Genomic DNA, 56587 nt, shown 5'->3' on the forward strand with positions numbered 1-56587 from the left:
CGGTCTCCGGAATAACCGGGGCGGTTCAATGGGGGGAAGGGGGAGGTGTGTCTGAACGACGAAAAGTGGTTAAAAAGTAGCCGATGTAAGTCGAGCCAATAGGTGTTTAGCGGTGTTAGAGCCTGAGTGCGGTACTGGCTGAGGTACTATGAGAAATCCAGGCTAGACCGATAAAATGATAACGATGAACCCGTGCGAGTGAGGGGGTTCTACTGCAGGTTTTTACCTTATTAAGGTCTGTGGCATATTTCCATGAAACGTTCAGAAAATACCATCCGGATATTACTAGCCGATGAACATCGCTTAGTATGCTCTGCGGTCAGTTCCCTTATCGAAACCTTCGACAATATGACGGTAGTCGCCGAGGTAAGCTCTGAGCAACAACTCATGAGAGAAGTTGCCCATTATCGAGTAGATGTTGCTCTCATTGATTCAGCGGTAGTCGCTTTAAGTGGTTTAGAATCATTGACATACCTCACAGATCTTTGCCCAGGTATCCGAATAGTCGTGCTTTCCACATATTCTAGCGATAATTTTATCCGCCGCCTGCTAGAAGTGGGCGCCTACGGCTTTCTGCATAAGAACGCGGATGTCAGTGCGCTGGAGACCGCCATTCGAAAAGCGGCTGATGGGGAGCGTTTTATATTCACTGCGATGGGGCCGGAACGGTTCCTCAATGCAACCTCTATGGTGGGAGTGGCCTCCGCACATAGAAGTCCGCTGACAACACGCCAAAGCGAGGTGTTGCAGTTAGTTGCCAAAGGGTACCGTAGTAAGGCGATTGCGGATCAGCTGAACGTTAGCATCAAAACCATCGAAACTCACCGAGCTGACATCATGCGTCGGCTTGGGGTCAGGCACACCGCTGGTTTAGTGCACGAAGCCATCCGGCTAGGGCTGTTGGCCTCTCCCCAGGGCCACGAAGAGCCTCAGTAGCCCCTTCACTATTATGTCTTGAGGGCTTCCATAGCCGTCTTATGTGATGGTTTGACTAGTGAAGCCTTCATTCGAGCTTGGCTATGTCTGCTTTATTTATACAATGCTCTTAGACGCCGCCAGCACATACAAAAACTCCAGCCCCAGCGTAGCTGCAGCAAGTGATGTAATGTCGCCGTGGTCGTAGGCGGGGTTCACTTCCACTAGGTCCATACCCACCAGCTCCATACCCACCATGCCGCGCATTACTTTCAGCATCAGATCGGTGGACATACCGCCGCATACCGGCGTGCCGGTGCCCGGCGCAAAGGCGGGGTCCAGGCCGTCGATATCCAGCGTCACGTAGGCTGGATGATGGCCTACCCGAGCACGATCCGCTCCAGTACCGCCGCAGGGCCATGGTCGTTCACCCAATCAGCATCGAGCACTTCATAAGGGTGGTTGTTGCGGTCATAGCTGGTACGAATGCCAATTTGCAGCGAATGCTCCGGCACCACCAGGCCTTCTTTGAGGGCGTGGTGGAAAATGGTGCCGTGGTCAAAACGCGTGCCTTGCTCATAGGTATCGGTATGGGCATCAAAGTGAATCAGTGCCAGCGGGCCATGTTCACGGGCATGGGCGCGCAGCAGCGGCAGGCTGATGTAGTGGTCGCCGCCCAGCGACAGCATCTTTTTGCCCGCTTTCAACCAGCGCATGGTGTGGGTTTCCAGGTTGTCTACCAGGCTTTCCGGCTCGCCGTAGGCGTAATCCAGGTTGCCAGCATCGCACACCCGCTGGCGATCTTCCAGAGCAAAATCCCACGGCCAGCGCTTGCCTTCCCAAATCAGGTTGGCGGTGCTTTGGCGAATAGCGTTCGGCCCCATACGCGTGCCTGCACGGGCAAGAGCAGGGTAGGTCAAACGGTACGCCGCTAACCACGACTTCAGCATCGGTGGCGTTGGGGTCAATCGCTTTGGGCACGGTCATAAACGTGGAGATAACGTCACCAAACAGGCTGGGCATGATCTGAGATGGGGTCACCTAACGTGTACTCCTATGGTGTGCAGCAGTAAGAAAATGGAGGCAAGCGCGAGCGGGGCTGCTCGAAGAAGCGCGACGATAAGGAATTTTTCGCGATGAATGAAATGAATGTTTAGAATGAAATCATTCATCATGTAAATAGTGAGGCGATATGCGTTCGCTACGCCACTTTGACCTAAATTGTTGCTGGTATTTGAAGTGCTGATGCGCGAGCGCCATGTGACCCGCGCCGCTGAGAAGCTCCATTTAAGCCAGCCAGCGCTAAGCCATGCCCTCAAGCGCCTGCGTGAAGCGTTGGGTGACCCGCTATTGGTACGCACCGAGCAGGGCCTGCAGCCAACGCCCAGAGCGCTCACACTGCTGCCAGTGGTGCAGCAAGCCTTAGCCGCGCTTCAGGAAGGCCTCGCGCCGCCTGCCATCTTTGCCCCAGCGACCAGCACCCGGCGCTTTACCCTGGCGACTACCGACTACTTTGAAGAAGTCATGTACCCAGCGTTTCTTAGCCAACTGTTGGGCTATGCGCCGGGCATTAGTTTCTCCATTGAGTTGATTACCCCGGAAGTGGTAAGCGAAGCCCTAGAGCAACGCCAAGTGGATATGGTGGTGGGGTTAGATAGCCAATCATCGCTACCCAGCGGCGTGTTGCAAACGCCCTGGATGCATGAAGAGCTGGTGTGCCTAGCCGCCCAGCAGAACCCTCATGTAGGCGATGCCTTGGCGCTAGAGGAGTTTGCCCGCCAGCCCCATGTGGAGCTTGCCGATATCAGCGGCCTGCTGCCCAGCCGCATTGAGAGCTGCCTAGCCCAGCATGGGCTGAGCCGCCGGGTGATCTCGAAAAACCTCAACTACATCGCCGCCGCGCGGGTGGTGGCGCTCACCGATGCCATTATTGCCTTACCCCGGCAAATGGCCGAGCGCTTTGTCGCGATGCTGCCCGTTCGCAGGGTTGCCCCACCTGAAGAACTACCCGCCTTAACCATGACACTGATCCAGCATAGTCTCTACGCCAATGCCCCTGAAAACGTGTGGCTCTATGACGAACTGACCGCGTTTGCACAGAGTGCTAGCCGGTAGAAAAATAACGTGTATGTAGTTGTGTTGTAAATAAACAACACAGTTGAATCAAAGGTTGAATGGTCACTGGCGGGCTCGGCATTAGATCCTAAACTGCTATCTGGCGCATTTTTTCGCGCAATAGTGAATAGGGAATAGTGAGTAGATAATAGTGAGTAGATAGCGCCCAAAGACGTTGGGGCAACCACCCGGCTGCAAGGGATTGGGCGCTGAACGCGGACAAACCCAGGGAGAAAGCGTGTGAAAATAGGCGCACCGAAAGAGATTGCTCGGGGAGAAGCGCGAGTCGCGTTGACCCCCGAGAGCGCAAAGCAACTTCAGAAGCTTGGCCATGAATCCCTCATCGAAACAGGTGCCGGCCTGGCCGCGGGTTTTAATGACGACACTTATCGCGACGCTGGCGTGACCGTGGCGGAGAGTGCCGACGCGCTTTGGCGCGACGCTGAGGTGGTCATTAAAGTCCGCGAGCCCTCTGATGAAGAGGCCGAGCGGCTGCGTGAAGGTCAAACGCTGATTGCCTTCTTCTGGCCGCGCAAAACGAAGCGTTACTGGAGAAGTGCAAAGCCCAAGGCGCTACCGTGATCGCGATGGACATGGTGCCGCGTATTTCCAGAGCGCAGAAGATGGATGCGCTCTCCTCCATGGCGAACATTGCGGGCTACCGCGCAGTCATTGACGGCGGGCAATAACTTCGGCGGTTTCTTTACCGGCCAGGTGACCGCCGCAGGCAAAGTACCGCCTGCCAAGGTATTGGTCATCGGGGCTGGGGTGGCAGGTTTAGCGGCGATAGGCACCGCGACCAGCTTAGGGGCGGTAGTGCGCGCCTTTGATCCGCGCCCTGAAGGTTCTGAGCAGATCGAATCCATGGGCGCTGAATTCCTGTTTCTCGATTTTGAGGATAGCCAGGACGGCTCCGAGAGCGGTGGCTACGTGGCCCCCTCAAGCCCTGAGTTCCGCGAAAAGCAGCTGGCGTGCTTCCGCGAACAGGCGCCGGACGTGGATATCGTTATTACCACGGCACTGATTCCCGGCAAGCCCGCGCCCAAGCTCTGGCTGGAAGACATGGTCGCCGCCATGAAACCCGGTTCGGTGATCGTGGATCTGGCCGCCGAGAAGGGCGGTAACTGTGACCTGACCCAGCCCGATGAGCGGGTGGTAAGCGATAACGGCGTGGTAGTGGTCGGCTATACCGACTTCCCCTCGCGCATGGCGACACAGGCCTCACTGCTCTACGCCACCAATATTCGCCTATGCTCACCGACCTCACCCCGGAGAAAGACGGCGTTATCCATCACAACATGGATGACGACGTGATCCGTGGGGCAACGGTGACTCACCAAGGGGAGACCACCTTCCCACCGCCGCCGCCCAAGGTCAAAGCCATTGGCGCGGCCAAGCCGAAGAAAAAAGAGAAAGCGCCGACTCCAGAAGAGAAGAAAGCCGCCGAGCTTGCCACCTTCAAAGCGCAAACGAAGAGCCAAGTGACCATGTTGGCAGTGGGCGGCGCGCTGATGCTGCTACTGGGGTTAGTCGCTCCTGCCTCGTTTATGCAGCACTTTATTGTCTTCGTGCTGGCCTGCTTTATCGGCTTCCAGGTGATTTGGAAAGTGAGCCACTCGCTGCATACACCGCTCATGGCGGTCACTAACGCCATTTCCGGTATCATTATTTTGGGAGCGATCCTGCAGATTGGCTCGGGCAGCGCGGTGGTTAGCGTGCTGGCGGCTATTTCGGTGTTAATCGCATCAATCAATATCGTGGGTGGCTTCCTGGTAACACGCCGGATGCTGGCCATGTTCCAAAAATCCTAAGCGGCGGAGAGACGATATGTTAGAGCAAGGATTCGTATCTGCCGCAGCGATTGCGGCAAGCGTGCTGTTTATTCTGTCGCTGGGCGGCTTGAGTAACCAGGAAAAAGCCAAACGGGCCGTGTGGTACGGCATTGTCGGTATGGCGCTAGCGGTGTTTTTCACTGCGTTTGGTCCGGGTATCGGCGGCTACTGGCGGCTCATCCCGATGATGCTGATTGGGGCGGGCATTGGGGCCTACGTGGCGGGTAAGGTCGAAATGACCGAAATGCCTCAGCTCGTGGCTGCGCTGCACAGCTTTGTGGGCTTGGCAGCGGTTTTCGTTGCCTGGAGCGCAGACCTGGAGCGTCGCCGGGTGATGGCAGCACGTGCCGCTGAAGCATCGCTGGACCAGTTCTCCGCCTTTGCGGCACTGGTGGCAACCAAAGCCCCCGATGAGCTGATGTTTCTGCAAGTTGAGGTGGTGCTGGGCATCTTTATCGGCGCGGTAACATTCACCGGTTCGGTGATTGCCTTCGGCAAGCTCGCTGGCAAAGTGGATGGCAAGCCAAAGCAATTGCCCGGCGGCCATATGTTGAATGCCGGTGCGGCGGCGCTGTCGCTGCTGTTGGCGATTATGTACCTCAACGGCGCAGGCTTCTGGACGCTGCTAGTGATTGCGGCGCTGGCGTTCTTTATCGGCTACCACCTGATCATGGGCATCGGCGGGGCGGATATGCCCGTGGGGGTCTCTATGCTGAACAGCTACTCCGGCTGGGCGGCGGCGGCGATTGGTTTCACGCTCTCCAACGACCTGCTGATCGTGACCGTGCGCTGGTGGGCTCTTCCGGTGCGATTCTCTCTTACATTATGTGTAAGGCGATGAACCGTAACTTTGTCAGCGTGATTCTAGGCGGCTTTGGGGGCACGAAAGGGCCTGCTGCCGAGATTGAAGGCGAGCAGGTGTCGATTGATGCCAATGGCGTTGCCACGGCGCTTAACGATGCCGATAGCATCATTATCGTACCGGGTTACGGTATGGCGGTGGCCCAAGCGCAAACGGCGGTCAGCGATTTAGTCCGTAAGCTGCGCGCCGCTGGCAAAACCGTCCGCTTCGGCATTCACCCCGTGGCCGGACGCTTGCCAGGGCATATGAACGTACTGCTGGCGGAAGCCAAGGTGCCCTACGATATCGTGTTGGAGATGGATGAGATCAACGACGACTTCGCCACGACCGACGTGGTCATCGTCATCGGCTCCAACGATATCGTGAACCCCGCGGCCGAAGAGGACCCCAACAGTCCCATTGCGGGGATGCCGGTTCTCAAAGTATGGGAAGCGAAGCAGGTGTTCGTCAGCAAGCGTGGCCAGGGCACTGGCTACTCGGGTATTGAGAACCCGCTATTCTTCAAGGAGAACACGCGCGAATGTTCTACGGCGATGCTCGCGATAGCTTAAACGCCCTGCTACCGCTGGTGGAGTAATCAAGTAAAGCAGTAGACTGACAAGGAACGGGGCGCTCAGCGCCCCGTTTCACGTTTGATTGTTAATAACTATCAGCTTGTTGGTTAAATGCAAATTGTGACTATTGAGTAGGTGCTTTAAAACTGTAAAACATGAATAACGCATCCGCTGACGATCTACACAGTAGCTTGCAGCAAAGATGCAGAGCATTTGTTCCCTTGGTATCGCCAAGGCATAGAGCAATAAGGGAGAGAGCTATGAGCGGTAAATGTCCTGTCATGCACGGTGGTAACACCTCGACCGGTACTTCCAACAAAGATTGGTGGCCGGAAGGGTTGAAATCTGGATATTTTGCATCAGCAAGATCGCAAATCAGACCCGATGGATCCGGATTTCAACTACCGTGAAGAAGTACGCAAGCTCGATTTCGACGCGCTGAAGAAAGATGTCCACGCGTTGATGACCGATAGCCAAGAGTGGTGGCCCGCTGACTGGGGGCACTACGGCGGTTTGATGATCCGTATGGCTTGGCACTCCGCTGGCACCTACCGTATTGCTGATGGCCGTGGGGGCGGTGGTACCGGAAGCCAGCGCTTTGCACCGCTCAACTCCTGGCCGGACAACGTCAGCCTAGATAAAGCGCGTCGTCTGCTGTGGCCGATCAAGAAGAAGTACGGCAACAAAATCAGCTGGGCAGACCTGATGATTCTGGCTGGCACCGTGGCTTATGAGTCCATGGGCTTACCTGCTTACGGCTTCTCTTTCGGCCGCGTCGATATTTGGGAACCCGAGAAAGATATCTACTGGGGTGACGAAAAAGAGTGGCTGGCACCTTCTGACGAACGCTACGGCGACGTGAACAAGCCAGAGACTATGGAAAACCCGCTGGCGGCTGTCCAGATGGGGCTTATCTATGTGAACCCGGAGGGGTTAACGGCCAGCCTGATCCGCTGAGAACCGCGCAGCAGGTACGTGAAACCTTCGCCCGTATGGCGATGAACGACGAAGAGACCGCAGCCCTCACCGCTGGTGGCCACACCGTAGGTAAATGCCATGGTAATGGTGATGCCTCTGCGTTGGCCGCTGAGCCTGAAGCGTCTGACGTTGAAAACCAGGGCTTTGGCTGGGGCAATCCCAACATGCAGGGCAAGGCGAGCAACGCCGTGACCTCGGGCATTGAAGGTGCGTGGACCACCAACCCCACGAAATTCGATATGGGCTACTTCGACCTGCTGTTTGGCTACGAGTGGGAACTGAGAAAGAGTCCTGCCGGTGCCCACCAGTGGGAACCGATTGACATCAAAGAGGAAGACAAGCCGGTTGACGCCAGCGACCCCTCTATTCGCCACAACCCGATCATGACTGATGCGGATATGGCGATGAAGATGGATCCGACCTATCGCGCTATCTGCGAAAAATTCATCGCGGATCCGGAGTACTTCAAGAAAACCTTCGCGAAGGCGTGGTTCAAGCTGACGCACCGTGACCTGGGTCCGAAAGCACGCTATATCGGCCCGGAAGTCCCGGCAGAAGACCTGATTTGGCAAGATCCGATTCCGGCAGGCAACACCGACTACTGCGAAGAAGTGGTCAAACAGAAAATCGCACAAAGTGGCCTGAGCATTAGTGAGATGGTCTCCACCGCTTGGGATAGCGCCCGTACTTATCGCGGTTCCGATATGCGCGGCGGTGCTAACGGTGCCCGCATTCGCTTGGCCCCACAGAACGAGTGGCAGGGCAACGAGCCTGAGCGCCTGGCGAAAGTGCTGAGCGTCTACGAGCAGATCTCTGCCGACACCGGCGCTAGCGTCGCGGACGTGATCGTTCTGGCCGGTAGCGTAGGCATCGAGAAAGCCGCGAAAGCAGCAGGTTACGAGGTACGCGTACCCTTCCTGAAAGGCCGTGGCGATGCGACCGCCGAGATGACCGACGCAGACTCCTTCGCACCGCTGGAGCCGCTGGCCGATGGCTTCCGCAACTGGCAGAAGAAAGAGTACGTGGTGAAGCCGGAAGAGATGCTGCTGGATCGTGCGCAGCTGATGGGCTTAACCGGCCCGGAAATGACCGTGCTGCTGGGCGGTATGCGCGTACTGGGCACCAACTACGGTGGCACCAAACACGGCGTATTCACCGATCGTGAAGGCCAGTTGACCAACGACTTCTTTGTGAACCTGACCGATATGGGGAACAGCTGGAAGCCGGTAGGTAGCAACGCCTACGAAATCCGCGACCGTAAGACCGGTGCCGTGAAGTGGACCGCCTCGCGGGTGGATCTGGTATTTGGTTCCAACTCGCTGCTGCGCTCTTACGCAGAAGTGTACGCCCAGGACGATAACGGCGAGAAGTTCGTCAAAGACTTCGTCGCCGCCTGGACCAAAGTGATGAACGCCGACCGTTTCGACGTCGCGTCGTAAGTCAGCAACGGTTCGTCGTACTATCTAAGGCACCCCTAGCGGGTGCCTTTTTTTGTATGCGTGCCTGGGCATCGCTGGTTCGTCAGCTTTGCTACAGTAGCGCATGCTTTCCCTTTGATATAACAACACGAGATCGACGATGAAACGCAGTAAATGGATATGGCTAGTATGGGCCGTTGTCTTGTTAAGTTATTTAGTGCCTTACACGCTGTTAAGCGACGTGTCGCGATGGTACGGCAGCTTTTTGTTTTGGGCCGTGGCCGGGGTGGCCATCATTGCTCTGAACGTGTTTATTACGACAGATTTTAAGGAGCATAGCGATGACTGAGTCGCTCATTTGGTGGTCCATTGCTATCTACTTATTAGTGGCCATAGGCATTGCTATTCTGTCGCGCCAACGCCCGGCGAAAGGCGGTTCAGAAAGCATGTCCGGCTACTTTTTGGGTAACCGCCAAATGAACGGGTTTGTCTCGGCGCTGAGCTACAGTGCCACGACGTATAGCGCCTTTATGATGGTGGGCCTGGCTGGCCTGACCTATGCGGGCGGCGTGGGCGCGCTCGGTTTTGAAATCATCTACTTTGCCGGTGTCTCACTGGTGGCGGTTTTCGGCCCTAAGTTCTGGGCGGTCGGCAAGAAGTTCGGCTACGTGACGCCCAGCGAGATGCTGGGCCACCGCTACCATAGCAAGCAGGTGGCCATGGCCGTGTCGATAGCGAGCTGTATCTTCCTAATTCCGTACTCGGCCGTTCAGCTCGCTGGTGTCGGCTACCTGTTGCAGGGTATTACTGATGGCGCCATTACCTTTACCACCGGGGTCGTGTTGGCCACGGTGATCGCCATTTTCTTCTCCTATATCGCAGGGATTCGTTCGGTCATGTGGACCGACTCGCTCCAGGCCATCATGATGATCGTGGCTTCTACCCTGGTAGCCTTTCTGGTGATTCAAAGTCTGGGCGGTTTTGGTGCGCTCTTCGATACGCTGGCAACGGAGCACCCGCAGTCACTGACGGTGCCTGGCCCTGGTTTGTTCAGCTTTGTGACCTTCCTAGGGCTCACCATTCCATGGTTCTTCTTTAGCCCTTTCAAATCCGCAGGTCAGCCAGCGCCTTTTCATGCCCTCGTCGCTGCGCTCAATGCGCCACATGCTGATTGGCTTCCTGGTGTTCGGTTTTATTTATACCCTGGTCTCCGTACTTTGGGGCTTCTCAGCCTTGGCAGCCTTCCCCAGCCTTGCAAGCGCAGACTTGGCAACGCCCACGCTACTGGCCTCAGAGTTTGTGCCGCCCGTATTAGGCGTGATTGTGATGATCGGCATTATGGCCGCCGCCGTTTCCACGATTGATTCGATCATGCTGACGCTGGCGTCCATGGTCTCCCGCGACGTCTATGCCAACCTCAAGCCGAACGTCAGTGAAAAGCGACAACTGCTGGTGGGTAAGTTTGTAGTGCCGGTGATTGCACTGATGGCGCTGGCTTTCGCCGAGCTGCAGCTTGACCTGATTGCAGTGCTGTCGGTGGCCGCCTCATCGGGCTTGGTGGCCATGGTGCCTGCGCTGATCGGTGCTTTCTATTGGAAGCGCGGCACGGCTGCCGGTGCACTGACCAGCGTGGTGGGTACCAGCGCCTTTGTACTGCTGATGTATGCCACCGGCAATTCACTACTGGGTCTGCCTGCCGGTGTATGGGGCATTGTGGTCGCGAGTGTGCTGTTTGTTGGCGTTAGTCTTGTGACCAAGCCTCATCAAGCCTCTACCGATGCTTTCTTTGCCGCCATCGCGGAAGAGTTGGGTACACAGCGTCGCACTGCCAATGACCCGGCGAAGAAGCAAGCGGCTCATTAGGCACCCTATCGATAAAAGCCCCTGATGAGGGGCTTTTTAGCCTTACTGCCACTTCAATAACTGCGCTCTGTAGGGCCGCCTGCGCCTGCGTCGCACTGATGGGCTGCAAACGCACCTTGGTGCCCGGCAAGCACTGGGCGAGGCGGGCGCAGGCCATGGGCGTCAAAGCACCCAGGCGCGGGTAGCCGCCAATGGTTTGGCGATCGTTCATCAGGATGATCGGTTGGCCATCGGGAGGAATCTGCACGGCCCCTAACGGAATGCCCTCGGAGACGATACCGCCAAGGCGGCTGTTCAGCGCTTTGCCGGTCAGTCGAATGCCCATGCGGTCAGCGCGTTGGTCCACGGTCCAGGGCTGGTTGAAGGCATCGAACAGGCTGCGCCCGGCAAAGTGCGCGGCCTGAGAGCCTAACACCATGTCCAGCACGGTTTCTTCTGAGTCGGGCAGGGGAAGTTGGGTGCCTTGAGGCAACTGTCGCGGCGTGGCGCTGCTGCCTTTCCAGGTGAGCTGATCGCCAGTTTTAAGCGGTTTGCCATCTTCGTGCAGGCCGCCGATTTGCTCTCTTGCCGTGCAGGCTTGGCTGCCTAGCACCTCTGGCGCATCAAGCCCGCCAGGAAAGGCGAGGTACGCGCGCAGGCCCTTTTTCGGCTGGCGAAAGACCAGCGTTTGGCCCGCTTGCATCATAAAGCTGTCGTTGGGCGCAAGCGGTTGGCCATCCAGTGTGGCGGCAAGGTCGGCTCCGGTGAGGGCAAGGCGCACGTCGCTATTGGCCACCAGCGTCAGGTTGCCGCCCATGACGATTTCCAGCGCGGCGCTCTCCAGCGGGTTGCCCAGCAGCCAGTTGGCCCAGCGGAAGGCGATCCAGTCGGCGGCACCGCCCTGAGTCACGCCTAAGTGGCCGACGCCGAAGCGGCCCGCATCTTGAATCAGCGCCAGCGGTCCGGCTTGCTTTACGGTCAACATGGGGTGGCTCATGACCGCTCCTCCAGTGGGGTCGTATCGCCCCCAGCCGCTTCAAATTCTGATTGGGATATCGCCTTAAAGCGCACTTTATCGCCCGGTCGCAGCAGCGGCTCGCCACGTTTGGCGTGCTCGAAAAGCGGCACGGCTGTTCTGCCAAGAATGTTCCAGCCACCCGGCGAAAGCAGGGGGTAAATCGCGGTTTGCCGGTCGGCAATGCCCACGCTTCCGGCTGCGACGCGGCGGCGGGGCGTTTTCAAACGCGGCGTGGCAATGGCCTCATCCACCAGGCCCATAAAGCCGTAGCCAGGGGCAAAGCCCAGTGCAAACACGCAGTAATCGTGGCTGCAGTGGCGCTCAATCAGCGCCTCGACGCTGAGCCCGGCGCGCTGGGCAACGGTGGGCAGCTCCGGGCCAACGCGCTCGTCGCACCACACGGGGATTTCGTGGAGCTGGCCCTGTTGGGCATCGGCGGGCGTTAAATTGCGCAGCGCGCCGCGCGCGAGCGTCGAGGCTTGAGCAAAAGTGAGCCTCTGGCAGTCGTAGTGCACCAGCAGGGTGGTGTACGACGGGATAAGATCAATCAGCGCGTGATCAAAGGCGCGCCGCAGCGCCTCGTCAGCGGCCATGATCCACGCCATATTAGTTTCATCAATGGCGTCGAACAGGCGCACCGTCAGGGCGTCCATCGCCGCCGTTTCTAAGCGCAGTTTCACGCGGACTCCAGCGCCGTAAAGGCCTCACGAATGGCGCGCACGGCGGCCACGGATTCGGGGTTATCGCCATGCACGCAGAGCGTGTCGCAGGGGAGCTGTAAGGCGCTGCCATCCCGGGCGGTCAGCGCTTCGCCTTTGGCCAGGGAAACGGCTTGGGCGACGATAGTGGCTTGGTCGTGATGCACAGCCCCCGGCAGGCGGCGAGAGGCGAGATGCCCAGTGGCCTCATAAGCGCGGTCAGCGAAGGTTTCAAACCACAGCGTCACGCCCATTTTTTCCGCTAATTGACGATGCGGCTCTGGGTTGGCGGTGGCCATCACCATGAGCGGCAGGCGGGCATCGAATGCCTTCACGGCCCGCATGCACCTTCCAGCAATTCCAGATTGGCAGCCATGTCGTTGTACATAGCCCCGTGGGGTTTGACGTAGCTCAGCGCGGTGCCTTCCGCTTGGCAAATGCCTGCCAGCGCGCCGATTTGGTAGAGCATCATGTCTTCCACTTCGGCAGGAGAGCAGGCCATGGAGCGGCGGCCAAAGCCCATTAAATCCGGGTAGCCGGGGTGCGCGCCGATCTTCACGCCGTGCTGGACGGCAGGCGCCACCGTTTTACGCATCACATGGGGGGCTGAGACGTGGTAGCCGCAGGCAATGTTGGCACAGTCAACGTAGGGCATAACATCAGCGTCTAAACCAATCGACCAGTTGCCGAAACTTTTGCCCATATCGCAGTTAAGCAGCGGAATCGCCATAACGTCTCCTGCAGGGTTGCGTGTTGTTAGTGATTGATATCGCGATTGATTAGTCAAATAAGTACAAATATTGGCTAATCATGTTTATTACATAATAAGCGTGTTTATGTTTGTGCTATCGCAAAAATAATATATGGAGCCTGCGTCACAAGTGCCAATCGTTTTTAGCGATATTAAGTATCGGTGCTTCCTATCATGCTGTTATTTAGTGGAAAAATAGTTGACGCTAGGGCGCTATACGATTATCAACTAAATAAAGCGACTCAAAAAAGATTACAAAAGAGACGCCCTTATCCGCCTGATGTAGCGCCGTTGCGCCACCAATAAAAATGGCAATGAAAGGGTGATCTCGAGGAGTACCACATGCGGTTGCCAGCCCCGCGACAGCATGACCGTGCCCAACACGGCATGTTGCACTTACATTTGCATATCAACGCCTCACGATGGGAGACCATGGTGTGTGGCGTGGTGGAGGCGCTTGACGCTGTGCTTCCCGTGAATGCTTCATTACAGGCTGGTTAAGCACGATGCTGGATTTTAAGGAACTCGACGCCTTTGTTTGGGCGGTGAAACTTGGCTCTTTTCGTCAAGCGGCGGTGCGTTTACACATTACGCAACCGTCGATATCTGAGCGTATCTCGCGTTTAGAGAGCTCGGTGGGCGAGCTACTTCTTGAGCGCTCGGCGCGGCATATTCAGCCTACTATGCGTGGTAGGGAATTCTTCCTGCATGCCGAACGTATGCTGGCCCAGCGCGATGAAGCCCTCAAACTTTTCGATAGTGAAGAAGACTTTTCCGCCCCGCTGCGCCTGGGAACGATTGAAACCATTGGCCCACAGTTGGTTCCCCACGTTTATGCAGCGGCTCACCGAGCGCTACCCGCGGTTGATTATTGAGCTCACCGTGGATTACTCCCCGGCGCTGAACGAGCGGCTGAACAGCAATGAGCTGGATATTCTGCTAGCCATGAACGGCTACCTGCCTTCAGAGCAAATTGACCATGAGACGCTCAGCCCCTATGAAATGGGGATGTTTGTTTCACCTCGACACGCCCAGATGTTAAGCAAACGCCCTGATGCTTGGCATTCAACGCTGCCGTTTATCTCCTTTGGCAAGCTGGCGCGTCCGTATGAAGAGTTAGTAAGTTATTTAGCCGACCAAGGTGTTCAACAGCCGCGTATTCATAGTGTGAGCACGCTGATGACGATTGTGCGTTTAACCACGGAAGGGCTGGGGATCGGCGCGCTACCAGTAGCCACCGTGCTGGATGAGTGGCGGCGGGGCGAGCTGTTCCGTTTGGCGCTTCCCGCGCCACTACCAGCCATGCACTATGATGTTATTTGGCGCAGCGCATATCATCCTCGTTTCTGCCGTGGCGTTGGCCGCTTGGCGCAGGAGTGCGCGCTAGAGTATGCCGCTGAAAAGCATACCGAGATTACTAACACGTGTTTTACCGGATGCTGGGTAACACCTAGCGTCCCTTCCTCCACCCCTAAGGCAACACCTCCATCAATATGATAAGAGGATTTTTTCTATGCGTACTCGCATTGCGACCCCACTGCTTCTTGCCACTGCATGCAGCCTTGCGGCGGCATCCACGGCCCATGCCGCAGAGTGGACCATGGCCACCCCTTATGGGGACGCCAGCTTCCACACCCAGAACACCAAGCAGTTTGCTGAAGATGTGGCAGAAGCCACTGACGGCGAACTCACCATTACCGTACACAGCGGTGGGGCGCTGGTCTCTCACGGCGAGATCAAACCCTCTGTGCGTCGCGGAACGATCGATGCCGGTGAGGTGTTCCTGTCGATTCTCTCCAACGACGACCCGATTTTTGAAGTCGATACGCTGCCCGGTGGGGCCGGTAGCTACGATGATGCCTATGCGCTGTGGGAAGCCACTAAGCCGATGATTACTGAGCTATTCGCCTATGAGGGGCTGATTCCGCTCTACGCCGTCGCATGGCCTGCTCAGGGCATTTATACCGCCGAGCCGCTGACTGACCCAGCCCAGTTTGATGGGCTGCGCGTACGCGCACCAAACATCAATACCCAGCGCTTCGTTGATAACCTGGGCGGCTGCCCGACCGAAACCGAAGAGTCGGATATCCCACCTGCCTTCAGCACTGGCCGAGTAGATGCCATGATTACTTCAAGCTCCACCGGTACCTCCATGGCCGCGTGGGACTACGTCACCGACTACACCGACGCCAACCTGTGGCTGCCGAAGAATATCGTGTTTATCAGCCAGCGCAGCTTTGACCGCTTAGATGAAGCCACTCAAGAAGCGCTGATGGAAGCAGCGGCGCGTGCCGAAGAGCGTGGCTGGCAGATGAGCCGTGACAACAACGATGAAAGCCTGGCAGCTCTGAAAGAGAACGGCATCAGCGTGTCCGAGCCTAATGCTGACGTTGCCGCCGCGCTGCAAGCCGCAGGTGATGAGCTATTTGCCGATTGGCAGTCCCGTGCGGATGACGAAGCCAAGCAAGGGCTGGAAACGTATCGTGCCCAGCGTAGCAACTAACCTTCCGGTGCTGTGTTAATCCTCGGGGGCAGCCTGTGTGCTGCCCCTTTCTCCACGCGCTCTGTGAGACTGCGAACATGACGTTTAAATTCGACAAACTCTACCGCCTCGGTGCCTGGGGCGCAGCAGCGTGCATGGTGGCGATTTGTGCGCTGATCGCGCTTCAGGTCACTTTCCGTTTAGTGGATGCGCTATTGGTATTGGTCGGCCAGGAGCGGCTCGGTGTCAGCATTACCGGCGTCTCGGAAATGGCCTCCTATTTATTGGTAGGCGCCACCTTTCTTGGGTTGGCCTACACCTTTGTTCATCATGCCCATATCCGCGTGACCTTACTGATTTAACGCCTGCCTTCTGCGGTGCGCGTGTGGTTTGAGGTGTTTGGGCTGATTATTGCGCTGGTTATCAGCGTACTACTGGCCTACGGCCTGATTGGTTTGGCGAGGGAAAGCCTAGAGTACAACGATGTTTCGTCGGGCTTTTTGTCGATTCCCCTGTGGATCCCCCAGGTGGTGCAGGCCGTTGGGGTACGGCTGCTGGCCCTGGCGCTGTTAGAAGCGCTGTGGATGGCCGGGCGCATTGTCATACGCGACCCGTCAAGCTTCCGCGAAGCCACTTCCATCGACGATAACGAAGCGCAGTAAGCGGCTGCTCGGGAGATACCCTCGTGCTACTACTAAGTTTAGCGACTATTTTTACCCTGGTGCTGCTGCTGGGCAGCGGGGTGTGGATTGCCTTTGCCTTGATAGGCACAGCGTGGATTGCGCTGCAATTTTTCAGCCCTTTTGACCCTGGCCCGATTCTGGCCTCCGATTTTTGGGGCGCAAGCTACGGCTGGGATTTAACCGCGCTGCCGATGTTTATCTGGATGGGCGAGATTCTGTTTCGCTCGGGGCTGGCGGACAATATGTTCCGTCGACTTTCTCCCTGGTTGAACCGTCTGCCGGGCCGCTTGCTGCATACCAATATCATTGGCAGTGGCATGTTCGCGGCGGTGTGTGGCTCGTCGGCGGCTACCTGTGGCACGGTGGGCAAAATGACCCTGCCGGAACTGGAGCGCCGGGGCTACGACAGCAATATGGCCATTGGCACTTTGGCCAGTGCGTCTACGCTGGGGCTGTTGATTCCACCCTCGATCGTGCTGATCGTCTACGGGGTGGTTACGGAGCAATCCATCTCGCGGCTGTTTATGGCGGGCCTTGGCCCCGGCTTGATGATCTTGGCGCTGTTCATGGCCTATTTGGTGCTCTGGGCGCTGCTCAAAGGCAACCGTGACGGCCTGACAGGTGCTGACGAATCCGATATGAGCTTTGCCGAAAAGCTGCGTAATACCTGGTCGTTGGTGCCTATTTTGCTGCTAATCGGCGGGATTATCGTGTCGATTTACGGCGGGCTGGCATCGCCGACGGAAGCGGCAGCGGTTGGCGTGGTGCTGTCGGTGATCATTGCTCGGTTCAACGGCCACTTTAATCGGGCGATTTTTACCGATTCGCTGTTTGCTGCGGTACGCACGGCCTGCATGATTCCCTTTATTATTGCCGGGGCGTCGTTTTTAACCTCAGCCATGGGCTTTACCCAGGTACCCATGAAGCTCGCTCAGGCGATTGGTGAAATGGGGTTATCGCCCACCATGCTGCTGATTGCGCTCACGTTGCTGCTACTCATCATGGGCTGCTTTCTGGATGGTATTTCGCTCATCCTACTGGTGACGGCGATTATCATGCCGGTGGTCAGCGCGGCAGGCTTTGACCTGATTTGGTTCGGTATCTACTTGGCGATTGTGGTGGAGATGTCGCAAATCACGCCGCCGGTTGGGTTTAACCTGTTTGTGATCCAAGGGTTAACCGGTAAGGATATTCGGACCATTACCAAGGCGACGCTGCCGTTCTTTCTACTAATGCTGCTGGCGATTGCGCTAATGCATCTCTTCCCCAGCATCGCGCTTTACCTGCCTTACGCCATGACTAGCTGATTGCTAGGGTTAATGACCGTAAACCGACACACCGCCCCGGCCAGAGCGCTTGGTGAAGTACATGCTCTGGTCGGCGGCGTCAATCAGCTCTTGCTCATTACCAAACCCACCATCGTTGAGGCCGGCCACGCCAATCGATACGGAAACGTAAACTGGCTTTTGATCGAGGTGTGCCATGGGGCGCTCTTGTAAACGTCGTGTGATGCGTTCGGCAAAGCATTTAGCGCTGTCGGCATCTTCATCTGGCAAAATCACTAGAAACTCTTCACCACCGTAGCGGCCCGCTACGGCGCCTGAGCGAATGAGAGAGGTAAGCGTTTTGCCAAAATGAGTCAGCACTCGATCACCCGCCTGATGGCCGTATTGGTCGTTAAGCACTTTAAAATGGTCTAAGTCGATAAATACAACGGACATCGTGCGCTTTGTCGTGAGACAGAGATGGAAGCGCTCCCGCAACTGCTCTTCAAGCCAAGCACGGTTAGCCAACTTGGTTAGGGGGTCGATACGGCTGCGCTGCTCTAGCTTCGCATAGTCGTTTAACAATGTTTCCCGCGCCTTGTACTGAGCATCCAAGCGGGCACTGAGTGACAGAGTATGTTCAAAAAGCAGCTGTTGGGCGTTTTGAAGCAGTGCCAAACTATCTACTCCGCAGGGGGCGCTCAATCCTAAGGCGTTTGATAACGGCGGCAGCGTGTGCTGCAAGTGAGCTAATAAGCCATCAACTGCCCAGTTATTGAAGGTAGGTAAAGTACGCCACTGCCGTAACACATCTGCTACTGCTTGCGATGGATTAGCCGATAACCACGCATCTGCGATAGGGCCAGACATACGTAAGCAAACTGCTGCCATATCGTCCGTCTCAAGGCTGCCGTGACTGTGGTAAATCGCATTGATCAATTCGTCATGCGCCCCCCACTTCGCCATTAACCATGCACCTACCAGCGTGTGGTCACAACCAAAGTAGCGCTTTTCTACCTGTATGATGTGCTGATGAGAGGAGCGGTCGTCGGCATAGAGCAGATCAGCATCGGCGGGATAAGCCTTCTGTAGTGCCAGGATGCCAATATCTTGTAGCAACGCTGTGGTAAAAATGCTGCCTGATTGGTGAGGGCAGAGCTGGTTTTCTAGGTAGCTCGCGGCGGCCGCTGCTGTGATGGCACGCTGCCAGAAGCGTGCTCGGCTGTGTGCGTCATGGTCGTCTTCAAACAGGCAAAAACTCAACACGGTGGCGAGAGTAACATCCAAGCCTAAACGCTGGGTGGCATCGAAACAGGTATGCGAGGGCTGGGGCGTACGCAGGTAATGTACGCTATTGGCCACGCTCATTACCCGTGCAGTGAGGGCAGGGTCATGCTCTATCGCTTTGGCATAGTCGCTGCACGTAGCGTCGGCAGTGCGAGCGACATTCAGCACTCGCAGGGCTGCCGCTGGTAGAGAGGGCAAGCGCTTGCATTGCAGCAATGTACTACTAATAAAACTAGGAAGCTGGTCAGCGAGAGTGGTGTAACGCGTTTCGCTGGCGGCGGTGTTAACCGTCATATTATCTCCTTGTATGCCGTTCAGCGAAGCCGGTGGTGAGTGCCATCTGATCTGAATAGATGCTTCTAGCATATTGTGGAATATTGTGGATTCTAACGATATTGCTATGGATAGCACTGTCAATCAGTAAGGTAGCTGTTTATGGTGCAAACGTCGCTGTGCTTTGTTAAAACAGTGGCAAAGCTTAGCTGCTCTACAACGACATAAGCGAGTGCGACGATGCACACAAGGAAAGAAGCAGCAGAGATTTTTCGTCAGCTAGCGGAAGGTTTTGGGCGCAGTGGCCATCCCAACTTCTTTGCTACGCTGGTTGAACAGCTTGCTCGACTATTAACTGTGGATCACGCACTGGTGGCGGTGGTCACTCACGATAATATAGCTGAAACCTTGGCTGTTTGGTCAAATCGCGGCTTGCAAGCCAATCTCTCCTATCCCCTGGCGGGCACGCCCTGCGAAACCGTGGTGGGCCATGAGCCCTGTCTGTACGCCTGCGATGTGCGATCCCGCTTTCCAGAAGACGATCTCCTAAGCCAGCTCGGTGCCGATAGCTATATGGGGTTGCCGCTATTCGCCCCAGATGGCACCGCCATTGGTCTGCTGGCAGTGCTCCACAATCAGCCAATACAGTTTGATGGATTGGAAAATGAAATTCTGCGTATTGCGGCCGCCCAAGCTGGCGCTGAATTAGGGCGTCGCCAAGCGGAAAATGCGCTACGCAAAAGCGAGGCCGCTGCCAAAGAGAGCGAGCGCCGGCTGAACACCTTGCTCAATCACCTGCCGGGTATGGCTTACCGCTGCCTGAATAATCAAGACTGGACAATGCAACTGGTCAGCAAAGGGGCCGAGGCGCTTACCTGGCTACCGGCCTGATGAGCTGGAAGCGAACCGTGTGACCAGCTTTGCCAGCTTAGTCCATAAAGATGATCAGGAACGGATATTTCTGGACATACAAGAGGCCATTTGCCAGCGACGCCCCTACCGTGTGATTTATCGGATTCGCCACCGAGATGGCAGCGAACGCTGGATGTGGGAGCAAGGGCAAGCCGGTTTTTAAGGAGTCAGGGGAGGTGCTCTGCCTGGAAGGCTTTATTACTGACGTCACTGACCAGCAGGAGTCTCAGCGCGGACAACGCGCTGTGATGCAGGTGGCCTCGACGGTCACCTCTCGGGTAGGTGAGGACTATTTTCAGCAGCTGATCGCCACATTAACAACGCTGCTGGAGGCCGATGCGGGCTTTATTGCGCTACTGGATCAGCCGGTGCTGCCATTACAGGGAGATGGCTTTCACCCTAACAACCTGCTGCCTGCCACTACAGGTCATACTGTTAGTCTAGTGGTGGATGGTCAGATACGTAAGAACTACACGTTCCTACTCCGTGACACCCCGGTGGAGGGGGTTGTGCTAGAGCAGGAGAGCGTCGTGCATCATGGGCAGCGATTTACGTTGCCGGGAGCGAAGCTCAGCGCCCAGGCATGGATCGGTAGACGTCTGGATAATGCTAAAGGTGAGGCCATTGGGGTGATGATGGTGTTCTATAAAGCACCGCTGAACACCAACGCCTTCGCCACCTCGGTATTACGGATTCTCTCTACTGGCGCTGCCGCTGAGTTAGAGCGTCGCCGTGATCATCGCCATATACATCAATTGGCTTACACCGATAGCACGACTGGGCTACCCAACCGCGCACGGTTTATGGAAATGCTGTCTACTATGGGTCAGCTATCGGGGCAGCAGCGCTCTCCAATTATCGTTACTGTTGTTGGATCTGCGTCGTTTTAAAGAGATCAACGATCTTCATGGTCATCAAGTGGGCGACCAGTTGCTTGCCACAGTGGCAAGACGACTACAGCACCTCGGCCTGCCTGACGTGCACTGCGCGCGCCTCTCGGGTGATGAATTTGCATTGCTATTGCCGAGCATTGAGCGTGCTAGCCTTGATGAAGTGGTTAGGCAGTTAAGTACGCTGGTTAAACGGCCTACCAGGCTTGATCACCGCATATTTAATCTGGATGTTAGTATTGGGTTCGCGCGTTATCCGGGCGATGTCGCTAGCCCAAGTGAGCTGTTCCAATGCTGCCAGCATTGCGCTTCATCATGCGAAAAAGCTTGAATCTAATATCTCTCCCTATACGCAAACCATGCGCCATACGCTAGAGCGCCGCCAATGGATGACTGAGCGGCTACATTCAGCGATTTTAGAGCGCCGCTTGCAGCTTTACTTCCAGCCACAGGTGGACTTAAACACCCAAACGCTGACCGGGGCAGAGGCGCTATGCCGCTGGCACGACCCGGAGTGGGGATGGGTCAGCCCCAGTGAGTTTATTCCTCTGGCCGAAGAGCGTGGGCTGATCCGCTTGTTGGGCGACTGGGTGCTTGAAGAAGCCGCCCGACAGCTCAGTGTTTGGCAGGCGGCGGGTACGCCGCTGCCGGGACGCTTATCAATTAATATCTCCGCTCAGCAGTTTGCTGACCCCCGGCTCACCACGCATATTGCTACGCTGACCTCCAATATCTCGCCCAGCGCGATTGCTCTGGAGCTAACAGAGAGCGACTTTATGCGCGACCCGGACCAAGCGGTCATTATTACCCAGGCCATGCGCCAAGCCGGGTATGCGCTGTTTATTGATGATTTTGGCACTGGCTACTCCTCGCTCTCCTATTTGCGCCGCTTTGCCGCTGATGCGCTGAAAATCGATATCTCCTTCGTGCGCGATATGCTTGATAACCATCACGATCGGGCGATTGTGCAAACGATTATCGCCATGGCAAACACATTAGAAATGAAAACCCTTGCCGAAGGCGTCGAAAGTGCCGCCCAAGCGGCACTGCTGGCAGACATGGGGTGCAACCAGGCCCAAGGCTACTGGTTTGGAAGACCGCTACCCGCCGATGAGTTCACCCGTACTTGGCTAAACGACTAGACGTCATCTTAATGTCATCACCGTTGGCATACCCTACGCGCGCCAAACCGCGACGATAGGAGTTTCCCATGCGCCTGGCCCTGTTTGACCTTGATGACACCCTCCTGGATGGAGACTGCAGCGACCGCTGGAATTTATGGATGATTGAGCAAGGGTGGATCAGCGACGCGGAGCGCTTCATGGCGCGTGCAGAGCAGATGCAGCAGGCCTACCATGCGGGCAAGCTTAAGCTGGAAGAGTACCTCGCCATGACATTGGCTCCCTTGAAAGGGCGGCGAGTGGTCGACGTCGAAAAAGAGGTGGAGCGCTTCGTCGACACCCATTTGCAGCCGCGCATTTTCGATCAGGCGTGGCGCTGTCTGGAAAGCCATCGCAACGCGGGCGATACCCTGGTGCTGATCTCTGCCTCATCCCACCATTTGGTGGCCCCCATTGCGGCGGCATTGGGCATCGAGCACGTGCTCGCGGTGGAGCTGGAAGTCGCCACTTCGGAGGAGGGGCGTGTGTACACTGGGTGTAGGCAAAGGCGTGCTCTCGTACCGAGGCGGCAAGGTGATCCGCTTTCAGCAGTGGCTAGCAGAACACGCCATCACGCCAAGTCATACCACCTTCTACTCCGACTCCCGCAATGACCTGCCGCTGCTGCAGTACGTGGATTGCGCCGTAGCGGTCAACCCCGACCCGATATTGGCCGAGGTAGCTAGCGTAGAAGGGTGGCGGCGCTTAGACTGGCGGGCATCCGCACTTGCCCAAGTTGCTAAGGCAATTTAAGCGCATGGCGAGAGTTGCCAGTCGCGCCATAACGGCTCTTTGAAGGGCTCTGCTGGCAGCGCGCGTTAGACGACCAGGCTATGAGGCTGGACAGGGAGCGCCGACGTGCAGGGCTGCCGCAGACATGGCGGGAACGCTCAACGTCAGTTGACCATCCTCTACCACGATACACTGTCCCTCAGCCGTCACGTTTTGATAGCGGCCATCTGCCATATCGGTTGAAAAATGTGGGTGAGCGCTTGCTGCTCCCGGTTAATCGCAATAAAGCCCTGGGCTTCGCGGCTGAAGGCGATTTGATGATGGCCATTATCCCACCAGTGGGTGACCTCTGCGGCGTCGGCCTGTTGGCGAAGCGCCACCATATTGGCAATCTCGGGCCAGCGGTGCTCGCATACCCAGGCTTCCCCACATTGGGCCTCGCCCTGCTGGTAGACGGCGACTTGTGGCGGGCCCTGGTCGCTGTCGGGAAAGGCGTAGCTCGACATGACTTTCGGGGATCCATACGGCCATGCCAGCATGAACGCGTTGGCTAAGCGATAAAGCGCGTCATCTCGATGCGTCAAAATATTGCTGCCGCCCGCCCCGTGGCCACGCTGATTATCATGGTTGTCGGTAAATACGACGGCTTGATCGCTCGGCAGCAGGGCGGGCGATTCGCCAAACTGCTGAAGGTTGACAAGGGCTTGATTGTTGAAAATATCACCAAGAGACGCGCCGTAGCGAAACTCAGTGATATCCGCCGTGCCTTGATACTCCGTGGCACTGATCGCTTCGCCCCCTAGGTCAATCACTTCCTGAAAGGCATAAAGCGGAGCGTCTACCTGCGCCAGAATTTCCGCAATATCGCTGGGTGCCATATGTTTGGCCGCATCGACACGAATACCCTTTACGCCAAGTGTCGCCAACGTGTTCAAGTAGCCTGCAATACGACTCTGTACGGTGGGGTCGCCAGTATTAAGGTCGGGCAAGCCAACTAACTGACATTGTCGAACGCTTTCGGCATTTTGCGTATAGTCGCTCTGTTCGATGCCGCAGGGTTCGTGGAAGTCGTCGCGTTGATAATTGGGGATAGCTCAGTGCTTCATTGTCATAAGAGGAGCCTGCAATGCCCTGGCCCTGGCACTTGCCGTGGGCAACATGGTTAATCACCGCATCCGCATAAACATCGACCCCCGCTGCGTTACAGCGCTGCACCATATCAGCAAATGCTTCGCTGGAGCCGCTGCGGCTTTCAAGTTGATAGCTGACCGGTTGGTAGCGAGTCCACCAAGCATCCCCTTGAATGCGCTCTTGTGGGGGCGAGACCTGTACGGCTTTAAATCCTTTTGGGCCTAGCCAATTTTCGCACTCCTGGGCAACATCTTCCCACTGCCACTCAAATAAGTGCACGAACGTGTCAGCGCTAGCAGGTTGCGCGGAAAGCCCTATGCTCAGTGTCGCGCTGGCAGCCAGGGCAACGGAGTATTTCGCAAACATGAGATCACCTTTGTTGTCATTGTTGCTCATAACATGACGGTATGCAGGGTGACTCAAACCCTCCTTGCGAGACTGTTAAGGGGCGTAGATAAGAGGAGGAGGGCGCCTACTTGTGGAAACCGTCAGTAATAGAGGGCTAACTCACGGCCTGCCACACCAAGTTAATCCCCACTAAGAACATGGCCAGAATGACTAAGCGGTAAAACAGCTTTTCATTGACGCGACTCTGTAGCCACAGGCCGTTACGTACACCGATCCAAGCAACGGGCACAAGCAGCAGCGAGGCCCAGGCGCTGGTCATGTTGACTTCGCCTAGCCACATATACGGGCCTAGTTTGATAGTGTTTACCACCGCGTAGGTCACCGTACAGGTGGCAATGAACGTTTCTTTAGTGAGCTTGCGCGGCATCAGGTACATGTTCATCGGCGGCGCGCCCGCGTGGGCAATGAAGCTGGTAAAGCCGCACACGCTGGCCGCAGGCAGTGCCCATCGGCTGGAAATCGGTTTTTTAGCCACAGGTTTTAGTAGCATATAGGCGGCGAAAACGACGGATAGAATTCCCAAAGCCAGCCGCACGCCCTGCTCGCTTAGGCTGCCAAACAGCAGGGTGCCTACTGTCACGCCAATGAAAAGCCCCGGCACAAAGCGCCACACTTCAGCGCGGTCATGCTTGCCCCACCACGCCTTGACCGCAAACACATCCATCACCAGCAAGAGCGGCAGCAGCAGCCCGGCTGCCTGGGTCGGGCTAATCGCCAGCGCCATCAGCGGCACTGAGAGCGTGCCAAAGCCACCCGCAAAGCCCCCTTTAGAGACGCCGGTGAGGTAGACAGAAAAGAGAATCAACAGCCAGGCGATAAGGGAGTAATCGGGGAGCATGGGAGCCTCTCAAAGTGTTCAAAAGCGACCGACATAAAAAAGCCCCGCAGAGGCGGGGCACAACAGCATAGCATTAGATAAAAGTTAGCGGGCGAATAGAAAGGCAGCCGCGCCTTGCCATCACGTTGATTACAAAATAATCAGCGTCGCCAGCCCCAAGAACGATAGAAAGCCAACGACATCCGTAACGGTGGTCAGGATCACCGCGCCGGATAGAGCAGGGTCAATTTGCAGCCTTTTGAGTACCAGGGGGATCAGTACACCAGACACATTGGCGAGGCTCATGTTGATAAAAATCGCTAAAGTGATGACGAGGGTGATCAGCGGGTCGCTAAACCACAGGTAGGAAATACCGCCCACCACCAGCGCCCATACCAAGCCATTGAGCATGCCCACCCACAGCTCTTTGTTGTAGAGCCACTGCTTGTTGTTACCGGCAATCTGCCCCAGCGCCAAGCCGCGAATGACCACCGTTAGCGTCTGGCTGCCTGCAATCCCGCCCATGCTGGCGACCACAGGCATGAGGATAGCGAGCGCTACAATTTGATCCAGCACCGCTTCAAACTGACCGATCACAAAGGCGGCTAGAAAGGCGGTTAATAGATTGATACCGAGCCAAATGCCGCGGCTCTTGGCACTGCGCAGAATCGGGGTGAACACTTCCTCTTCGTCGCTCACGCCCGACATGTGTTTCAGCGTCATGTCTGCGTCGTCTTGAGTTATTTCCAGTACGTCGGCGGCGTTTAACTGGCCTACCAGTAGCCCGTCGCTGTCACATACCGGTACAAAGGGCAGCTCCATGGAGCGCAGCAGGGCGGCGGCTTCGCTGACTTTCATCTGGTCGTTGAGCGTGTAGGGAGCATCGTCCATGAACTCGTCCACGGTGCTCTCCTTGGGGCTGTTTGACCAAATCAATCAGCGTCAGGGTGCCCAGCAGCCGCTTCTCCTTATCGGTGATCATTCCTTGCTGAGAATCATCATCCAGCAAGTGATGAATACGGATATAGCGCTGTACCGCTTCCAACGACACACCCTGTTTAACATTGACCGTTTCCGGGTCCATGTAGCGGCCAACCATGTCCTCTTCATAGGCATGAAGGTTCTCGACCTGGGCGCGGATCTCCTGGTCTAGGCTGGCGTAGACGGTGGTTTTGATCTCTTCGTCAGCAACATCAAGAACCTCGGCGACTTCCTGGGCATCCTGGCCCTTAACAATTTGCTCAACGTCGCTGGCGGTCAGGTCTTCGATGTAGTCGGCACGGATGTCTTCATCGACTTCGGCCAGCACCTCACCGAGCATCGTTTCTGGAATGTACTCCACAGCAAATCACGGGTTTTGGCGGGAAAAGACTCAAGAGAGCGCGAATCGCTAAAATATCGAGCTCATTAAACAGCTCGTTTAAGGCAGCGGCCTTCTTCTTCGTCTAGCAACTTTTGAAGATAGAGCAGCTGCTCCTTGGTGTTGGTGTATTTCTCTTCATCGCGCATAGAGTCCATCCTTTGGGGAATTAATTTTTAACACAACTACTTGAAAGCGCTTGATGGCTCACTATGAATCTTATCGATAGCCTGGGTTGAAAGCCATGCAGGCTTATTGACCGACATAATCAGGAGAGCGTAGTGACGCATGGTGGCTGATGAGCTTATCCGCAGCATTATTCATATAGCGCCTGCCATCGAACCGTCATTAAAAAGTCGCTTACCCGTCATACATATTTCATTCTGCGCTACTAGCCTCTTCAAAAAACCGTTATGACCATGTCCATGACTACGAGGGGGCACCATGAGCAAGGAAATCGAAGATCACCGCCTGTTTAACCAAAGTCACAACCAGCCGTTTGCAGAGGTGCTGGCTCAGCACGTCTCCCGGCGCGACGTAATGCGAGGCGGCCTGGGGTTGGCGGCGGCATCCATGCTGGGGTTTGGCGGTGCGGCTCAAGCACTCGCAGGCGAGCAGGCGAAAACGCCGCTAACCCTCGCGTTTGAAGCGGTGCGTGGTTCTCGTACCGATGCCATCGTTGTGCCGGAAGGATACGTGGCTCAAGTGTTGGTGCCCTGGGGCACGCCGCTGCAGGCAGGCCAGGAGTGGCAAGCCGACCAGCCCATGACGCCCGAGCGCCAAGCGATGAGCGTGGGCATGCATCACGACGGCATGGCCGGTTTTGCCCTGGATGCGGATAACGCCTCGCGCCGTTTTGTGCTGGCGCTAAATAACGAATACATCGATCAGGATGCGCTGTGGGCGCCCCAAGGTGGGCCGACCAATGCCGAGGCGGGCGCGCGCCCAGCGGACGAATCGCGCACTAAAATCAATGCCCATGGTGCGACGATTGTCGAAGTAGAGAAAACCGCCAGCGGCCAGAGGTCTCATGTTGCCAACTCGCCCTATAACCGCCGCTTCACCAGCGCCACGGTGATGGATTTTGCCGGCCCCGTGGCGGGTAGCGACTACGTAAAAACCCAGTTCCCCCTGACGGCACACAAACCCGTGGTACCAACAACAGCTGCGGTAACGGCGTAACGCCCTCGGGCACTTACATCGCCTGTGAAGAGAACTGGCCCGATATCTTCGTCAACCGTGGCGAGCGCTTCCAGGATGATGCGCGCATCGGTATTCCCACGGATAAAAGCCGCTACGGCTGGGACACCTCAGCGGGGGATGCTAGTGAGCAGAACGGCGAGTTTGCGCGCTTTGACATCACCCCACGCGGTGAGCGTGCCGAAGAGGACTACCGCAACGAAGCGCGCACCTTCGGCTACCAAGTTGAAGTCGACCCTTACAGCGGTGCTCGTGCGGTGAAGCGTACGGCACTGGGGCGTTTTCGTCATGAAGGGTGCTGGCTGGACAAATTAGAAGCGGGCAAGCCCATCGTTTACTATTCAGGTCACGATGCTCGTAACGAGTATGTCTACAAGTACGTCTCTGATGCCGCCTGGGACCCCGCTGACCCAACCCGCCCGGGCGCCGAGTACGACCGCCTCGCCATCGGCAATAAATACATGGATAACGGTACGCTCTACGTGGCGCGCTTCCATGCCGATGGCAGCGGCGAGTGGCTGCCGCTCACACCGAGGGCCAAGACCCAGGATGGTCGCACGCTGGCCGCCGCACTTGGCCTAGCCGAGAACGACTTGGCAGGCATCATCATCAACACCTGCGATGCCGCCGACCTGCTGGGCGCCACGCCAATGGACCGCCCCGAGTGGGCCACGGTAGACCCGGCCTCGGGGAGGTGTATCTAACGCTGACGAACAACACCCAGCGCAGTGAAGAGGGCTCCGATGCCACCTTCACCAACGACGGCAGCGAGCTTACCCAGCCGGGCGTTGGCTTCGCTACCGCCCCTGCGAACGCCTCCAATCCCCGCGCCAATAACGAGGCCGGGCATGTGATTCGTTGGCGGGAGAGCCGCTTGCCCAACGCCTTCACCTGGGAAGTGTTTGTGTTTGGCGCAGCGGCCGACGCCGCGGATAACCGCTCCGGGCTAAACGAGAGGAACCAATTCGCCAGCCCCGATGGCCTGTGGTTCGATGAGCGTGAAGACGGCCAAGGCATTCTCTGGATTCAAACCGACAACGGCTATGAAGGCGTTACCGAGCACACCAACGACCAGCTATTGGCCGTGGTGCCCCAAGGGTTAGAGGATATTCGCGGTACGGGGCCGGTGATCAACAGCAGCAACCAGCAACAGCTCAAACGCTTTGCGGTGGGGCCGAACGGCTGCGAAGTTACCGGCATCTTTGCCACGCCGGATAAAACCGCACTGTTTATCAACATCCAGCACCCCGGCAATTGGCCCGCGGATGCCAGTGCCCTGGTGCAAGACGCCACTGCGGCGGCGAGTGGGCAAGTGCGCCCGCGTGCCGCCACAGTAGTGATTCAGAAGCGTGATGGTGGGCCGGTGGGGGTGTAAACCGCCCCGCCCACCATAGCGGTAATGCAGAGCGTCATTGCCATTCTAAGGGCGTCGAGCCATCTTCAGGCTCGACGCCTTTTATCGCTATTTCTCCTCATGCGGTGTTTCCTGTTGCCGAGCTTCCAGCACCTGAATGGCATCTTCCTGCAGGGGCAACTGGCTAGCCCAGAGAATATCTTCACGACAATGGCCAATATCCCGTAATACGTTGTCGTCGTAAGCCAGCAGGGGCAATACGTGGCGGCGGAAGAGCTGCCGGCGTCGGTAGCGCCACCAACGCATTTCAAGCCGGTGAATCAAGGTCAATGACGGCATCGCGGGCATATAAAATTCGAGCTTTGGCGGTTTGGGGGGCGGGGGCAGCTGGCTGGCTCTATTCCAGGCGTGTAGAGCATGTCGGGTCGGGTTGTTGTCTTTCATCGCACACCTCCAACGTACACCTGCTTTCTAATGGGATTACGCCTGCTGAAAGGGTGTCATGTATGTCAATAAGAAGGAGGGTCGCGACCTCTGATCACTAGCTTGATGCTCAACCTTGGGATCAATCAAACGAAAAGAATTACACTGTGCCTTAAGTTTTTCTGAAAGGTGCTGTGATGAATCAGTTCGCTGGTGCGGAGACTAATCGGGCCGCTTTGCCATTACTGGATAGCGAGGTGCTGCGTACCTTTGTAACAATTGCGGAAAGTGGCAGTTTTACTCGCGCTGCCCAGCAATTGTTTCGGACTCCTTCCGCGCTGAGCATGCAGATCAAACGCCTGGAAGAGATACTGGGGCAGAACCTATTTGTGCGTGAAGCGCGCCAGGTGCGATTGACGGCAGAGGGGGAAGTGCTGCTTGGCTATAGTCGGCGGCTGTTGAAACTCAATGCTGAGGCAGTGACTCAATTCTTGGCGCCAGCACTGGAAGGACGTGTAGGCCTGGGTATAACCGATGATGTTGTCTGGCGTGTACTGCCCACCGTATTGGCCCAGTTTGCCCGCTCTCATCCTGCCGTGCAGGTCGATGTGATTGTTGGCCGCAGCGTAGAGCTGCTCGCAAGATTGGATGAGTCGGAACTTGATCTGGCTCTGGTGATGGCGGGAGAACCTGGGCAAGCGACGCGTGGTGAGATTGTGCATAGCGAGCCGCTGGTATGGGCGGGCCGTGAAGATGGTGTTGCCGTACAGCGTACGCCGCTGCCGGTGACCCTGGCTCAACAGGGTTGTGCATGGCGCAGAATTGCACTCCAGGCACTGGATAGCGCTGGGGTGAACTATCGAATTGCCTACTCCTGCGACCACTGTGCCGGGCAAGAAGCCGCCATGTTGGCGGATCTGGCTATTTCACCGTTTCCAAAAAGCTTAATTCGCCCCCCGCTCAAACGTCTCACTCACGATTTGCTTCCCCCGCTGGGCGATTATCAGGTAGCGCTGGTTAACGGCCTGGTAGTGGCGATGCCAGCGAAGTGTTGGCCGAGCGGGTGGTGGAGGCTTTTCGTGAAGGATGAGCTGACGTCATTAGTCATTCGGAATGATTGCAAAGTTTTTAGGCCTATGTGCCTTAACGCTGCCGGTTGGTAAAGACAACGCAGGTATGCCCGTTGGCCTGCAAATGCTGGCAGGGCCCTGGCAAGACGCCAAACTGCTAGCAATGGGTCAGGCAATTGAGAACGAGCTGGGGACAGGCTTAGAAATCCTGGGGCAACCGCCAGCGGTGTGAATAAGAAGAGGCGGACCCGCCGATGCGGTGCGTAAGGCCCTCATCGTGCTGGCCAAGTGCAGGCCGTTAAGCCCAGCAATTGCAGTGGCACATTCAAGTCTTGGCGCTAGGTAGCCAGTGCCCGATAGCCTGAGCATCAGCGCCGCCCATACGCCATTAAAAACACGTCTACAGCGCTGGTGATCTGGCGCTTGAGTTCTTCATCCGTGGGCGGTGGGCGTACGCCCATACGAACTTCTTTGGTCAGCATCCCCTGCCACATGCTGCAGAGTTGATCGGCAGCTAGCGCGGGGGCGGGCAGGGTGAGGTGGCCTGCGCTGGCCAGTCCTTCCAGTTTTCCCGCAGCCACTGGCTAATAGCCCAGGGGCCTGCCTCAAAAAAAGCCTGTAACAGCTTGGGGTGCTGCTCGCCCTGCTGACTCATCACCCGTTCGACCGCCAATACATGGGGCTCCAGTAAAAAGCGCACCATGCTGATGCCTACCTCAATGAGCGATTGGCGTACCGCGTCGTGGGTGTCGGGGAGCTGCTCTAACCCTTGCCGAATTGTCGCGGTTTCTCGCCGTATCACGCTGCCAAACAGCGCTTCCTTAGACGTAAAGTGCCCATACACCGTCACTTTGGAAACGCCCGCCTCTCGAGCAACGGCCTCCATGGTGACGGCTTCCAAACCATTGCGGAAAAACAGGCACGCTGCAGCGTCCATCATCACATTACGTTTGGCCATATCTTTAGGGCGGCCCGCGCTGCGTTTTTGGTCAGATGACGGCGGTTGAGCGTCTGTCATGCAATTAACCTCTGCCCATGCATAAATAGTTATTGAACGGTGGCGTACACATATTATAGTGAACGTTATCGTTCAAGAATAAACCATTTGAGGCCAACATGGGCACGTTAAACACTTCCTGGGGGCATCGGCTGCGCGGCATGCTGGCGGCACTGCTGATGATAGGCGCTACCGTTGTGGTAATACTCCTGCTAACCAGCCAGCACAGTAGTGCCCAGCAGGCACGCCAGCAGGGGGTAGATAACGCTTTATTACAGGTGGCAACCACTCCGCTTGCTGAGGCAGATGCGTTGAGGCGGGAAGTGCGCTTAACCGGTCGGGTGGTGGCGCGCCAGTCGGTGTCGTTGGCTTTTGAGCCAGCGGGGCGGGTGGAAGCCGTACTGGCCGAGCGCGGAGATGCGGTTGAACAAGGGGAGGTGCTCGCCCGTCTGGATACCCGCCGCTTGGAGAGCCGTTTAGCCGAAGTGGCGGCGCGCAGCGAAGAAGCCCGTGCCAGCTTGGCCCTTGCCCAGCGCCAGGAAGAACGAGAAGCACAGCTCAACCAGAGTAACTTTGCTAGCCGCACGGCGCTGGACCAAGCCCGCACCGACCGCTTAACCCTGCAAGCGCGACTCGCTGCCCTAGCGGCCGAGCGCGATAGTCTCACGGCTGACTTAGAAGACAGCACCCTAAAAGCCCCCTTCGCTGGTCGGGTGGTAGAGCGCCATATTGATGTGGGCAGCTTGGTGAGCAGTGGCACGGCGGCTTTCGATATCGTGGATACCCGCCACTTAGAAGCGCACCTTGGCTTGCCAGCCCGGCTAGCGGCGACGTTCACCATGGGGGAGTCTGTGACGCTGCACGTAAACGGCCAGCCCATTACGGGTGAGGTGCTCGCTCGCCTGCCCCAGGTGGATAGCGACAGCCGCACGCAAACACTGGTTGTGGCGCTGACAAGTAACAGCCGCGCGGTGCCTGGCGATCTGGCCGAGTTGAACTACTCGATTACCGAGCCCGCTAGCGGTTACTGGGTACCGCTATCTGCACTACGTGCCGCCGACCGCGGGTTGTGGAACGTACTGGTTGCCGAACCTCAGGAAAATGAGCGCTACCGTGTGGCACAGGCGAGCGTAGAGCTGCTGCATACCGAAGGCGACGACGCCTTTGTGCGCGGCACGCTGGCGCCCGGTATGCGATTAATTAGCAGTGGCACTCACCGCATCACGCCTGGGCAGCAGGTCACGCTCAGCGAGGAAGTGGCCCATGCAACGCATTGAGTGGTTGTTTAATCGCCGCCTGCTGGCGCTGTCGCTTGGCTTACTCATTGTCGCGGGGCTATCGGCTATCCAAACCCTTCCCAGGGCGGAAGACCCACACCTTGTCGCGCGGATTGCCACCGTGCTGGCACCGTATCCAGGGGCGACTCCCGAACAAATCGAAGCCTTGGTCGCGCGTCCTATCGAACAGGAGCTGCGCACCATTGCTGAGATTGATGTGCTGGAATCTACCTCGCGGCAAGGCATTGCCGTGCTCAGCCTGGAGCTGAGCGACGCGGTGACCAATGTCACGCCGGTGTGGAGCCGCGTGCGCGATAAGCTCAGCGATGTAGCTCCCTCGCTACCGGAAGGCGTGCAAACGCCGGAGTTGTTGGATGACCGTGGCTATGCGTTCAGTATCGTGGCCGCGCTGCGCTGGACGCTGGATACCTCGCCCAATCCACAGCTGATGGAGCGCTATGCCGAACGCCTAGAAGATCAGTTACGGCAGGTGGCGGGCACTGAATATACCCACCGTTTTGGCGTCGCCGGGGAGCAGGTCGAGGTGATGGTAGACCCGCTGGAACTGAATGCGTTAGGGCTCTCGGTTGGTCAGCTTGCCGGGGCCATTGAGGCGAGCGACGGCCGCCGCACGGCTGGCGAGGTGGTCACACAAGGGCATCGGCTAACGGTGGGCTTGAGCGGCGAGTTTGATGCGCTTGACCGGCTGCGGGAGATCAACGTCACCACCCAGCAGGGCCAGAGCGTCAAGCTAGGGGAAATTGCCGAACTGCGCCGTGGTGTTCAAGACCCACACAGCGCGGTAGCGCTGCTAAACGGTGAACGGGCCGTATTTGTAGGTGCCCGTATGGTGCCGGGCCAGCGTATCGATGCGTGGGTTGAGCGTGCCCAGGCGCAACTGGCGGCGTTTGCCGATGAACTGCCGATAGGGCTGGCGGTAGAAGAAGTCTTTGAGCAGGCCAGCTATACCAACCAGCGTCTCAGTGATGTAGCGATTAGCCTGCTGATGGGCCTGGTGCTGGTGGTCGCGATTCTATTTCTCACGATGGGCTGGCGCTCTGCGCTCACCGTTGGGCTGGCCATTCCGGCGACGGCGCTGCTCACCCTGGCGCTGTTCAAGCCGCTGGGGATGGAAATCCACCAGATGAGCATCATCGGTATTATTGTCGCGTTGGGGCTGATGGTGGATAACGCCATTGTGATGACCAATGCCCTGCGTGAGCGCTTCCTCCAAGGAGATTCCGCGCTGGCCGCGACTCGGGATGCGTTGCGCCATTTGGCGGTACCGCTGCTTGCCAGCACGCTCACGACCATTTTGGCGTTTATGCCCATTGTGCTGATGCCCGGCCCCGCCGGTGAGTTCGTCGGGCCGCTCGCCATGGCGGTCATGGTGGCGCTGGTCAGCTCTTATCTGATTTCGCTACTGCTGGTGCCTGCGCTTTCGCCCATGCTGCTGGCCAAGGTAGCCGCTAAACTGCCCGCCCCGCGAGATAATATAATGAAGCGGGCGTTTCGCGGCACGATTCGTAGCACACTGCGCCACCCCGTGGCGGCGATGGTGATCACCCTCTGTGTGCCGGTAGGTGGAATAGCGCTGATGCCAACGCTAGACGTAGCGTTCTTCCCTCCCGCCGACCGCGACCAGTTCCACATTGAAGTGCGCTTGCCCGCCGCCAGTAGTATCGCCAAGACAGAAGCGCTGGCCCACGAAGTGGAAAACATGGTGCGCGAGCTGCCGGGCGTGGTGCGTGTCTCCTCGTTTATCGGCGAAAGTGCGCCGATGATGTATTACAACGTCCTGACTAATGAAGATAACAACCCCGCCTTCCTACATCTGATCGTCGATACGGTGTCGTTAGAGGCCACCAATCAACAGGTGCCGGGGCTGCAGCAATCTCTGGATAAGCGCTTTCCTCAAGCCCAAAGCGTTGTGCGCAAATACGAGCAAGGCCCGCCTTTTAAAGCGCCCATTGAGCTTCGCGTGTATGGCGATGATCTGGAGGTTCTCTCCTCCCTGGGCCTGGAGCTAGCGGGCCTGATGCACCAGCTTCCCCAGGTAACCCACGTGCGTGCAGGGATGCAGCGTGATCTGCCTCGGCTAGTGCTTGATGTCGACCACACCGCGTTGAGCGATGCAGGGCTGTCGTCGCAGAATTTGGCGGAACAGGTAGGCGCTGCCCTCTCCGGCCAGCCTGCCGGTATGTTGTTAGAAGATACACAGCAACTACCGATACGTGTGCGTTATGACTATGCTTGGCGTACCGATGCCGAGCAGCTAGCCGCGCTGCGCTTGGTGAGTAATCATGAGAGTGAAGGCTTACCGTTAGCGGCTGTCGCCGGGAGTGATCTTGCCCCTTCATGGAGTGTGATTACCCGCCGAAATGCCGAGCGGGTACAGCTGGTGCAAGGCTATTTAGTGGCGGATGCGCTACCGGCCGTATCCATGGCGCAGTTAGATGCCAAGCTTCAGGCAGCGCTTGAGAACGGTGAGCTGACGTTGCCCGCTGGGTACCGTATTGAAACGGGGGGCGAGGCCGCCGAGCGCGATGAGGCCGTAGGTAAACTGCTCGCCTCGGTGGTTCTGCTAGTGATTGCCATGGTGGCTACGGTGGTGCTGGCGTTTAACTCCTTCCGCCGCGCCGCCATTGTGTTTATTGCCGGCGCCCAGGCCATGGGCATGGGGATTGTGGCGCTGCTGATGAGTGGCCATGCGTTTGGCTTCGTGATTATCGTCGGCATTATGGGGTTGGTAGGCGTCGCCATTAACGCCACCATCATTATTATTGCCGCCTTTGATGATGATCCGGCCGCCCGGCAAGGCGATATGGACGCGATGCTCGCGGTGATCAGCGGCCCCACGAGTCGGCACATTGTGTCTACTACTATCACTACTTTTGCAGGACTGATTCCCCTCATGGTCGCGGCCGGCGGCTTATGGCCACCTTTCGCGCAAACCGTTGGGTTTGGTCTGCTCTTGGCCACGCTGGTGTCGTTTTTCTTTACGCCAGCGCTGTACCGGCTTTGGGTCGCAAGAGCCGCAGCATAAGGGCACGCCTTTTCGCTTATTCATAACGTGGACTATATTGCTATTTGGTAAACGAGCGTATCCTTTGTGTAATGGCGTTATTGCCAGCGCGTAAGGATGACGCATTGCCGGCAGGCTAATGGCACTTGGAACACTGCCTGTTTCTAGGATGAGACGGCCCGAGTGCTGACATTCATTGGATGAAATGATGATGGTAGAGATAAAGCAAGAAAAAGGAGAGCCGCTGTTCCTCAGCGAACCCAGCAGTCAAGGGTTGCCGTACTGAGCGGTCTGCCCGAGGGCGAGGGTATCCGTATTCTGGATGTCAGCGCGGAGTATGTTCAGTTTTGGGGAGGAGAGCGTGACCACTGGTTAGGCGCTTCTCCTAAAATTGTGCATCAAGCGTCAGCGAACGAGCAGTTGATCTGCCAGCTCAACAGCGCATTGGCTTGTGGGAAGCTCAGCCTGGGATGCTCCATGTCAGGGCTAGACCACGCCGATGAAGCACCGCGCTCTCAAGCGCCAAGGCCGCTGATTGAGTGGCGTGTCACGGCTATGTCGATGCCTGGCTATGCCGATAATGTGTTAGTACTGGTCCAGCGAGATATCACCCAGCGGGTGGAGAAAGAGGCCGAATTAAAACGCCTCGCCACTACTGACATGCTCACCGGGCTGATGAATCGCTCTCGGTTTGATTACCTGCTCAAACACGAGCTTGGGCGGCTGAACCGCTATGTGCGGCCATTTTCGCTCATTATGCTGGATATCGACTACTTCAAGACGATTAACGACAGCCAAGGACACGACGTGGGCGACCAAGTGCTGCGCGCCTTGGCGACGCTACTGGAAAACAATCTGCGCACCGCCGACTACTGCGCCCGTTGGGGTGGGGAGGAGTTTATGATTCTTGCCCCTGAAACCTCACTCGACCAAGCGGCACAACTGGCCGAGAAGATTCGCCAACGCATCAGCAGCGCCTCTTTTCCAGGGGCTGAGCATGTCACCGTCAGCCTTGGCGTGGCAGAAGCCACCCACAGTGATACGCCCCAAAAGTATTGTTGAAGCGGGTTGATAATGCGCTCTATCAAGCGAAAGAGAGTGGGCGCGATAGGGTGGCATGTTAGCGAAAGGGGCCAAGCGGCCCCTTTCGTTGTTCTAAGCGGATGATTCAGCCTAGCGTGTCATAGCGAGGGAAGTGACAGGGGAGTTATCTACCTCATCGGCGAGCATTTCGGCGGTGATGGCGGAGAGCGTCCAGCCCAGGTGGCCGTGGCCCGTGTTGTAGAAAACGGTCGGCAATTTGCCGGGGCCGACTTTGGGCAGCATGTTCGGCATCATCGGGCGCAGGCCCGCCCAAGGCACCACTCGCTGGGTGCTGACGCCTGGGAAGTACTGCTCTACCCAGCGCACCAGCGGCTGAGTCCGATCATTGCGAATATCCCGGTTCGCGCCGTTAAACTCAGCGGTACCGGCCACGCGGAAGCGGTCGTTTCCCAGACGGCTGGTCACCAGCTTGGTTTCGTCATCCAGCAAGCTCACCGTCGGCGCGGCCTGCTGTGAGGCTTCGTCGTCCAGCTGTACGGTGATGGAGTAGCCTTTGACCGGGTAGATGTTAACGCGGTCGCCCAACTTGGCGGCGATGGCACGACTGCCAACGCCCGCACACACCACCACGCTATCAAAGCTTTGGCGTATTTCTTCCCCGTCGATTGAAGCGCTGACCCAGGCACTGTTCTCATCCGCACCCAGGTTGGTCACCTGATGGCCGTAGTTCAGCTTCACGCCGCGTTTAGCCGCGGCCTTGGCGAGGCCGTTGGTGTATTTGTGAATATCCCCTGTGGCATCGCTTTCGGTAAAGAAGCCGCCGTAATAGCTACCCGCCAGCGTGGGTTCGATGGCGCGCATTTCCTCCGGGGTCACGGCACGGCGCTCAAGCCCGCCTTGGTGCAGAAGCTGTGAGACCTTAGCGGCATGCTCGTAGCCCGCTTTATCGCGGTAGATATGCAGAATGCCTTTCTGTTTCACGTCGAAATCGATCTGCTCGTCTCGCGCCCACTGAAACAGGTGTTCCCGAGCCGCAATGGCGAGGCGCGTTGTTTCGGTGGTGTTGTCGGCATAGCGGGGAATGGCGGCGATAAATTCCGCAAACCAGCTCAGCTTGTGCCAAGTAGGGCGAGGGTTGACGAGCAGCGGGGCGTCGTTTTTCAGCATCCAGCGCAGGCCTTTGATGACCGTAGGCAGTGGTTCCATACCTCAGCGTTCGAAGCGGAAAGCTGGCCACCGTTGGCAAACGAGGTTTCCATCGCGGCGTAGCGATGCTTTTCAAACACAGTGACGTTAAAGCCGCGTTTTACGAGGGCATAGGCGCTGGTAATACCGGTAATACCACCGCCAATAATTGCAATGCGTTGCATGAGTCTCTCCACAGATTGTATGAGCGTCGGGCGATACCCCCAGCAAACATGTTTGCTAGGCGTACCCCTTCCGTCATGGAACCTGAGAGATTCACGCCGATGATGTGGCGCTTCTCCTTCGGTGGGCTGAGTGACGCAGTCATCAACCGCTCTTCGGAACGTATTGGTAAAAACGTTAGCCGTTGCGGTCCGTTGGCCTGAGAGTTTCCGGGGTCGTTGCTCCTTCGGCGCTGGTGTCGTGTACCAGTCTCTCCCGCAAATGCGTACTTAACGTTGTAACGCGGCAGTGCTAAAAAGGAAATAGGCGAAAAGTGGAAGCCGCTCAATCGCGTGGCTTTGCCAGTTTGCGTGTTTTCACACACAATGCCCGCTATCTTCAACTCGCTATTTTCGATCAATTATCTTCAAGCAATGGACAACGCGCATGCAGGCAAACGGATTTTTTGAGGGCATCGGCGAGGCGATAGGCGACGCCATCCGCGTCGTGGTGGAGTTTTTGGTGGGGCTCTTCACCAACTTCTTTGGTGCCTTTGATGACTTTATCGGCGGGCTGACGCGTTCGCTGGGGATTAACGACTCGTTTTTAAGCCTAGCGATACTGCTGATTGGCCTGCTGGTGCTATGGGGTGGGCTGCGTGCGTTTTTGCGTGGCTCCATTATTGGCGGCATTTTCCGCACGCTGATTGGCCTATTTATCCTGTCGTGGCTGATGATGTAGCGCCCCGGCCTCCGACCCACGCCTGCGCGACGCCGCAGGCGATCACTAGCCCACAGCCGCTTAATTGCAAAGGCGAAAGCGCTTCGCCAAACAGGCTCCAGCCAAAAATCACTACCGCCACCGGCTCACAGTAAGCTAGCGTGCCGTATAGCGCGGTGGGCAGGCGGTTAATCGCCATCACCGCGCACAGCAGCGCCAAAAAACCGGGCACAAGGCCTGCAGCCAACAACCACGGCACTTGCCATGCGCTGGCGGTTAGCCCTGCTGGCTGCCATAGCGCAAACGGCAAGATCATCAGCGCCCCGACCGCCAACTGCCAGAAGGCGCAGGTGCGGTCATCCAGGTGGCGCGGCAATCGGCGGTTCGTCAGGATAAAACCGCTGTAAGCTAGCATGGCCGCTAAGCCAAAACCCATGCCAATCACGTCCTGCTGATCGTCCAGGTTGAGTCGAAACTCCTGCATCATCGCGAACCCAAACAGCGCCAAGCCAATGAGCGAAACCTGCGCCGCTGCAAGCCGTTCGTTAAACAGCGCATGTGCCGCGATAGCCGCCACAATCGGCGCGAGATACACCATCAAAATGGCGTTGGCCATTTGGGTGTAGTTCATCGCCTGCACGTAAAACAGGATGAACGCCGCCAGCAAACTACCGCTAATCACCACCTGCCGCCCTGGCAGTGTGGTGAGTCCTGCATGGCGTTTTGTCAGCAGTAAATAGCCGAGCAAAAACAGCGCCCCTAACCCCAACCGGTAGAAGGTAATGCTTCTGCATTCAGCCCGGTGATGCGCGAGATCACGCCGATGGTGGCCATGCCCACGGCAGCCACTACCGCTAGCAATAGGCTGGAAGGAGCAACGGTGAGCGAGGGAGACGGTAGTGGCATGCTGATCGTCCTTGAGCGAGTTTCATGAGCATATGACGCATCGTCATTTGCTTCTTTGGTGCATTTTGTCATCATCTGCACTCTTTTTGTGCAAAGGCGAGTGCGATGAAAACGTATCTTGGCAAGATGCGCGGAGAACGAACGCCGCGCCCCCGGGTAGGCTGGCAGGATGCCTGCTGGTCATGGCTGGGTGCCTTTACTGGCATGGCGCTGATTTGCTGGCTAAGCGCCGAGTGGCTCTCCCAGCAGCTGTTGATCGTGGGCTCGTTCGGGGCAACCTCGGTGCTGATTTATGCCGCCCCGGAAAGCCCCTTTGCCCAGCCAAGCCATGTGCTGTTTGGCAGCGTGCTCTCTGCCTGTGTGGGCGTGGGCTGCTATCAACTGCTGGGGGCCACGCCGCTTTCGATGGCGTTGGCGGTGTCGCTCTCCATTTTGGTCATGCAGCTTACCCATACCGTTCACCCGCCAGGGGCTGCCGCTGCGCTGATTGCCGTGGCAGGCGGTGCCAGCGTGCATCAGTTGGGCTGGTGGTATCCGCTGATCCCCATTGGCGCAGGCTGCATCGTCATGCTGGTGGTGGCGATTCTGGTCAATAACTTGGCGCGCCACCGCCGCTATCCGCGCTACTGGTAGCGCTGTAGCTGCGCTTCCAGGGCAAAAATATGCGCATCCTCGGTGCCCAACTCGCGCAGCGCTTGGGCTAGGGTTCAGCAAGTAAGCACTGTTGGGGCCGCTAGGGCCATGGGCCTGGGCAATTTGCTGGGCGATGTCGGCCAGCGGGGCATCGCCTAAAACCGCTGGGTTGTCTTCGCTGGCCAGAAAATCAGCCCCTCGCTAGGCGCTTGGTCGGCGTCAGGGTTACCCGCCTCATCCAAAAACGTCAGGTGACTTTTTCCCGCAGGTAGCCGTTTTTCTCCCGCACATCCAACGGTGCGAGCACCTCTGGGGTGATGCGGTAGGCCATGCCGTGACATACCGCTCCTTCGGCACGAATCAGCGTCGCCACTCGCCCCGGTGCTTCCGGCGTGCCGCGGTGGTCGTGGGAGCCCTGCCAGAAGCGCCGCGCCCAGCCGGTAATCGCTGCAGGCCGGCGCTCTAAATAGTCAAAATCGGCCTTCCAAATCAACGAGCCGTAGCCAAAAAGCCAGATATCCGCATGGCCGTCGAAGAAGTTTCTTTGCTGGTTTAACGTTGTGGTATCAAGCAACATAAGCGATCTACATTTGTGACCAAAGTGGCTGCACGCGCATGGCGTTAACGGTGGTTCATCATCCGGGTTATACGATTGATTTACCAGCCAATCACCCCTTCCCCATGGAAAAGTTTCGGGTGCTTCGGCAGCTCTTGGGCGAGCAAACGCTGGCCTGCCCCATCGAGTGGCACACGCCCCAACCGGCCACCCTCGAAAGCCTGCAACGCGTGCATACACCAGAGTACGTTCAGGCGTTTTTGCACGGCCAGCTTGATCGTGCCGCCCGCGGCGTAGTGGATTCGTTTGGTCTGAGGCCTTGGTGGAGCGAGTGCGGCTGGAAACCGGCGGCACGCTGCTCACCCTGGAAGCGGCGCTGGCCACCGGGCTTGCCTGCAACTCGGCGGGCGGGACGCACCACGCCCATGCGGATGCTGCCAGCGGCTACTGTTTGATCAACGATTTAGCCGTGGCCGCCGCCCACGCGCTGGCACAGGGCTGGGTAGAGCGTGTGCTGATTGTGGATTGCGACGTGCATCAAGGCGACGGCACCGCGCGACTCTTTGCTAACGAGCCCGGCGTGTTTACCTTTTCCATGCACGCGGCGCGTAACTTCCCCGCCTGCAACAAAAAGCGACCTGGATATCGCCCTGCCCAACGGCATGGAGGATGCTGCTTATCTAGCCGAACTCGCTTCTTGGCTACCGGGGTTACTCGCCGCTTACCAGCCGGATGTGGTGCTCTATGATGCGGGCGTGGACGTGCATCAGGATGACCGCCTGGGCTACTTATCGCTAAGCAGCGATGGGCTCTATGCCCGAGATCACTACGTGCTAAACCTCTGTCGCGAGTCTGACATTCCCGTGGCGGCGGTGATTGGCGGCGGCTACGACCGCGATATTACCGCCCTCGCCACACGCCACGCCCAGCTGCACCGTGCCGCTGCGGATGTGCTGATGATGTAACGCCCTCTTTCAGAAAAAGGATAGAAAACGATGCGCGCCATTTTTTTGGTAGATAACGGCTCCAAGCGCCCACAGGCCACCCATAACCTGCGCCGGGTGGCTGCGGCGTTAAGTGAACAGCTGGGGGAGACCGTTCAGGCGGCCTCGCTGCTGCACTCCAATAAAATCCCCGCTGAAGAGGTGGGTGGCATACCCGCCATTACGCTAGGCCCCGCTGCCGAACGCAGCGCCGAGGCGGGAGCCACCGAGATTATCGTGCTGCCGTTTTTCTTCGGCTCCAGCCAAGCGCTGACCGGCTACCTGCCCGAGCGAATGACCGCGCTACAGGCGCGTTTCCCTAACGTGTCGGTGCGGGTTGCTCAGCCGCTGGTGGATGAGCTGGGGAATAACGACCTGCGCTTGGCACAGCTGTTGGCCGATAACGTACGTGCGCAGCTGCCTGAACAAGGCACTGCCAAGGTCGCGCTGGTGGATCACGGCAGCCCCATCCCCGACGTCACTGCCGTGCGCAACCGCTTAGCGGGGCAGTTGAGCGTGCTGTTAGGCAACGACGTGCGCTGCGTGGCGGCGGCCTCTATGGAGCGCCGGGAAGGTGACGAGTACCGCTTTAACGAGCCGCTGTTGGAGAACTTGCTGGATACGCCTGAATTCAGCAGCAGCAACGTGGTGCTGGCGATGCTGTTTCTCTCCCCAGGCCGTCATGCCGGTGAGGGTGGCGATATTGCCGAGATTTGCGCCGCCGCCGAACAGCGCCACACCGGGTTGAAGGTGACGACCACCGCGCTGGTAGGCGAGCACCAGGGGATTGTTGAGATTTTACACTCGCGGCTGCGCCAAGCGCTTGACGGAGAACGCTTTCTGCTGGAAATGCCTGCACACGCTTCAGATGCCCGGTAAAGGAAGGCAAAGAGGGGAGATGTAACGTCGCCCAAAGGCGCGTAGAATCGGGGGTTTTTGCAAGCGTGCTCGTTCATCAACCAGCGTTTCTTCGTTTCAGAGTTTTTTCGTTAACCAGGGCTTCTATCTTGATCGCAACCGCCAATATCACCATGCAGTTTGGGGCCAAGCCCCTGTTTGAAAACGTTTCCGTCAAATTTAATAACGGCAATCGCTACGGTTTGATTGGCGCGAATGGTTGCGGTAAGTCCACCTTCATGAAAATCCTGGGTGGCGAGCTGGAGCCCTCGTCTGGGCAGGTGATGCTGGATAGCAGCACCCGGCTGGGTAAGCTGCGCCAGGACCAGTTTGCCTATGAGAACGAGCGGGTCATCGACACCGTTATCATGGGCAACGCCGAGCTGTGGAAAGTGGCCGCCGAGCGTGAGCGCATCTACTCGCTGCCTGAAATGAGTGAAGAAGACGGCATGGCCGTAGCTGATTTAGAAGTGCGCTACGCCGAGTTGGATGGCTACACCGCCGAGTCCCGCGCGGGCGAGCTGCTGCTGGGCCTGGGCATTCCTATTGAACAGCACACCGGCCCCATGAGCGAAGTCGCGCCCGGCTGGAAGCTGCGCGTACTGTTGGCGCAGGCGCTGTTCTCCGACCCGGACGTGCTGCTGCTGGACGAACCCACCAACCACCTGGATATCAATACTATCCGCTGGCTGGAAGAGATTCTAAAAGCGCGCAGCAGCACCATGGTGATTATTTCCCACGACCGTCACTTCCTGAACAGCGTGTGTACCCACATGGCGGATCTGGATTACGGCGAAATCACCTTGTTCCCCGGCAACTACGACGACTACATGACGGCCGCCACCGCTGCCCGTGAGCGTCAGCACTCTGATAACGCCAAGAAGAAAGCGCAAATTGCCGAGCTGCAGCAGTTCGTCAGCCGCTTCTCGGCCAACGCCTCTAAAGCGAAGCAGGCCACCTCGCGTGCGCGCCAGATCGATAAAATTAAGCTGGAAGATATCAAACCCTCCAGCCGGGTGAGCCCGTTTATCCGCTTTGATCAAAACAAGAAAATCCACCGCAACGCGTTGAACGTGGATGCGATTACCAAAGGCTACGACGGCGAGCCGCTGTTCAAGCGCTTCTCTATGACCGTCGAAGCGGGCGAGCGCATTGCCATTATCGGCCCTAACGGCATTGGCAAAACCACGTTGCTGAAAACCCTGGGCGGAGATCTACGCCCAGACGCCGGTGAAGTGAAGTGGACCGACGCCGCCGAGCTAGGCATCTTTGCCCAAGACCACGCCGATGACTTCGCCAATGACGCCACGCTGTTTGAGTGGATGGGCCAGTGGACCAAAGGCGGTGAGCAAGTAGTACGTGGTGCGCTGGGCCGCATGCTGTTCTCAAGCGACGATATCAACAAGTCGGTGAAGGTGATCTCTGGGGGCGAGCAGGGCCGCATGCTATTTGGCAAGCTAACGCTCACCAACCCCAACGTGCTACTGATGGACGAGCCCACCAACCACCTGGATATGGAGTCTATCGAAGCGCTCAACCTAGCGCTGGAGAACTACCCCGGCACGCTGCTGTTCGTCAGCCACGACCGGGAGTTTGTTTCCAGCCTCGCCACGCGCATCATCGACATGCAGCCGCATGGCATCGTCGATTTCAGCGGCAGCTACGACGACTACCTGCGCAGCCAAGGCGTGGTGTAGCGCTTAACCAATGATTTGAGCGTAGGTGGCCTCGGTGGCTGGCTCTCGGTCGGCATCCAGCATGTCGCCGCTGAAGGTCTCGTTCATCTCTTTGGCGAGTTCCACATACACGTGCATCTGCTGATTGCGGCGTTTGTGCAGCGGCGGCTTCACCAGCAGGCTAACCCCCCGAATGGGCTCGTGGGTTTCCCCGCGCAGCAGGTCGGGCATTTCCCCAGGCGGGAAGGCGTTGGCCACGGTAATCGGGTTAGATGCCTGCTGGCCGTCGATCAAAAACACCTTCTTGATGGCGTCGTAATGGGCGCCTTTCTCACGCAGCCACTCGGTCAATCGCTCATCGGTGGTGACATCCGGCTGGTTGAAAATGACGAACAGCGAGTGCTGTTTGACTTTCCCCGTGCGCTTCGCGGGAGCGGGCGGCGGCTCTTCCGCTGGCGGCGGCGTAGGCGCGGCGACCGGTGCCTCTGCTTCTTCGGCCTTGGCCTTGGCGCGACGCCGTTTGGGCACCACAACGTAAGCGAAAATCACCACGGCTACTATGCCTAACAGCAGAGAGGCAAAGGCCAGCAGCACGGGAAGAGACGTCATATCCATGGGGTGAAACCCTTTAGTTAGTTAACCCTAGGCTCTATTTATAGGTTCTGTTTAATCGCAAAATGGTGGCATTGAGTGCCAGCGCCAGAGCAACCCACAGCCAGTAAGGCACCATCAGCCACGCGGCGAGGGTATTCACCTGGGCAAACAGACCGATGGCCAGCGTAATCAGTCCTAACAGCAGCACGATATCTACTAGCGCGGCGGTATCTGCTTGCGCCCAAAGAAGAGCCAAGACCACGCCGCATTGGCCAACAACTGCACGCCATACACAGCCAGGCTCGCGCTGCGCAGTGGCGAGTCGTCCGCCATATAAATCCGCCAAGCCGCAATCGCCATCAGCAGATAGAGAATACCCCAGGCAATGGGAAAGGCCAGGTCAGGCGGTGTCCAGCGGGGTTTGCGCAGCGCCCTGTACCAGCCATCAGGGCGAAAACGTGCGCCTGTTGCCGCAGCGGCGCCCACCAGCAGTAAAGATACCAGCATCGCTAAGAGCGAACCGAGCATGTGCCACCTATTCGTGAAGACAATACGTCGCGTTAAAACGAGAGAATCAATAGCCTAGCAGTGTTTTAAAACCGTTAGGCATAAAAAAAGCACCACCTAAGTGATGCTTTTCAGGGATAAGGGTTCCCCACTTGGGGAAACCCAGACCACGACTTAGCGAATAGGCTTAGCCCATGCGGTCGTAGCCGTTATCCATAAACGGATAGTCGGTGTAGCCCTTCTCGTCGCCGCCATAGAACGTTTCATGGTTCGGCTCGGTGAGCGGGGCGTTCACACGGAAGCGCTCCGGTAAATCCGGGTTGGCGATGTAGGGGCGTCCAAAGGCCACGGCATCGGTGGTGTTTTCACTAATGCGTGCTTCAGCGTGCTCGGCGTCGTAGTTGCCGCAGTAAATCAGGCTACCGCTAAAGCGCTCACGCATCTGCTCGCGGAAACCCGCAGGGAAGGTGATGTCGCCGCCCGCCCAGTTCGGCTCGTTCAGGTGCAGGTAAGCCAGGCCGCGCTTGGAGAGCTGCTCCGCCATGTAGAACGCCATCGCTTCCGGATCGTCGTCGGTCAAACCAAACAGCTCGATAAACGGCGTCATACCGAATGCCGACACGCTCAGCGCCATACACTTCCATGACCGCGTCAACGACTTCCAGCGGGAAGCGGGCACGGTTTTCCAGCGAGCCGCCGTACTGGTCGGTACGCTGGTTGGTACCGGTGGCCAAGAACTGGTTCAACAGGCAAGCGTTGGCAGCGTGGACTTCGACCATATCGAATCCAGCGCGCTTGGCGCGGATGGCCGCTTGACGGTAGTCATCCACAATGCCAGGAATCTCGTCGGTTTCCAGCGCACGCGGCGTGCTGGTGGGGTGCTGACCAGCGGTGCCGTCTTCAAATTCAACAAAGCACTGAGCGCCTTCACCTTTCAGCGCGCTGGGGGCTACCGGCTGCTGGCCGTTGGGCTGCACCATCTCATGGGAAACGCGGCCCACATGCCACAGCTGCAGAGCAATACGGCCACCCTTGGCGTGAACGGCATTCACAACGCCTTTCCAGCCTGCTTCCTGCTCATCAGTCCAGATGCCGGGCGTGTACACATAGCCACGGGCAGTGGGAGAGATGTTAGTGGCTTCGCTGATGATCAGGCCCGCACCGGCGCGCTGGCCGTAATAAGCTTCCTGCATCTTGCCCGGCACGCTATCCGGCGTGCGCGAACGGGTCAGCGGCGCCATGATGACGCGGTTAGGAATGTTCAGGCTACCTAGCGTGGTGGGGGTAAACAGCGTCTCGTACGCCATAGGGCAAAACTCCTTTGAAGCAGTGGTTATCATCGTGGCGAATAGAATAGACCAGTTTACTAGTAAGCGCCAACGACGATGCTATGCCCTAGTTAATGGGGACAGACGCGCAAAACAAAACCCCGCCGAGTACCTTTTGATGATCGCTATCGCCAATCGGCAAAATTAAGCGACCTTTCTCCCTATTTAATGCGTGATTTTTTGCACGACATTGGTAGTGAGTTATTTGCTGAAGCCCGCGAGTTGGATATTGAAACCTTAGGCCGTCGCATGAACGTGGTGGGTGGCCCAAGCGAAATGGCCTTTCCTAAGAATGTTGGCCTATTGTTTTTTAATGAGCAACCTGAGCACTTCTTCCCAGCCACCCAAATAGACGTGGTGTACTTTCCAGACGGAGCTGGTGGTGATCATTTCGAAGAAAAAGTGTTTAAGGGGCCGCTTGGCCGCATCACTCGTGATGCCTTGGACTATATCAATCGCAACTACCTGAAAGAGGTCGTAACCAAACACGCTGATCGTCCTCAGGCTGAGCGTTTCTGGAATTTTCCGCTGGCTGCTATTGAGGAGGCGGTGGAAAATGCCGTGTACCATCGCTCCAAGGAAATTCGTGAACCCATTGAAATACGTATTGATGGTCAAGAGCTGATGCTCCTGAGCTTTCCCAGGGCCAAATCGCTCTATCCGCTTGCAAGGCGTGCAGGCAGGTAAAGCCGTCAGCCGCCGTTACCGCAATCGGCGCATTGGCGAGTTTTTAAAAGAGCTGGATTTAACCGAAGGCCGTTCAACGGGTGTGCCAAAGATTCTTCGCGTGATGAAAGCGAACAATTCTCCAGAGCCGATATTCGAAACCGACGATGAGCGTAGCTACTTCTTAATTCGCTTGCCTATTCATACAGGTTTTTTGATTGATGAGGTTACTGCGGTTGAGGGCGACCCTGATGTCACTGACCAAGTAGGGACTAAGCAGGGACTAGGTAAGGAGCAAGTAGATCTGCTTCAGACTTGTGTTGAAGAAGCCCCGATCACACGTTTGATGAACGTAGTGGGGCGCTCCAACAGAACCAAGTTCCGTGCGGCGGTGCTGAATCCACTGCTTAATTCTGGGTTGATTGAAATGACGCAGCCCGACTCGCCACGTAGCCCAACTCAGAAATATCGATTAACCGCGTTGGGTAAGCAAATACTTGCCAAAAATAAAGGTTAATTGACTGAGCGTGGTTTGCTCGTGGCTATCCTCTTGACCAAGGCCAGCGACGTTTAACAGGCGTATCAATCTGCCCGATGGCGCTGGTGAGCGGCAGCATAATGGCGCTGAGTTGGCGGTGGCAGACGGCGCTGCTGAGTACGCCGGGGCACTGTTTGAGCAGCAGGTCGCACTGTTGGGAGGCGATAAAGAGCTGCTCCACAACCGCAGGCGCGAACAGTGGCTTGGCCTGCTGGCAGCAGCGGGTCAGCTCTCGGGAGAGCATCGAGAGCATGCTGGTGTCTCGCCAGCAGGGCCGCGGGTCTTCTAGCCGTCCGGCAATGGAGTGCTGAACGGCTTCAAACGATGTGCGTAAAAACAGCAGGGTTTGACGAAGCTGGCGCTGTTCACTGGACATGTGACGTCCCTTTACCTCAACGGCTCTTTATCTACCAAGGTGTTGGCTAAAAAAGAGAGTGTTTCTCATTTGCATTTCTGGTGAAGATAGCCTCCCTCAATCGTGGTGTCAATCTCAGGCTATTGTCTAGAACTATTATCACGGGCCTTTATCACGGGCCTGATAAAGCGGCCAATCGTTGTTGGTGAGCGGCTTGACGCCCTGTTCGGTGACCACCACGGTATCGCTTAAGCCAACGCCCCACTGGCCGGGCACCCGCAGGCAGAGCGGTAAATGAAACACCATGTTGGTTTCAAAGGTGCGCGTTTGGCCTTTGGCAATGTAGCCCGTGCCTTCTACCCAGCTCGGCGGAAACTGCGCGCCCACGGCGTAGCCAAACACCCCGGAGAAAAACAGTTGGTCGCGTTGAGGGGCCAGCAGGGCATCCGCGGCCTGGGCGGCGGCATCAAAGGAGTGGCCGGGGCGCATGGCCTCGCAAAGGGTTTCAAACATCGAGCGGCAGAGGTCTTGAGTGGCGGTGAGGGGGGCGTTCGGGGTGCCGGTTACGGCGGTGCGCATCATCGGTGCGGTGTAGCGCTGATACGCTGCGCCGAACTCTAAAAACACTGGCTCATTGGCCTGAATCGCGCGGCGTTTATGGTTAACGTGAATCACTCCAATGCTGTGTCCGCTGGTGACGATAGGCTGCAGGCTCATAAACTCGCTGCCGTTTTCAAGCAGTGCCTTTGCGCCAATGGCGGCAATGTCGTTATCGGTCATGCCGGGTTGAATGGCGGCCATCGCCGTCTCTAAGCCAGCGGCGGTGATGCGGGCGCTCTCTTTGAGCATCTCAAGCTCGGCGCTGCTTTTGACGATCTTGATGGCATCGAGCAGGTCACCCGCTTCAAAAAAGCGCTCTTTACCCACCGCCTTGGTTAGGGCGTCCATCACGCCGACCCGCAGCCCGCTGCTCCAGCCGTCGCTGCCAATGCGCGGGCAGGGGGGTAACAGGTCGGCCAGCGGGGCGATGATTTCATCCAGGTTTTCCCATCGGTAGCCAATAATTTCGTCAACACGGGCGGTCACCACCGCAGCACCCGTTTCAATCGAAGCCACTTGTAGAACGAGCTTTTCTTGCGTGCAGACCAAGCAGGCATGCACCGACACCTCAAAGGTGTGGTAACCGGTCAAATAATTGATATCGGCGGGGGCGGGGGGGAGCAGCGCGTCTAGCCCGCGCTGGGCCATGGCGTGGCGCACCTTCTCAAGGCGCGCTTGATACTCAGCGGGGGCAAAGGGTAGCTCGCTTTGGGCAAGCGAGGTGGCAAGGGCTTCGCGGTAGTGGTGGTAATCCATGGCGACCTCCAGCGTTAGGTAAGGTCAGTATAGGTCGCCATCTAAAGCGTGCCGCGAATGCCCTCAACGGTTAACGGGTTAACAGATATACACCTTGCAGGAAGTAGAACACCCCAATGCCCGTGACGATCCAGCGGGTCCAAGTGCGGAAGTTGGCGTCGGTCAGGCGGTGCAGAATCCGTGTGCCGGTTTGGGTGCCCAGCATGGCAAACGGGGCGGCTAGTAGCACGATGCTCCACTCACCCGCGCTGAGCGCAAGGGCGGCACTTAAGTAGAAGAGAATTTTAATGGAGTGGGCGACCACTTGAATCATGGCCTTGGTAGCGACGACTTGGCGGCGGGCCATCTGCGAGCGCACAAAGAAGATATCGATCAGCGGGCCGGATACCCCGGCAGCAATCGTGAGGCCGCCCGAGGCGATGCCGCAGCAAAACGGGTGCTGGCGCGATGGGCATCGAGCTGGAACCAATGCTTGGGCGTCCATACCAAGATAGGCAGCAGCCCGATCAATAAAGAAACGGTGGCCGCATTGGGCGTGTAGTTAAACAGACGCAGAAGCCCAGCCGCGCTGAGCACGCCCAGCGCCATAAGCGCCACAATGCGCCACACGATAAACCGCCGCGAAAGCCACGCCCGAGAGGCATTGGACGTTAACGGGATAACGCCATGCACGGCCATGGCAGACCTGGGGGGGAATATCACCAGCAGGAACCACAGAAACACCAGCCCGCCCGCCATGCCAAACACACCGGAGAGCATGGAGGGGAAAAAAACCACGCCGACAAAGGCGAATCCCATTAACAGTGTCATGAAAGACGCCCTCAGCTACGACAGAAAGGCCACACCTGATAGAACTTGCGGCACTGGAACTCTGCCTGGCAGCTGTTGAGCTGGGCCTGGTAGCGGTTGGAAAGGCTCGCCACTTGGCGGCCTGCATTGAGCACCTGGGGCTGACTGCGATAAGTGCCCCGCTGATAGCCGCCTGCGCCTTCGTGATAGGCGTAATAGAGGTGCTCAGGATTGTTGAGCGAGACGCCCGTTTGGGCGCGAGTGCGGGCGTTATACCAGCCAATGAAGTCGATGGCGTGCTTCATGTGCGTGCGCCGGGCAAACAGACTGCCCGCTTGGTCTTCGTACTCGCCCCATACCGGGTCTTGAGCTTGGGCGTAGCCTTTGGCGGAAGAGGGGCGCGGGCCGGGAATAAAGCCAAGGTAGTATTTGCGGTCTGGACGCACGTGGCTACGAAACGAGGACTCCCGCTGAATAAACGCCATTTGGGTCGCGATGGGCGTTCCCCACTTCTCTTCAGACTCTTGCGCGTAGTCGTACCAGCTGGGCTGTTCGCGGAAAATCTCGCAGATATTGGTCTGATCCTCCGGCGGGCTGGGCGCAAAGGTCGCGCACCCAGAGAGCAGCAGTAGTGCCGCGACGGCCAGCAAACCGCGTAGCTGGGCGGTATAAGAGGAGGCAGCGGAAGAGAGCGCAGAGACCCAAAAGCTATCAACAGGGCGATGCATAGGACGGTCCTTGTGGATAGAAGGCGTGTTACTCACGTTTTGTATAGTGTACTGGCGTATAAAGCGCGTTGGCCGCTTAGCGCAGCAGTGGCTCCAGGCAGCGTCGCAGGCGCTGCGCCTCGCGCACCAGCGTTTCCCCAGAGAGCATGCCCACCCCCATCACCAAGCCCACGCGGGGGTCGTTCGGCGCACACACCGGGCTTAACGGCCGCACGATCAAGTGCTCTTTCAGCAACGATTGCGCGATGGCCCCATCGTTAATGCCCGGCTCGAACTCCACGCAAAGGCTGATGGCACTGCTGGGAGCCGACACCGAGCGCACGTGGGGCAGCGAGCGCAGCTGGTCGTGCAGCACCTGCTGGCGGCCTAAATAGTCCCGCTGAATGCGCCGACACCAGGCATCCAAATCACCATCAAAAATAAACTGGGCCAGCACGGCTTGGACCAGCATACGGCCCTCGCGAAACAGCTCGCTGCGCAGGCGGTTCATGGGCCCTGCCAAATGCCGCGGCACCACCAGGTAGCCCAGCCGCAGGCCTGGAAACATCATCTTAGAGAAAGAGCCTACCAGCAAATGGCGTTCAGAGTGGGCATCAAACAGCAGGTTGGGGTGGTCGTCGCGGTTAAATTCATAATCATCTTCCACCACATAGGTGGGCGATAACGCCTCACACAGCCGCTGTTTATGCTCGGCGCTGGTCGGCACGCTGAGCGGGTAGTGGTGCGAGCCGGTCAGGTAAGCCAGCGCCACGGGGCCGTGAGTAGCAGGTAAGGCATGGCCCGCTTCCGGCCGCCACGGCAGCATTTCGATGTTAAGCCAGGCGGCGGTAAACACGTTGCGCGCCCCCCAGTAGCAGGGCGACTCCATGGCCACTGTATCGCCCACATCTGCCAGGGCGACGGCGCACAGCTCGATACCGTTGTGGGTGCCATCGGTAATGATGATCTGCTCGGTATCGCAATGGATATCCCGCCAGCGGGCCAGAAAATCACGAATCGCGCGTTTCAGCGGGCCGTAGCCGCCGGTGGAGTAGGAGAGCAGCAGGGCATTTTGCGGCACCGTCACGCTGGCGTAGAGCTGACGCCACTTGCGCATGGGGAACTGAGCGATATCTGGAATGCCGGGCACGAAAGCCCCGCTCTGAATCATGCTAGCCCCAGGGCCTTGCAGCACCCGCTGGGCGCGCTGTGATAGCTGAACATTGGCGGGGGCAGCGGGGGGTGGCGTTACCGGCTTGCAGGTCCAGGGGCCTTGGCCGTGGGCGGTGGTCAGCAGCTGCTCTTCCAATAGCGTACCGATCGCCAGGGCCAGGGTTTGGCGCGCCACCTGAATGGCATCCGCCAACACCCGATGAGAAGGCAAACGCAGCCCGCTGGGCCACTGCTGAGTGATGGCTTGGCGCAGCGCCTGTTCAATGCGCACCTGCTTACTTAGCCGCTCCGGTTGGAGTGCATAAAGTTGCATAAATTGGTGCAAGACCTGCTGGCGATCCATATCAACGCCCCCTTTTCCGCGTGAAGCCCGCTGCCATCAGGCGTTTAGACGAAAGCATTATGTCAGCTATGCACTTATTTGGTGCGTTGAAAAAGTGGTCTAGTCGAACCCCAAAGTGGTGCATTCGCGTTCTGACCGCCGCCTGCTAGCGTGTAACTATTCCGTCACTGGAATCAGGATACTGCGCCACAGAGCGCCAACGACAACATCCAATAACCTGCAGGACACTGTGCGATGACCACTCCCGCTTCTGAACAGGATAAGCTCGTCCGGGTACTGGCCCGCGGCGACGTATTAGCCCTCGCCTTCGGCGCGATGATTGGCTGGGGCTGGATTGTATTAACCGGCACCGCGATTCAATCCGCTGGCAGCTTAGGTGCTATTTTAGCGTTTATTATCGGCGGTTTAGCGATCATCATGGTGGGCCTCACCTACGCTGAGCTGGCCTCCGCCATGCCCCAAGTAGGCGGCGAGCATGTTTACAGCTACCGCGCCCTGGGCCACTTACCCTCTTTCTTATGCACCTGGGCGATTATTTTAGGCTATTTAAGCGTGGTGGCCTTTGAAGCCGTGGCGCTGCCCACCGTGATTGAGCACCTAGCACCGAACTATGCAGTTGGCCACTTATGGACCATCGCGGGCTGGGAGTAAAAGCGACGTGGGTGGCCGTCGGTGTTGGCGGCTCGCTCGCCATGATGATTATCAACTACTTCGGTGTGACCACCGCGGCGCTGATCCAGAAAGTCGTGACCGCCATGATTTTGCTGGTTGGCGTGCTGTTTGTCACGGGCGCGCTGTTTGAAGGCGAAACCATCAACATGATGCCGCTGTTCACCCAGGCCGATACCGGCGTGGTAGCGGGCATTGTCGCGGTGCTGGTCATGGTGCCGTTCCTGTTCGTAGGCTTTGACGTCATTCCCCAAGCCGCTGCAGAGATTAACCTGCCCTACAAAGCCATCGGCAAAGTGCTGATGATGTCGGTCATTCTGGCAGTGGTGTGGTACGCGCTGATGATTCTGGCCACCAGCCTTGCCCTGAACAGCACCGAGCTGGCCGCGAGTTCCCTGAGCGTGCCGGATGCCATGGGTAGCCTGTTCAACGCCCCCTGGGCCAGCAATCTGATGGTTCTGCGGGTATTGCGGGCATCATCACCAGCTGGAACGCCTTCTGCATCGGCGGCTCGCGGGCCATTTACGCCCTGGCCCGTGCGGGCATGCTGCCTGCGCCGTTTGCCAAGCTGCACCCGCGCTATAAAACGCCGACTAACGCCATTTTCCTGATGGGCTTCCTCTCCTGTATCGCCCCGTTCTTCGGCCGCCCCGCGCTGGTGTGGATCGTCAACGCCGGTGGCCTGGGCATCGTGATTGCCTACCTGTTCGTGGCCATCTCCTTTGTGGTGCTACGGGTTCGCGAGCCGGATATGCCGGGCCCGTTTCGCATTCGCCACGGCAAGCTGTGCGGCACCTTGGCGGTCGTCCTTTCTTTCGGCATGGCGTGTCTCTACCTGCCCGGTAGCCCGCCGGCACTGAGCGGCGCTGAGTGGAGCATTTTCGCGGGCTGGTCGCTGCTGGGGGTGGGGCTGTACATCCACGCTCTGCGCACCTACGGCCGCGCCTACAGCGACCAACACATGATGGCTGACCTGTAAGCCGTTCCAACACTTTAAAGGAGCACGCTATGAGCTTTATCGAACAGTGGTTGCACGATGCCGTACCGGCCCTGGTGGGCGGGCAGTGGCGCAAGGGCCAGCAGACCTTCGCGGTGGACAACCCCGCCACCGGCGAGACCATTGCCCACGTGGCAGATTTAAGCGCTGACGACACCCGCGACGCCGTGGCTGCCGCTTACGAAGCCGGTGCCGCCTGGCGCGCCACCCCGGTGAAACAGCGCTCGGCCCTGCTGCGCCGCTGGTTTGAGCTGATCAATGAGCACGCCGACGACCTAGCCCGCCTGATGACCCTAGAGCAGGGCAAGCCGCTGGCGGAAGCCAAAGGCGAAGTGACCTACGGCGCCTCATTCATCGAGTTCTTTGCCGAAGAAGCCAAGCGCATGGCGGGGGAAACCCTGCCCAGCCACGGCGCGGACAAGCGCCTGTTGGTACTGCGCGAGCCGGTGGGCGTGGTCGCGGCGATTACCCCGTGGAACTTCCCGCTGGCGATGATTACCCGCAAGTGCGCCCCGGCCCTGGCCGCGGGCTGCACCGTGGTCATCAAACCCGCCGAAGCCACGCCGCTGACCGCCCTGGCCGCTGCTTATTTAGCGCTGGAAGCGGGCTGCCTGCAGGCACCATCAACGTGGTTACTGCTTCCAAACCCGCCGCCGTGGGCGAGGTACTCACTACCGACCCTCGGGTGCGCAAGGTGTCGTTTACCGGTTCTACCCCGGTGGGCAAACACCTGCTCGCCCAGTGCGCCAGCACGGTGAAGAAAACCGCCATGGAGCTGGGCGGCAACGCGCCGTTCATCGTGTTTGACGACGCCGATGTGGACGCCGCCGTGAACGGAGCCATCGCCTCCAAGTTCCGCAACGCCGGGCAAACCTGCGTGTGCACCAACCGCTTCCTGGTGCAGGACGGCATTTACGATGCCTTCGTCGCCAAGCTCACCGAGCGTGTGAACGCCCTCAACGTGGGTGATGGCCTGGCCGAGGGCAGCATCATCGGCCCGCTGATCAACCAAGCCGCCGTGGATAAAGTGCAGCGCCACGTCGACGACGCAGTGAATAAAGGCGCGCGCCTGCTATGCGGCGGCCAGCCCCACGCGGCGGGTGATCGCTTCTTTACCCCCACGGTGCTGGCGGATGTGACCACCGAAATGGCCGTCGCCGACGAAGAGACCTTCGGCCCAGTCGCGCCGGTGTTCCGCTTCCAGCGCGATGAAGAAGCCATCGCCATGGCCAACGACACCCCGTTTGGCTTGGCCGCCTACTTCTACGCCACCGATTACCGCCGCATCTGGCGCACCATGGAGCAGCTGGAGTACGGCATGGTGGGCGTCAACGAAGGCTTGATCTCTACCGAGCTTGCGCCGTTTGGCGGCGTGAAAGAGTCCGGGCTGGGCCGCGAAGGTTCCCACCATGGCCTCGATGAATTTACCGAACTGAAGTACGTCTGCGTAGGCGGTTTATAAAGAGAACGATGATGACTAACCAAGAATTGAACGACCTGAAAAACCGCTTCGTGGCCAACGGTGCCGCCACGCCGACCACCCAGTTTGCCGAGCGCGCCGAAAACGCCGAGCTGTGGGACGCCGACGGCAAACGCTGGATCGACTTCGCGGGCGGCATTGGCGTGCTCAACCTGGGCCACCGCCACCCGAAAATCGTCGCGGCGGTGGAAGCGCAGCTCAAGAAAGTCATGCACACCAGCGCAGCGGTCATTTCCTACGCGCCCTACGTGCAGCTGTGCCAAAAGCTCTGCGAACTCACCCCGGTGCGCGGCCCCGAGCGTAAAGCGATGCTGGTGAACACCGGTGCCGAGGCGCTAGAAAACGCCGTGAAGATCGCCCGCGCCGCCACTGGCCGCACCGGCATCATCACGTTTGACGGCGCTTTCCACGGCCGCACCATGATGACCCTGGCGATGACCGGCAAGGTGCTGCCCTACAAGAACGACTTCGGCCCGATGCCGGGCGATGTGTTCCGCGCACCGTTCCCTAATCCGCTGCACGGCATCAGCGAAGAGGCTTCGCTGAACGCCATTCGCACGCTGTTCAAAACCGACATCGCCCCGCACCGCACGG

At 57.9% G+C, this 56587-nt stretch carries 49 protein-coding genes, 17 pseudogenes and 2 riboswitches (1 of these 68 cut by a window edge); of the genes and pseudogenes, 39 read left to right on the plus strand and 27 right to left on the minus strand.

Features of this window, described 5'->3' with window-relative positions:
• Window positions 1–252: 252 nt before the first annotated feature.
• Entirely contained in the window at window positions 253–936 is a 684-nt protein-coding gene (locus B4967_RS05020) for a response regulator (protein ID WP_083023997.1), read from the plus strand.
• 96 nt (window positions 937–1032) lie between these two features.
• Here B4967_RS05020 and speB read toward each other — a convergent pair.
• Window positions 1033–1938 (minus strand): annotated as a pseudogene (speB, locus tag B4967_RS05025) (agmatinase).
• A 198-nt stretch (window positions 1939–2136) separates the two neighbouring features.
• Here speB and B4967_RS05030 point away from each other — a divergent pair.
• From B4967_RS05030 to B4967_RS05055, 7 genes and pseudogenes are all read left to right on the plus strand, one after another.
• Window positions 2137–3030 (plus strand): LysR family transcriptional regulator, encoded by an 894-nt coding sequence (locus tag B4967_RS05030; protein ID WP_243470336.1) that lies wholly within the window; start codon window positions 2137–2139, stop codon window positions 3028–3030.
• Between the two features lie 240 nt (window positions 3031–3270).
• Window positions 3271–4841 (plus strand): annotated as a pseudogene (locus B4967_RS05035) (Re/Si-specific NAD(P)(+) transhydrogenase subunit alpha).
• A 16-nt stretch (window positions 4842–4857) separates the two neighbouring features.
• Window positions 4858–6301 (plus strand): annotated as a pseudogene (locus tag B4967_RS05040) (NAD(P)(+) transhydrogenase (Re/Si-specific) subunit beta).
• A gap of 502 nt (window positions 6302–6803) precedes the next feature.
• The gene (locus B4967_RS20100) at window positions 6804–7235 is read left to right on the plus strand and encodes a peroxidase family protein (RefSeq protein ID WP_340638694.1); all 432 of its coding nucleotides are present in this window, start codon (window positions 6804–6806) and stop codon (window positions 7233–7235) included.
• Window positions 7199–8695 (plus strand): annotated as a pseudogene (katG, locus tag B4967_RS05045) (catalase/peroxidase HPI); the annotation flags it as partial. The gene B4967_RS20100 and the pseudogene katG, both read left to right, overlap by 37 nt.
• A 139-nt stretch (window positions 8696–8834) precedes the next feature.
• Complete coding sequence (locus B4967_RS05050) at window positions 8835–9023, plus strand: hypothetical protein (protein ID WP_054641039.1); 189 nt, start codon at window positions 8835–8837, stop codon at window positions 9021–9023.
• Window positions 9016–10537, plus strand: a pseudogene (locus B4967_RS05055) (sodium:solute symporter family protein). The gene B4967_RS05050 and the pseudogene B4967_RS05055 overlap by 8 nt, the downstream one beginning before the upstream one ends.
• A 42-nt stretch (window positions 10538–10579) precedes the next feature.
• On the opposite strand, the pseudogene B4967_RS05060 reads toward B4967_RS05055, so the two are convergent.
• The 3 genes and pseudogenes from B4967_RS05060 to B4967_RS05070 all read right to left on the minus strand — a co-directional run bounded on the left by B4967_RS05060 (window position 10580) and on the right by B4967_RS05070 (window position 12962).
• Window positions 10580–11513 (minus strand): annotated as a pseudogene (locus tag B4967_RS05060) (5-oxoprolinase subunit C family protein).
• Window positions 11510–12214 (minus strand): 5-oxoprolinase subunit B family protein, encoded by a 705-nt coding sequence (locus B4967_RS05065; RefSeq protein ID WP_083024000.1) that lies wholly within the window; start codon window positions 12212–12214, stop codon window positions 11510–11512. The pseudogene B4967_RS05060 and the gene B4967_RS05065 overlap by 4 nt, the downstream one beginning before the upstream one ends.
• Window positions 12211–12962, minus strand: a pseudogene (locus B4967_RS05070) (5-oxoprolinase subunit PxpA). Before B4967_RS05070 ends, B4967_RS05065 begins: the two are co-directional and overlap by 4 nt.
• Before the next feature lie 363 nt (window positions 12963–13325).
• Between B4967_RS05070 and B4967_RS18015 the strand changes: the two are divergent.
• The 6 genes and pseudogenes from B4967_RS18015 to B4967_RS05090 all read left to right on the plus strand — a co-directional run bounded on the left by B4967_RS18015 (window position 13326) and on the right by B4967_RS05090 (window position 17455).
• Window positions 13326–13484, plus strand: a complete 159-nt coding sequence (locus B4967_RS18015; RefSeq protein WP_161491472.1) for a hypothetical protein — start codon at window positions 13326–13328, stop codon at window positions 13482–13484.
• 5 nt (window positions 13485–13489) lie between these two features.
• A complete protein-coding gene (locus B4967_RS20670; protein ID WP_340638689.1) occupies window positions 13490–13858 on the plus strand; it encodes a LysR family transcriptional regulator in 369 nt (122 codons plus the stop codon).
• Window positions 13791–14480, plus strand: coding sequence for a substrate-binding domain-containing protein (locus B4967_RS05075; protein ID WP_340638690.1), 690 nt, complete (start codon window positions 13791–13793; stop codon window positions 14478–14480). Before B4967_RS20670 ends, B4967_RS05075 begins: the two co-directional genes overlap by 68 nt.
• A 16-nt stretch (window positions 14481–14496) precedes the next feature.
• Window positions 14497–15486, plus strand: coding sequence for a TRAP transporter substrate-binding protein (locus B4967_RS05080; protein ID WP_083024002.1), 990 nt, complete (start codon window positions 14497–14499; stop codon window positions 15484–15486).
• 77 nt (window positions 15487–15563) lie between these two features.
• Window positions 15564–16127: pseudogene (locus B4967_RS05085) on the plus strand (TRAP transporter small permease).
• A 23-nt stretch (window positions 16128–16150) separates the two neighbouring features.
• Window positions 16151–17455 (plus strand): TRAP transporter large permease, encoded by a 1305-nt coding sequence (locus B4967_RS05090; protein WP_083024004.1) that lies wholly within the window; start codon window positions 16151–16153, stop codon window positions 17453–17455.
• Between the two features lie 9 nt (window positions 17456–17464).
• Here B4967_RS05090 and B4967_RS05095 read toward each other — a convergent pair whose 3' ends face one another.
• A complete protein-coding gene (locus B4967_RS05095; RefSeq protein ID WP_083024005.1) occupies window positions 17465–18994 on the minus strand; it encodes a sensor domain-containing diguanylate cyclase in 1530 nt (509 codons plus the stop codon).
• Between the two features lie 219 nt (window positions 18995–19213).
• Here B4967_RS05095 and B4967_RS18805 point away from each other — a divergent pair, with 219 nt between their 5' ends.
• The 6 genes from B4967_RS18805 (at window position 19214) to B4967_RS05105 (ending at window position 22549) form a co-directional block, all read left to right on the plus strand.
• Window positions 19214–19864 (plus strand): GAF domain-containing protein, encoded by a 651-nt coding sequence (locus B4967_RS18805; protein ID WP_243470337.1) that lies wholly within the window; start codon window positions 19214–19216, stop codon window positions 19862–19864.
• A 19-nt stretch (window positions 19865–19883) separates the two neighbouring features.
• Window positions 19884–20048: a PAS domain-containing protein gene (locus tag B4967_RS18810; RefSeq protein ID WP_243470338.1), complete on the plus strand. Its 165-nt coding sequence runs from the start codon at window positions 19884–19886 to the stop codon at window positions 20046–20048.
• Between the two features lie 13 nt (window positions 20049–20061).
• Window positions 20062–20775 (plus strand): GGDEF domain-containing protein, encoded by a 714-nt coding sequence (locus tag B4967_RS18815; RefSeq protein ID WP_243470339.1) that lies wholly within the window; start codon window positions 20062–20064, stop codon window positions 20773–20775.
• The gene (locus B4967_RS18820) at window positions 20756–21106 is read left to right on the plus strand and encodes a GGDEF domain-containing protein (protein ID WP_243470340.1); all 351 of its coding nucleotides are present in this window, start codon (window positions 20756–20758) and stop codon (window positions 21104–21106) included. The genes B4967_RS18815 and B4967_RS18820 overlap by 20 nt, the downstream gene beginning before the upstream one ends.
• Entirely contained in the window at window positions 21015–21917 is a 903-nt protein-coding gene (locus B4967_RS18825) for a putative bifunctional diguanylate cyclase/phosphodiesterase (RefSeq protein ID WP_243470341.1), read from the plus strand. The genes B4967_RS18820 and B4967_RS18825 overlap by 92 nt, the downstream gene beginning before the upstream one ends.
• A gap of 68 nt (window positions 21918–21985) precedes the next feature.
• Entirely contained in the window at window positions 21986–22549 is a 564-nt protein-coding gene (locus tag B4967_RS05105; protein WP_243470342.1) for an HAD family hydrolase, read from the plus strand.
• 324 nt (window positions 22550–22873) lie between these two features.
• Here B4967_RS05105 and B4967_RS18215 read toward each other — a convergent pair whose 3' ends face one another.
• The 5 genes from B4967_RS18215 to B4967_RS18835 all read right to left on the minus strand — a co-directional run bounded on the left by B4967_RS18215 (window position 22874) and on the right by B4967_RS18835 (window position 26365).
• Window positions 22874–23656 (minus strand): alpha-amylase family glycosyl hydrolase, encoded by a 783-nt coding sequence (locus B4967_RS18215; protein ID WP_083024007.1) that lies wholly within the window; start codon window positions 23654–23656, stop codon window positions 22874–22876.
• Window positions 23643–24164 carry an alpha-amylase family protein gene (locus tag B4967_RS18220; protein WP_207953579.1) on the minus strand — a complete coding sequence of 174 codons (522 nt, stop codon included), beginning with the start codon at window positions 24162–24164 and terminating at the stop codon, window positions 23643–23645. The genes B4967_RS18215 and B4967_RS18220 overlap by 14 nt, the downstream gene beginning before the upstream one ends.
• 136 nt (window positions 24165–24300) lie before the next feature.
• A complete protein-coding gene (locus B4967_RS05120; protein WP_083024011.1) occupies window positions 24301–25044 on the minus strand; it encodes a sulfite exporter TauE/SafE family protein in 744 nt (247 codons plus the stop codon).
• Window positions 25045–25173: 129 nt separating this feature from the next.
• Window positions 25174–25926 (minus strand): magnesium transporter, encoded by a 753-nt coding sequence (locus tag B4967_RS18830; RefSeq protein ID WP_243470343.1) that lies wholly within the window; start codon window positions 25924–25926, stop codon window positions 25174–25176.
• The gene (locus B4967_RS18835; RefSeq protein WP_243470344.1) at window positions 25817–26365 is read right to left on the minus strand and encodes a magnesium transporter MgtE N-terminal domain-containing protein; all 549 of its coding nucleotides are present in this window, start codon (window positions 26363–26365) and stop codon (window positions 25817–25819) included. Before B4967_RS18835 ends, B4967_RS18830 begins: the two co-directional genes overlap by 110 nt.
• A 462-nt stretch (window positions 26366–26827) precedes the next feature.
• On the opposite strand from B4967_RS18835, the gene B4967_RS20675 reads away from it, so the two are divergent.
• A complete protein-coding gene (locus B4967_RS20675; RefSeq protein WP_340638691.1) occupies window positions 26828–27565 on the plus strand; it encodes a PhoX family protein in 738 nt (245 codons plus the stop codon).
• An 8-nt stretch (window positions 27566–27573) separates the two neighbouring features.
• Window positions 27574–28958, plus strand: a pseudogene (locus B4967_RS20680) (PhoX family protein); the annotation flags it as partial.
• A gap of 87 nt (window positions 28959–29045) precedes the next feature.
• Here B4967_RS20680 and B4967_RS05135 read toward each other — a convergent pair.
• Window positions 29046–29381 (minus strand): hypothetical protein, encoded by a 336-nt coding sequence (locus tag B4967_RS05135; RefSeq protein WP_083024013.1) that lies wholly within the window; start codon window positions 29379–29381, stop codon window positions 29046–29048.
• 176 nt (window positions 29382–29557) lie between these two features.
• Here B4967_RS05135 and B4967_RS05140 point away from each other — a divergent pair.
• From B4967_RS05140 to B4967_RS20105, 3 genes and pseudogenes are all read left to right on the plus strand, one after another.
• Window positions 29558–30450: pseudogene (locus B4967_RS05140) on the plus strand (LysR family transcriptional regulator).
• A gap of 23 nt (window positions 30451–30473) precedes the next feature.
• Window positions 30474–30536, plus strand: a pseudogene (locus B4967_RS18840) (hypothetical protein); the annotation flags it as partial.
• A complete protein-coding gene (locus tag B4967_RS20105; protein ID WP_279384655.1) occupies window positions 30537–30662 on the plus strand; it encodes a hypothetical protein in 126 nt (41 codons plus the stop codon).
• 136 nt (window positions 30663–30798) lie between these two features.
• Here the strand turns inward: B4967_RS20105 and B4967_RS20110 are convergent, their stop codons facing one another.
• Window positions 30799–31011 carry a TetR/AcrR family transcriptional regulator C-terminal domain-containing protein gene (locus B4967_RS20110; RefSeq protein ID WP_279384652.1) on the minus strand — a complete coding sequence of 71 codons (213 nt, stop codon included), beginning with the start codon at window positions 31009–31011 and terminating at the stop codon, window positions 30799–30801.
• Complete coding sequence (locus tag B4967_RS20115) at window positions 30945–31448, minus strand: TetR/AcrR family transcriptional regulator (RefSeq protein ID WP_279384653.1); 504 nt, start codon at window positions 31446–31448, stop codon at window positions 30945–30947. Before B4967_RS20115 ends, B4967_RS20110 begins: the two co-directional genes overlap by 67 nt.
• Before the next feature lie 98 nt (window positions 31449–31546).
• Here B4967_RS20115 and B4967_RS05155 point away from each other — a divergent pair, with 98 nt between their 5' ends.
• The 3 genes from B4967_RS05155 (at window position 31547) to B4967_RS05165 (ending at window position 36791) form a co-directional block, all read left to right on the plus strand.
• On the plus strand, window positions 31547–32704 hold the full coding sequence (locus B4967_RS05155; RefSeq protein WP_083024015.1) for an efflux RND transporter periplasmic adaptor subunit: 1158 nt from the start codon (window positions 31547–31549) through the stop codon (window positions 32702–32704).
• Window positions 32691–35750 (plus strand): efflux RND transporter permease subunit, encoded by a 3060-nt coding sequence (locus B4967_RS05160; protein WP_083024017.1) that lies wholly within the window; start codon window positions 32691–32693, stop codon window positions 35748–35750. The genes B4967_RS05155 and B4967_RS05160 overlap by 14 nt, the downstream gene beginning before the upstream one ends.
• 456 nt (window positions 35751–36206) lie before the next feature.
• Window positions 36207–36791 carry a GGDEF domain-containing protein gene (locus tag B4967_RS05165; protein WP_139794410.1) on the plus strand — a complete coding sequence of 195 codons (585 nt, stop codon included), beginning with the start codon at window positions 36207–36209 and terminating at the stop codon, window positions 36789–36791.
• A 111-nt stretch (window positions 36792–36902) separates the two neighbouring features.
• Here the strand turns inward: B4967_RS05165 and B4967_RS05170 are convergent, their stop codons facing one another.
• Both B4967_RS05170 and B4967_RS21190 read right to left on the minus strand, forming a co-directional pair.
• Window positions 36903–37979, minus strand: a complete 1077-nt coding sequence (locus B4967_RS05170; RefSeq protein WP_243470345.1) for a D-amino acid dehydrogenase — start codon at window positions 37977–37979, stop codon at window positions 36903–36905.
• Window positions 37934–38143, minus strand: a complete 210-nt coding sequence (locus B4967_RS21190) for an FAD-dependent oxidoreductase (RefSeq protein WP_243470346.1) — start codon at window positions 38141–38143, stop codon at window positions 37934–37936. The genes B4967_RS05170 and B4967_RS21190 overlap by 46 nt, the downstream gene beginning before the upstream one ends.
• A gap of 60 nt (window positions 38144–38203) precedes the next feature.
• Window positions 38204–38310: riboswitch (glycine riboswitch) on the minus strand.
• Window positions 38311–38318: 8 nt separating this feature from the next.
• Window positions 38319–38409: riboswitch (glycine riboswitch) on the minus strand.
• A 158-nt stretch (window positions 38410–38567) separates the two neighbouring features.
• On the opposite strand from B4967_RS21190, the gene B4967_RS05175 reads away from it, so the two are divergent.
• Window positions 38568–38861, plus strand: a complete 294-nt coding sequence (locus B4967_RS05175) for a hypothetical protein (RefSeq protein ID WP_044630200.1) — start codon at window positions 38568–38570, stop codon at window positions 38859–38861.
• On the opposite strand, the gene B4967_RS05180 is transcribed toward B4967_RS05175, so the two are convergent.
• Window positions 38836–39588, minus strand: coding sequence for a DMT family transporter (locus B4967_RS05180; protein ID WP_340638692.1), 753 nt, complete (start codon window positions 39586–39588; stop codon window positions 38836–38838). The two genes, B4967_RS05175 and B4967_RS05180, sit on opposite strands and share 26 nt — an antisense overlap.
• An 11-nt stretch (window positions 39589–39599) precedes the next feature.
• The gene (locus B4967_RS20685) at window positions 39600–39746 is read right to left on the minus strand and encodes a hypothetical protein (protein ID WP_340638693.1); all 147 of its coding nucleotides are present in this window, start codon (window positions 39744–39746) and stop codon (window positions 39600–39602) included.
• Between the two features lie 105 nt (window positions 39747–39851).
• Between B4967_RS20685 and B4967_RS05185 the strand changes: the two genes are divergently transcribed.
• Window positions 39852–40379 carry an HPP family protein gene (locus B4967_RS05185; protein ID WP_016915214.1) on the plus strand — a complete coding sequence of 176 codons (528 nt, stop codon included), beginning with the start codon at window positions 39852–39854 and terminating at the stop codon, window positions 40377–40379.
• On the opposite strand, the pseudogene B4967_RS05190 reads toward B4967_RS05185, so the two are convergent.
• A pseudogene (locus B4967_RS05190) lies at window positions 40370–40956 on the minus strand (gamma-glutamylcyclotransferase). The gene B4967_RS05185 and the pseudogene B4967_RS05190 overlap by 10 nt on opposite strands.
• 38 nt (window positions 40957–40994) lie before the next feature.
• Between B4967_RS05190 and B4967_RS18850 the strand changes: the two are divergent.
• The 4 genes and pseudogenes from B4967_RS18850 (at window position 40995) to B4967_RS05205 (ending at window position 44512) form a co-directional block, all read left to right on the plus strand.
• Window positions 40995–41390, plus strand: a complete 396-nt coding sequence (locus B4967_RS18850) for an arginase family protein (protein WP_243470347.1) — start codon at window positions 40995–40997, stop codon at window positions 41388–41390.
• Window positions 41300–41900, plus strand: a pseudogene (locus tag B4967_RS05195) (histone deacetylase family protein). Before B4967_RS18850 ends, B4967_RS05195 begins: the two are co-directional and overlap by 91 nt.
• Before the next feature lie 30 nt (window positions 41901–41930).
• Window positions 41931–42797, plus strand: a complete 867-nt coding sequence (locus tag B4967_RS05200; RefSeq protein WP_083024019.1) for a sirohydrochlorin chelatase — start codon at window positions 41931–41933, stop codon at window positions 42795–42797.
• A 128-nt stretch (window positions 42798–42925) separates the two neighbouring features.
• The gene (locus tag B4967_RS05205; RefSeq protein ID WP_083024021.1) at window positions 42926–44512 is read left to right on the plus strand and encodes an ABC-F family ATPase; all 1587 of its coding nucleotides are present in this window, start codon (window positions 42926–42928) and stop codon (window positions 44510–44512) included.
• A gap of 3 nt (window positions 44513–44515) precedes the next feature.
• On the opposite strand, the gene B4967_RS05210 is transcribed toward B4967_RS05205, so the two are convergent.
• The 3 genes and pseudogenes from B4967_RS05210 to B4967_RS05220 all read right to left on the minus strand — a co-directional run bounded on the left by B4967_RS05210 (window position 44516) and on the right by B4967_RS05220 (window position 46899).
• On the minus strand, window positions 44516–45106 hold the full coding sequence (locus tag B4967_RS05210) for a cell division protein ZipA C-terminal FtsZ-binding domain-containing protein (protein ID WP_083024023.1): 591 nt from the start codon (window positions 45104–45106) through the stop codon (window positions 44516–44518).
• A 34-nt stretch (window positions 45107–45140) separates the two neighbouring features.
• Window positions 45141–45613 (minus strand): annotated as a pseudogene (locus B4967_RS05215) (TspO/MBR family protein).
• A gap of 166 nt (window positions 45614–45779) precedes the next feature.
• Window positions 45780–46899: pseudogene (locus B4967_RS05220) on the minus strand (alkene reductase).
• Window positions 46900–47142: 243 nt separating this feature from the next.
• Here B4967_RS05220 and B4967_RS05225 point away from each other — a divergent pair.
• Complete coding sequence (locus B4967_RS05225; RefSeq protein ID WP_139794411.1) at window positions 47143–47607, plus strand: hypothetical protein; 465 nt, start codon at window positions 47143–47145, stop codon at window positions 47605–47607.
• Window positions 47594–48103 (plus strand): Fic family protein, encoded by a 510-nt coding sequence (locus B4967_RS05230; protein ID WP_243470351.1) that lies wholly within the window; start codon window positions 47594–47596, stop codon window positions 48101–48103. Before B4967_RS05225 ends, B4967_RS05230 begins: the two co-directional genes overlap by 14 nt.
• A gap of 25 nt (window positions 48104–48128) precedes the next feature.
• On the opposite strand, the gene B4967_RS05235 is transcribed toward B4967_RS05230, so the two are convergent.
• From B4967_RS05235 to B4967_RS05255, 6 genes are all read right to left on the minus strand, one after another.
• Complete coding sequence (locus B4967_RS05235) at window positions 48129–48500, minus strand: hypothetical protein (protein ID WP_083024027.1); 372 nt, start codon at window positions 48498–48500, stop codon at window positions 48129–48131.
• A 138-nt stretch (window positions 48501–48638) separates the two neighbouring features.
• Window positions 48639–49835, minus strand: coding sequence for a M24 family metallopeptidase (locus B4967_RS05240; RefSeq protein WP_083024029.1), 1197 nt, complete (start codon window positions 49833–49835; stop codon window positions 48639–48641).
• Window positions 49836–49905: 70 nt separating this feature from the next.
• Entirely contained in the window at window positions 49906–50319 is a 414-nt protein-coding gene (locus B4967_RS18860; RefSeq protein ID WP_243470350.1) for a TSUP family transporter, read from the minus strand.
• Complete coding sequence (locus tag B4967_RS18865; RefSeq protein ID WP_243470352.1) at window positions 50208–50645, minus strand: hypothetical protein; 438 nt, start codon at window positions 50643–50645, stop codon at window positions 50208–50210. The genes B4967_RS18860 and B4967_RS18865 overlap by 112 nt, the downstream gene beginning before the upstream one ends.
• Before the next feature lie 11 nt (window positions 50646–50656).
• Entirely contained in the window at window positions 50657–51352 is a 696-nt protein-coding gene (locus tag B4967_RS05250) for a transglycosylase SLT domain-containing protein (RefSeq protein ID WP_083024030.1), read from the minus strand.
• Between the two features lie 76 nt (window positions 51353–51428).
• Window positions 51429–52847, minus strand: coding sequence for an aminotransferase-like domain-containing protein (locus tag B4967_RS05255; RefSeq protein ID WP_083024032.1), 1419 nt, complete (start codon window positions 52845–52847; stop codon window positions 51429–51431).
• Between the two features lie 234 nt (window positions 52848–53081).
• Between B4967_RS05255 and B4967_RS05260 the strand changes: the two are divergent.
• The 3 genes and pseudogenes from B4967_RS05260 to gabT all read left to right on the plus strand — a co-directional run.
• A pseudogene (locus tag B4967_RS05260) lies at window positions 53082–54495 on the plus strand (APC family permease).
• 29 nt (window positions 54496–54524) lie between these two features.
• A pseudogene (locus B4967_RS05265) lies at window positions 54525–55975 on the plus strand (NAD-dependent succinate-semialdehyde dehydrogenase).
• Between the two features lie 11 nt (window positions 55976–55986).
• Window positions 55987–56587 carry the 5' portion of a 4-aminobutyrate--2-oxoglutarate transaminase gene (gene gabT, locus B4967_RS05270; protein WP_083024033.1) on the plus strand. Its footprint extends 671 nt past the window's final position, so 601 of the gene's 1272 nt are visible here — the first part of the coding sequence; the start codon lies at window positions 55987–55989; the stop codon falls past the right edge of the window.

The organism is Vreelandella lionensis (assembly GCF_002087295.1).
Lineage (GTDB): Bacteria > Pseudomonadota > Gammaproteobacteria > Pseudomonadales > Halomonadaceae > Vreelandella > Vreelandella lionensis.

Coding starts and splice junctions, on each gene's coding strand:
- B4967_RS05135 (WP_083024013.1), bottom strand. CDS start 29,381: ATGAAAGACAACAACCCGACCCGACATGCTCTACACGCCTGGAATAGA.
- B4967_RS05080 (WP_083024002.1), top strand. CDS start 14,497: ATGCGTACTCGCATTGCGACCCCACTGCTTCTTGCCACTGCATGCAGC.
- B4967_RS05175 (WP_044630200.1), top strand. CDS start 38,568: ATGCAGGCAAACGGATTTTTTGAGGGCATCGGCGAGGCGATAGGCGAC.
- B4967_RS05020 (WP_083023997.1), top strand. CDS start 253: ATGAAACGTTCAGAAAATACCATCCGGATATTACTAGCCGATGAACAT.
- B4967_RS05210 (WP_083024023.1), bottom strand. CDS start 45,106: ATGGATATGACGTCTCTTCCCGTGCTGCTGGCCTTTGCCTCTCTGCTG.
- B4967_RS05235 (WP_083024027.1), bottom strand. CDS start 48,500: ATGTCCAGTGAACAGCGCCAGCTTCGTCAAACCCTGCTGTTTTTACGC.
- B4967_RS18850 (WP_243470347.1), top strand. CDS start 40,995: ATGGCGTTAACGGTGGTTCATCATCCGGGTTATACGATTGATTTACCA.
- B4967_RS20685 (WP_340638693.1), bottom strand. CDS start 39,746: ATGCCACTACCGTCTCCCTCGCTCACCGTTGCTCCTTCCAGCCTATTG.
- B4967_RS21190 (WP_243470346.1), bottom strand. CDS start 38,143: ATGCAACGCATTGCAATTATTGGCGGTGGTATTACCGGTATTACCAGC.
- B4967_RS05255 (WP_083024032.1), bottom strand. CDS start 52,847: ATGGATCGCCAGCAGGTCTTGCACCAATTTATGCAACTTTATGCACTC.
- B4967_RS20100 (WP_340638694.1), top strand. CDS start 6,804: ATGGCTTGGCACTCCGCTGGCACCTACCGTATTGCTGATGGCCGTGGG.
- B4967_RS20105 (WP_279384655.1), top strand. CDS start 30,537: ATGCCCGTTGGCCTGCAAATGCTGGCAGGGCCCTGGCAAGACGCCAAA.
- B4967_RS20675 (WP_340638691.1), top strand. CDS start 26,828: ATGAGCAAGGAAATCGAAGATCACCGCCTGTTTAACCAAAGTCACAAC.
- B4967_RS05155 (WP_083024015.1), top strand. CDS start 31,547: ATGGGCACGTTAAACACTTCCTGGGGGCATCGGCTGCGCGGCATGCTG.
- B4967_RS05160 (WP_083024017.1), top strand. CDS start 32,691: ATGCAACGCATTGAGTGGTTGTTTAATCGCCGCCTGCTGGCGCTGTCG.
- B4967_RS18015 (WP_161491472.1), top strand. CDS start 13,326: ATGCGGTTGCCAGCCCCGCGACAGCATGACCGTGCCCAACACGGCATG.
- B4967_RS05200 (WP_083024019.1), top strand. CDS start 41,931: ATGCGCGCCATTTTTTTGGTAGATAACGGCTCCAAGCGCCCACAGGCC.
- B4967_RS05240 (WP_083024029.1), bottom strand. CDS start 49,835: ATGGATTACCACCACTACCGCGAAGCCCTTGCCACCTCGCTTGCCCAA.
- B4967_RS18805 (WP_243470337.1), top strand. CDS start 19,214: ATGCACACAAGGAAAGAAGCAGCAGAGATTTTTCGTCAGCTAGCGGAA.
- B4967_RS05250 (WP_083024030.1), bottom strand. CDS start 51,352: ATGCATCGCCCTGTTGATAGCTTTTGGGTCTCTGCGCTCTCTTCCGCT.
- B4967_RS20115 (WP_279384653.1), bottom strand. CDS start 31,448: ATGACAGACGCTCAACCGCCGTCATCTGACCAAAAACGCAGCGCGGGC.
- B4967_RS18865 (WP_243470352.1), bottom strand. CDS start 50,645: ATGACACTGTTAATGGGATTCGCCTTTGTCGGCGTGGTTTTTTTCCCC.
- B4967_RS20670 (WP_340638689.1), top strand. CDS start 13,490: ATGCTGGATTTTAAGGAACTCGACGCCTTTGTTTGGGCGGTGAAACTT.
- B4967_RS05170 (WP_243470345.1), bottom strand. CDS start 37,979: ATGGAACCACTGCCTACGGTCATCAAAGGCCTGCGCTGGATGCTGAAA.
- B4967_RS05095 (WP_083024005.1), bottom strand. CDS start 18,994: ATGACGGTTAACACCGCCGCCAGCGAAACGCGTTACACCACTCTCGCT.
- B4967_RS05120 (WP_083024011.1), bottom strand. CDS start 25,044: ATGCTCCCCGATTACTCCCTTATCGCCTGGCTGTTGATTCTCTTTTCT.
- B4967_RS18860 (WP_243470350.1), bottom strand. CDS start 50,319: ATGGACGCCCAAGCATTGGTTCCAGCTCGATGCCCATCGCGCCAGCAC.
- B4967_RS05050 (WP_054641039.1), top strand. CDS start 8,835: ATGAAACGCAGTAAATGGATATGGCTAGTATGGGCCGTTGTCTTGTTA.
- B4967_RS18220 (WP_207953579.1), bottom strand. CDS start 24,164: ATGTTTGCGAAATACTCCGTTGCCCTGGCTGCCAGCGCGACACTGAGC.
- B4967_RS05165 (WP_139794410.1), top strand. CDS start 36,207: ATGTCAGGGCTAGACCACGCCGATGAAGCACCGCGCTCTCAAGCGCCA.
- B4967_RS05185 (WP_016915214.1), top strand. CDS start 39,852: ATGAAAACGTATCTTGGCAAGATGCGCGGAGAACGAACGCCGCGCCCC.
- B4967_RS05105 (WP_243470342.1), top strand. CDS start 21,986: ATGCGCCTGGCCCTGTTTGACCTTGATGACACCCTCCTGGATGGAGAC.